This window comes from Streptomyces sp. NPDC052682 (assembly GCF_040678435.1).
In the GTDB taxonomy this organism is placed as follows: Bacteria; Actinomycetota; Actinomycetes; order Streptomycetales; family Streptomycetaceae; genus Streptomyces.
In genome coordinates this window covers 1-57,671 of sequence record NZ_JBFATS010000019.1, presented here as the reverse complement: position 1 = coordinate 57,671, position 57,671 = coordinate 1, and the positions used below count along the sequence as shown (strand labels likewise).

Genomic DNA, 57,671 nt, shown 5'->3' with positions numbered 1-57,671 from the left:
GGCATGCTCGCCGAACCGGCGCTGGCCCGGCTGCTGCACGGCCCGTTCACCTCCCTCGGCGTCCCCCGGGGAGCCGTCTCCGGTGTCACGGTGATCGTCGGCATGCTGCTGGCCTCCGCCGTGCAGATGGTGATCGGCGAGCTCGTGCCGAAGAACTGGGCGGTGTCCAGGCCGATGCAGGTCGCGCGCTTCGTCGCCGGCCCGCAGCACGCCTTCGCGCGTCTGTTCCGCCCGGTGATCGCGGCCCTGAACACGGTCGCCAACCGGCTGGTCCGCGCCCTCGGCATCGAACCCACCGAGGAGCTGGCCTCCGCCCGCACCCCCGACGAACTGGTCTCCCTGGCGCGGCACTCCGCCCAGGCCGGCGCCCTGGAGCAGGACACGGCCGACCTCTTCGTGAGGACCCTGTCCCTGGGCGAGCTCACCGCGCAGCACGTCATGACACCGCGCGTGAAGGTCAGCGCCCTGCAGTCCTCCGCCACCGCCGAGGACGTGGTCAACCTGACCCGGGCCACCGGCCTGTCCCGCTTCCCGGTCTACCGGGAGAAGATCGACGAGGTCGTCGGCATGGTCCACCTCAAGGACGCCCTGGCCGTGCCCGTGCACGACCGGCTGCGCACTCCGGTGGGCCGGATCGCGCGCCCCGCCCTGCTGGTCCCCGAGACCCTCCCCGTACGACCGCTCCTGGCCCGCCTGCGCAGCGAGCAGCCGATCGCGGTCGTCGTCGACGAGTACGGCGGCACCGCCGGTGTCGTCACCCTGGAGGACATCGTCGAGGAGATCGTCGGCGAGGTCCGCGACGAGCACGACGGGCACGACCTGCCCGAGCTGGCCGCCGCCCCGCCGGAGGAGGGCAGGCCCGCCTGGGACGCCGACGGCAGCTGCCGTGTCGACACCCTCCAGCGCATCGGCCTGGAGGTCCCCGAGGGGCCGTACGAGACCGTCGCCGGCCTGGTCGCCGACCTGCTGGGCCGTATCCCGGCCGTGGGCGACAAGGCCGAGCTGCCCGGTTGGCGGCTGTCGGTGCGCCAGGTCGACCACTACCGCGCCGAACGGGTGCGGCTGGTGCGGACCGCCCCGGTCACGCAGGCCGTGGAGGCCGCCCGATGAGCCTGCTGCAACTTCTCTTCGCCGCGCTGCTCGTGCTCGCCAACGGCTTCTTCGTCGGCGCCGAGTTCGCGCTGGTCTCCGTGCGCCGCAGCCAGATCGAACCGCTCGGCACCGCCCGCGCCCGGCAGGTCCTGTACGGCCTGGAGCGGCTGCCGCAGATGATGGCCGCGGCCCAGTTCGGCATCACCGTCTGCTCGCTGACCCTCGGCGCCGTCGCCGAGCCCACGGTCGCCCATCTGCTGGAACCGGTCTTCGAGTGGATCCACCTGCCGCACGCGATGATTCACCCGCTGGGGTACGTCATCGCCCTGGCCACCGTCGTCTTCTTCCACCTCGTCATCGGCGAGATGGTCCCGAAGAACCTGGCGATGGCGGCCCCGGAGAAGGCAGCGCTGTGGCTGAGCCCCGGCCTGGTCTACTTCGCCCGCCTGTGCAAGCCGATCACCGTCTCCCTCGGCGCCTGCGCGCAGGGCATCCTGCGGCTGTTCCGGGTCGAGCCCAAGGACGAGGTCGAGTCCGTCTTCACCAGCGAGCAGCTCAACCGGCTGGTGGAGGACTCCGGCCAGGCCGGCCTGCTCGACCCCGAGGAGGCCGAGCGTCTGGAGGACGCCCTTGAGCTGGGGTCCCGCCCGGTGACGGACGTGCTGCTCAAACGGGAGTCACTCGTGACGGTGCCTCCGTCGGTCACCCCGGGGCAGATCGTCGAGCTCACCGCCCGCACGGGCTACTCCCGTTTCCCGGTGACCGCCGGGAAGGGCGCCTTCATGGGCTACCTGCACGTGAAGGACGTCCTCGACCTGGAGGACTCCGACCGGGCGGTACCGCAACAGCTGTGGCGGCCCATGACGACCCTGAGGTCCGAGCTGCCGCTGGACGACGCCCTGACGGTGATGCGCCGCGCCGCCACCCACCTGGCCCAGGTGGCCGACGGCTCGGGCAGGGTCCTCGGGCTGGTCGCGCTGGAGGACGTCCTGGAACTGCTGGTGGGCGAGGTACGGGACCCCGCGCACCGGGAGGTGCCCGAGGTCAGGGTGACGGAGCCGCGGGCGAGCGGAGCGGCGCCGGAGGAGGTCATGGCCACGTAGCGCAGGGCGGGTGCGCACCCTGGGTGCGCACCCGCCTCGCTTCCGCGGCGGCCTCAGTCGTCTACAGCCCCGTCGCGTCCTGCGGCCCGCGCCCCGACAGCACCTCCCCGTACGCCTGCATCAGATCCGGCAGCCGCAGCGTCGCCAGGTCCTCCCTGCTCAGCGTCCCCGGATACGTCGACAACCGCAGATCCCGGTACGCGCAGCTCTTCTCGTACAGGGTCCGCAGGAACCGCCCGTTGCCCAGTTCGTCGATCCACCCCTGGTCGACCACGTGCCCGGCGATGGACCGCAGCTCGTCGAGGGCCTCCTCGTCCCACACGTCCCCGTTCTCCGCCGCGAGCACCTTGCCGATCTCGGTCAGTTCGAGCGGCCGGTACGACGGGAAGTCGACGCGGGTCGTGAAGCGCGAGGACAGCCCGGGGTTGGCGGCCAGCAGCCGGTCCATGCCCTCCGGGTATCCGGCGAGGATCACCACCAGGTGGTCCCGGTTGTCCTCCGCCCGTTTCAGCAACACCTGCAGCGCCTCGTCGCCGTACGCGTCCCCCTTGCCGTAGCCGGAGTTGGACAGCGAGTACGCCTCGTCGACGAAGAGCACACCCCCGAGCGCGGAGTCGATCAGCTCGTTGGCCTTCACCGCGGTCTGCCCGAGGTACTCGCCGACCAGGTCGGCCCGCTGCGCCTCCACCAGGTGGTCGCCGCCGAGCAGGCCGAGGGCGTAGAAGACGCGGCCCAGGATGCGGGCCACGGTGGTCTTGCCGGTGCCGGACGGGCCGGAGAAGACGAAGTGGCGTTTCGGCGGCTGGACCGGCAGCCCCTGCCCGGCACGCAGCCGGGCCATGTTCAGCTGCGCCGACAACGCTTTGACCTGGCGCTTCACCGGCTCCAGACCCACCATGCGCTCCAGCTCGGCGAGCGCCTCCTCCAGTAACGCCGGGTCGGTGGGCCCGGCGGGCAGGGTCGGCGCGGGGGAGGCCTTCGCCCGGAACGCGGGGCCGGTCATCGACGGCAGGGGAGCGGACGGCGGCTCCGGGGCGGACAGTTTCAGGTCGCGCCCCTCCGTGCCGTAGAGCGGGTCGAGCCCGTCGGGGCCGTCCACCGCGTCCTGCCCGGTGCCGGTGCCGGTGAGCGTGATCGCCGCGAGGTCGGCGGAGTCGTCGTACCCGTCGCCCTCGGCGATCGCGGCGAGCCGGGCGGCGGTGTCCATGAAGGCGGGGTCGACGCGGTGCACGGCCCGGTACAGCGGGAGCGCGGCGGCGCTGCGGCCCGTCCCCTCGTGGGCCCGGGCCAGCCAGTACCGCAGTTCCTTGCGCTGCGGCTGCTCACTGCGGCAGCGCATCAGGGCCGCGGACAGCAACGGCTCGGCCTGCCCGTACATCTCCAGCCGGACCCGGGCCATGCCGCCGAACAGGCCCGCCTCGATGCCGAGCATCGGGTCGTCGAGCAGCGGGTCGGTGTGGCGGACGAGCTGTTCCCAGTCCTTGACCAGGTAGGCGCGGCAGGCGTGCAGGAACCGGACCTGCGGGTCGGTGTCCACGGGCGGCAGCCCGGCCAGGGCCCGGTCCAGCTCGGGGACGTGCCGGCCGTCCAGCCAGTGGGAGGCGTGCGCGAGCAGCAGGTCGCGGGGGCTCTCCAGGACGGGCTGCACCCACCAGCCGAGCCAGTACCAGGAGTTGAGGGGGCGGCGGTAGCGGGCGCGCTGTTCGCCGAAGCGCTCCCGGTGCCGGAACATCCGCAGCAGCGCGGTGGGGGTGTCGACGCGCAGCGCGTGCAGCCCGAGCCAGGCGTCGGCCATCCCGGGGTCCATGCGCACGGCGGCCCGGAACTCCTCCTCCGCCTGCGGATAGGCGCCCATCGTGTAGGCGTCCACGCCTCGCAGCCAGGCGAGGTCGGCCGGGGCCTGAGGGCCCTGCGTGCCGATGTCCATCACGTCCCCCACAAACCGTGCCCCCGTCGGTAGGCCGCCGGGCCGTCGCCCGCCGGCTGCCCTGGTCGAACCGCTGTACCGCGGACCGGAGTTGCAAGGTGCGCGGCAGCCGTCCGTAGGTCGCACCGAGGGCATCGTACCCGCGGCGGGCGCGGCCCCGTAGGGTGCCGCACGCGCTGTTCGGCGAGGTGGGAGCGGCGGGGGCGCGCGGTGGCCGGTGACCGACGGTGAGGGCGCGGCGGCTCGCGACGCGCCGGGAACCGGCCGGGGGCAGAACGAAGCCCCCGGTCACGGGGGAACAACCGGGGGCTTCGCGTCAGTCGGCGGCTGTCGAATGGCCGCACATTGAGAACGTAAGTCCTGTACGGCCCCCCGGTCAAGCCGAGTTGAAGCACTCCTGGTAGTTGAATGGCAAGGCTCTTCACAGCTTCAGCACACTGCCGCTGGATCGTCACTGTGGGTGACATCGAGGGTCGATCCAGGGAGCCCCGGCCGGCCCGGCGGTTGTCTCGTATCCCTTTGCCCGCTGCCGGACCAGAAGCCCGGCGAACGGCCGCGAGGGGTCGTCGGCGAAGTGCCGGTCCTCCGCCTGGACCCATCCGTCCCAGAACTCCCGCTGCTCCTCGCCGTCCCGCGTGCGCCCCCGTGCCCATGCCACCTCACGGGGCACCTCCATCCACAGCAGCAGGGCCAGGTGCGGCCGCAGCGCGCGGCGCCCCGCGCCGACTCCCTCGACGAGGATCACCGGGGCGGGCGGCAGCGGGCGCGGCGGCCCGAACCGGCGGGCCCGCCAGTCGTAGGGGGCGTAGTGCGCGGCCTCGCCCCGGGCGAGCGGTTCGATCACCTGGCTCAGCAGCCGGCCGGTCCAGCCGAACAGTTCGTCGTGGCTGGCGATGTCGTCGAGGTGCAGCACGGGCGCGCCGCCCAGCGCCGTGGCCAACTGCCCGGCGAACGTGGACTTTCCGGACCCCGCGTGCCCGTCGATGCCGATCAGACGGACCGGGCCGCAGGACGGGGCGATGCGGCAGATCCGGGAGGCGAGGTCGTGAATGGCGGGTCCTGGGGCGGGCGGAGAAGCGGAGGCGTGTAGCCAGCACTGTAACGGCGGCGCGCGGAGGTGTGCCGCCGGCGGGGGTGCACGCGGGCGTGCAACGCGTGTGTCGCCTACGGCAGGCGTGCGCGCATGGGATGTCCACGGCGGTGTACGCGCGCGTGCTGCCCCACGGTGGTGCACGCGTGCCGCCCCACGGCGGCGTGCCCGCACGGGCCGTCCACGGCGGGTGTACGTATGCGGGCCGTAAGCGGCGGGTGTACGTGCGCGTGCCGCCCACGGCGGCGTGCTCGTGTGGGCCGCCCACCCCCGCGCGCACGCGCGCGTTCCTACGGCGCTCGGCCTGGCTCGGCGAGCGGCCGCCCACCCCCGCGCGCACGCGCGCGTACCGACACGACAGTGCACACGCGTGCCACGCGCGCCGGTGTCCGCGTATGCCGCCCCCGGTGACGCACGCGCGGGCCCGCGCGGCGTCCGAGGCGGTGTCACTGGTCGAGCCCAGAGCACTCTGCCGGCGCGCACGCGCGTGTCGCCCGCGGCGGCGTGCGCGCACGGGCCGTCCACGGCGGGGGGGGGGGGGGTACGTCTGCGGGCCGTAAACGGCGGGTGTACGTGCGCGTGCCGCCCACGGCGGTGTGCTCGTGTGGGGCGCCCACACCAGTGCGCACGCGCGCGTACCGACACGGCAGTGCACACGCGTGCCACCCGCGCCGGCGCCCGAGGCGGTGTCACTGGTCGAGCCCAATATTGGTGCCCGCGGCACGCGCCGAAGTGCTGGCCAGCCCCGGCCGGCTGTGCTCCCATGTGCGGCACACCCTGCAACCGACCACGCCCGGACCTGCCCCGACTTTCGACCATCTGGGGGTTCTCCCGCCCATGAGCAGAGCCGAACAGCCGTCCCGCAGAACCGTCCTGGCCGCCGCGCTCACCGCCGCCGTCGCGGGGAGCGCGGCCCCGGCCGCCGCCGACAGCGGAAGGGACGCCATGGCCCCCACCCGGGTACCGGCCCGCCCCGTCGACAACCGCGCGTGGGTCTCGTACAGCGACTGGCGCGGCGGCACGGCGCAGGGCACCTGTGCCGTGGCCGGCATCCGCCCCGGGGTCGTGATCGACACCCCCGTGGGCCGTACCGAGTACCAGGACCCGCACACCGGCACCACCGCGACCTGGGAGTACGCGACCTGGACCGCTCCGGCGCACCGGCTCGCCGTCCCCGCCACCGAGCTGATCGCCTCCTGGAACGCCCGTACCCCCGGCGGCACCTGGCTCCAGGTCGAGCTCCAGGGCACCTACTCCGACGGCGCGTCCACCCCCTGGTACGTGATGGGCCGCTGGGCGGCCGGCGACGAGGACATCCGGCGTACCTCGGTCGACGACCAGGGTGACGGCAGGAGCACGGTCTGGACGGACACCCTGGCGATCGACGACCCGGGCTCGGGCCTGCGCATCACCGCGTACCGGCTGCGCCTGACCCTCTACCGCAGGCCGGGCACGAAGCTCACCCCCACGGTCTGGCGGCTCGGCGCGATGGGCTCCGACATCCCCGACCGCTTCACCGTCCCGGCCACCACCCCCGGGCGGGCCAAGGAGCTGATCGTGCCGCGGTACTCGCAGGAGATCCACAAGGGCAGGTACCCCGAGTACGACAACGGCGGCGAGGCCTGGTGCAGCCCCACCTCCTCGCAGATGATCATCGAGTACTGGGGTGGCCGGCTCACCCCCGAGCAACTGGCCTGGGTGGACCCGGCCTACTCCGACCCGCAGGTGTGCCACGCGGCCCGTTACACGTATGACTACCAGTACGGCGGCTGCGGCAACTGGCCCTTCAACGCCGCCTACGCCGCCACCTTCAAGGACCTCCAGGGCGTGGTCACCCGGCTCGGCTCCCTCACCGACCTGGAGACGCTGATCGCGGCGGGCATCCCGGCCATCACCTCCCAGTCGTTCCGCAAGGAGGAGCTGACCGGGGCGGGGTACGGCACGGCCGGGCACCTGATGACGGTGATCGGCTTCACCGCCGCCGGCGACGTGATCGCCAACGACCCGGCCTCACCCACCGACGAGGCGGTACGGCGGGTCTACCTGCGCCGCGAGTTCGAGACCATCTGGCTGCGGACCAAGCGGTACAACGCCTCCGGCAAGGTCGTCTCCGGCACCGGCGGCGTCTGCTACCTCTACTTCCCGGCCCGCCCCACCGCGCGGCAGCGCATGGCGCTCGCCGCGGTGGGCGTGCGCTGAGCAGCCGGGCGGCACGGGCCGCGGGCGGCAGGGCCCCGGGCGGCCGGGGCCCGTGCCGTGTGACCAACGTCTCGGCCGCATCGGCCGCCGCGGGTGGCAAGGTGGACGGAACCGGGGGGAGTCCTGCGCACAGCCGAGACCAGTGAGAGCCCGAACTCATGACCGCGAACTCCGTCACCGCCGCCCGCGTCCGTACCGGCGGCCCCCGCGACGACGGCCCCGAGATCTTCGAGCACGCGATGGGATGGACCCTGGTCGTGGTCGTGGCGATGCTCGTCACCCAGCTCGGTCTGCTGTGACCGGCCCCACTGCATGACCTGACATACTGCGGGTGTCCCACCCCCCGCCGTCCATCAGGGTCGAAATTGAATATCAGTCAACAACCGGCCGCCCGCCCCAGAGCGCGCGGCACCGAACGCTCGGTGGCGCGTCGTGCCGAACTCATCGCGATCGGGCGCAGGTTGTTCGCCGACACGTCCTACGACGCGCTGTCCATGGACGACATCGCCCGCCAGGCGCAGGTCGCCAAAGGGCTGATCTACTACTACTTCCAGTCCAAGCGCGGCTACTACCTGGCCATCATCGAGGACGCGGTCACCGACCTGGTCACCCTCGCGGCGAGCGGCGCCGAACTGCCGCCGGTGCAGCGCGTGAACCGCACCATCGACAGCTATCTGCGCTACGCCGAGCACAACATGGCCGCCTACCGGACGATCGTCAGCGGCGGGGTCGGCTTCGACACCGAGGTCCACGCCATCCGGGACGGGGTGCGTGAGGCCATCGTCGTGACCATCGCCGAGGGGGCGTACGGCCGCAGGGACATCGGCCCCCTGGCGCGTATGGCCCTGCTGGCCTGGGTGTGCAGCGTCGAGGGCGCCACCCTGCAGTGGATCGACCGCCCCGGCCTGCCCCGCGACACCATGCGCGAGCTGCTGGTCAAGACCCTGGGCGGCACCCTGCGCGCCATCGAGGAGCTCGACCCCGCCTACCCGGCCCCGGAGCCCGCCGGCCGCGGCGCGTGACGACAGAGGGCGGAAGCTCCGTGCCCGGAGTCTCCGCCCCCGCGTCCGCCCGGCAGGCCGGGGCGGCGGCCGGTCGTGTCAGGTGATCGCCTTGATCAGCTCACCGCTCGCGGTGTCGCCGCTGAGCTCCCAGAAGAACGTGCCGCCCAGCCCCTGCTGGTTCTTGTACGCCATCTTGGTCGCGATGGTCTGCGGGGTGTCGTAACTCCACCAGTCGCTGCCGCACTTGGCGTACGCGGTGCCGCCCACCGTGCCGGTCGGCGGGCAGGTTGTCCTGAGCACCTTGTAGTCCTCGATGCCCTGCTCGTACGTCCCCGCCGCCGGGCCGGTCGCGCTGCCGCCGGGCGCCGAGCGGGTCACCCCGGTCCAGCCACGGCCGTAGAACCCGATGCCGAGCAGCAGCTTGGCGGCGGGGATGCCGAGGCCCTTCAGCTTCGCGATGGTCGCCGAGGTGTGCAGGTCCGCCTTCGGGATCCCGGAGTACGAGGTCAGCGGCGAGTGCGGGGCGGTCGGGCCGGTGGCGTCCCAGGCGCCGACATAGTCGTACGTCATCGGGTTGTACCAGTTGACGTACGGGGCGGCGCCCGCGTAGTCCGCGGCGTCGATCCTGCCGCCGGGGGTGGCGTCGGCGGTGATCGCCGCCGTGACGAGGTTGCTCGAGCCGAACGTCGCGCGCAGCGCCTGCATCAGGTTCCTGAAGGCCGCCCGGCCGCTGGTGTCGCAGGTGGCGCCGCAGGCGTTCGGGTACTCCCAGTCGATGTCGATGCCGTCGAAGACATCGGCCCACCGGGAGTTCTCGACCAGGTCGTAGCAGGAGCGGGCGAAGGCGGCCGGGTTCTTCGAGGCCTCGCCGAAGCCGCCCGACCAGGTCCAGCCGCCGAAGGACCACAGGATCTTGAGGTCCGGGTGCTTCTTCTTCAGCTTGCGGAGCTGGTTGAAGGTGCCGCGCAGCGGCTGGTCCCAGGTGTCGGCGACGCCGTCGACGGACTCGGCCGCGGTGTACGCCCGGTCGGTGGCCGCGTAGGCGTCACCCATCGCGCACCTGCCGCCGGTGACGTTGCCGAAGGCGTAGTTGATGTGGGTGAGCTTGGCGGCCGAGCCGGAGGTCTCGATGTTCTTGACGTAGTACTTGCGGTCGTAGGTGCCCCATTCGGTGAAGTAGCCGATGACCTTCGAGCCCGCGGCCTCCTGAGCCGAGGTCGCGGCGGTGGCGGTCGAGCTGCCCGCGCCGGCGAGCAGGCCGGCGCCGAGGGCGGCGCAACACGCGGCGGACACGAGCGCCCGGAGCCGGCGGGCGCGGGAACGGTGGGGGGTGGGCATCCGGTGTCTCCTCGTGGGGGAGAGGGGAACGCGCGCCGATTGGCATGAACGCGGTAAATCGGTGCTCCGAAACAGTAGGAGGACTAGACCAGTCGGTCAATGGTGCGGACCAATTTCACCGGTCCGGAGGGCGTGCCCGGATTTCTTGAAGTAAGCGGTCGTTAACTGGTGACGCGCTGCGTCCGATCGGGCATACTCACAGCGCGGAGCCGCTGGTCAGCAGCTTCCGAGACCCGGAACTGCGAGCATCGGCCCGGCACCAGAACGACCGGCGGAGCGGCCCCCTACCCAAGGCGCACGTCCGCCGATGTGCCCGACAAGGGAGGAGAGCGTCGCCATGCCCGACCGCGCCCCGCAGCCGGTGGAACGACAACTGCCCACGGACGAGGCCCGGGACCTGATCTCGCTCGTCCGCGACATCGCGCAGCGCGAGATCGCCCCGAAGGCGGCCGAGGAGGAGGACGCGGGCCGCTTCCCGCGCGAGGTCTTCGCCCTGCTCTCCCGCTCCGGACTGCTCGGCCTGCCGTACGACGCCGAGTACGGCGGCGGCGACCAGCCCTACGAGGTCTACCTCCAGGTCCTCGAGGAGCTCGCCGCGGCCCGGCTCACCGTCGGCCTCGGCGCCAGCGTGCACACCCTGGCCTCGTACGCGCTCGCCACCTACGGCACCAAGGACCAGCAGGTCGAGCACCTGCCCGCGATGCTCGGCGGCGGTCTGCTCGGCGCGTACTGCCTGTCCGAACCGCACTCGGGCTCGGACGCGGCCGCGCTGCGCACCAAGGCCGTGCGCGACGGCGACGGCTGGGTGATCACCGGCACCAAGGCCTGGATCACGCACGGCGGTGTCGCCGACTTCTACACCGTCATGGCACGCACCGGCGAGGAGGGCCCGCGCGGGATCACCGCGTTCCTGGTGCCCGGGGACGCGCCGGGCGTGAGCGCCGCGCCGCCCGAGAAGAAGATGGGCCTGAAGGGCTCGCCCACCGCGCAGGTCCACTTCGACGGTGTGCGGGTCGGTGACGAGCGCCGCATCGGCGAGGAGGGGCAGGGCTTCGCGATCGCCCTGGCCTCGCTCGACTCCGGGCGGCTCGGCATCGCGGCCTGCGCGATCGGACTGGCCCAGGCGGCCTTCGACGAGGCGCTGCGCTACGCCACCGAGCGCCGGCAGTTCGGGAGGCCGATCGCCGACTTCCAGGGGCTGCGGTTCATGCTGGCCGACATGGCGACGCAGATCGAGGCGGGCCGGGCGCTCTACCTCACGGCGGCACGGCTGCGCGACGCGGGCCGGCCGTTCGCCAAGGAGGCGGCCATGGCCAAGCTGCACTGCACCGACACGGCGATGCGGGTCACCACCGACGCCGTGCAGATCCTCGGCGGCTACGGCTACACCGCGGACTTCCCGGCCGAGCGCTACATGCGCGAGGCCAAGGTGCTCCAGATCGTCGAGGGCACCAACCAGATCCAGCGCATGGTCATCGCCCGCCACCTGGCGGGTCCCGAGACACGCTGAACCCGCCCTGGCGCCGGGCGTCATCCCGGGGCCGCCCGCACAGCGTTCCGGCCGGTCCTAGTCGTGGGGCAGACCGAACTGCCCGAGCCCGCGCCAGGGCGCCGCGAGCCGCACCCACTCCGGGTCGTGCCGCCCCGGCAGGGTGCGGCCGCGGTCGGCCCAGGTCTGCATCAGATCGCGGTAGATCGGCGGATCCTAAGGCCGCGGCGGCGCGGGAGGAACCGATTCTGCGGGTACCGGGACGAACAGCCGGCGCTGACGCCCGGCCGACGCGTAGGTGGTGGTCATACCAGGGCAACGCCCGGCACGGCGAACGGGTCACCGGCCGACGGAATCGCGCGTGCGTTCACGCGCGTCCCGTGCGTGGCTCGGCACCCGCCGGTCGCCGTGGGATCCCGGGGCGCACGACGGAGCCGGAAGGTCCGTGCTCAGGCGGCCTGGCGTCGCATGACGGAGACCCTGATGGGGCGCGAGCCCGGGCCGCCGACGTGCGAGAAGGGCTGGGTCCGCCAGTCGAGCCCCTGAGGAAGCGTCAGCAGCAGGGCGGTGTCCTGCTCCTGCGGCTGGAAGGACTCGTCCGCGGGCCGCGCCTCGGAGGCCTTGCGGCCGGTGCCGCGGCAGACCGTGAGCCCGAACGGGTTCCACGGCGAGGCGCACAGCGCGTGCTCCGGCAGGACCTCCTCGTCCGCGAGCAGGGCGATGGGCTGCGCGCAGTCCGGGCAGATCACCCGGTACATCTCGAAGGTGTCGTACGCGTCGAAGTCCTCGGCGTCGCCGTCCTCGAACGCGTCGGGTTCGACGCCCTCCGGCTCGGGTTCGACGACGGGCTGCTGCCGCTTGGGTGCGGTGCGACCAGGACGCTTGAGACTCTGCATGGGATTCTCCCCCTAAGGCTGGGCCGTGAAGGCGCTGCGGCCTCGACCACAGCAAGCACTTCCCGTCCCCTCTCGGCGGTAATCACGGGAACATCACGGAGACTGTTCGAGTGATGTGGCGTTCGTCACATGCCACTCGCAGGTGCCGTCTGCGTACCGTTCTGTCCCGCATGGCCGACCGTCCCTCCCCGGCGCCTGCCGTGGAGGTCACGAACCGGGTATGACCTGGGCTCTCAGGTATCCGAGGGGATCAAGCGCCCTGTAGGTTCTTGCGCCATGGAGGAGCTGGACCGACAGATCGTGCAGCTGCTCGTCAAGGACGGGCGGATGAGCTACACCGACCTGGGCAAGGCCACGGGCCTGTCCACGTCGGCCGTGCACCAGCGCGTGCGCCGGCTCGAGCAGCGTGGCGTCATCCGCGGCTATGCCGCGGTCGTCGACCCGGAGGCCGTCGGACTGCCGCTGACCGCGTTCATCTCGGTCAAGCCGTTCGACCCCAGCGCCCCCGACGACATCGCGGACCGGCTGGCCGGCGTCCCCGAGATCGAGGCCTGCCACAGCGTCGCGGGCGACGAGAACTACATCCTCAAGGTGCGCGTGGCGACACCGCACGAACTGGAGGAACTGCTGGCCCGGGTGCGGTCGCTGGCGGGCGTCTCGACCCGCACGACGGTGGTGCTGTCGACGCCGTACGAGGCACGGCCGCCGAAGATCTGAGAACCGCCGACCAGGTGTGCGCCCGGCCGCTTCGGCCGGGGCGACCGGGGCTTCGGCGCGCGCCGGTGTGCGCCCCCGGAGCGCGACGGCCGCCGAGCGGCGTGAGCCGGGCCGAGCGCGAACGGGGCCTGTCCTTGTCGTCGGCACACTGCCCCGAGCGGGGCCGCCCCGGCTGCGGTCCGGCCCGGTGCGCGCGGGAAACTGTCCGTCATGAGTGAACGCACCGCCCCGCCGAAAACCGTCCTGCTCCGCCGCGGAGAAGTCCACAGCCCCGCCGACCCGTTCGCGACCGCGATGGTGGTCGAGCGCGGACAGGTCGCGTGGGTCGGCTCCGAGGGCGCCGCCGACGCCTTCGCCGACGGGGTCGACGAGGTGATCGACCTCGACGGCGCGCTGGTCACCCCGGCGTTCACCGACGCGCATGTGCACACCACGGCCACCGGCCTCGCGCTCACCGGCCTGGACCTGTCCGGCGCCCCCTCCCTGGAGGCCGCCCTGGCGCTCGTACGGGACTTCGCCGCCGCCCGCCCGCACGACCGGGTCCTGCTCGGGCACGGCTGGGACGCCTCCCGCTGGCCCGGCCGGCGCCCCCCGACGCGTGCCGAGCTCGACGAGGCCACCGGCGGACGGCCCCTGTACCTCAGCCGCATCGACGTCCACTCGGCGGTCGTCACCACCGCACTGCTCGACCTGGTACCCGGTGACCCGGGCCGCCTCGACGGCCCGCTGACCGGCGACGCCCACCACGCCGTCCGGGCCGCCGCCCTGGCAGCCGTCACCCCGGCCCAGCGCGCCGAGGCCCAGCGGGCGGCCCTGGCGCGCGCCGCCTCGCTCGGCATCGGCACCGTCCACGAGTGCGCCGGCCCGGACATCTCCTCCGAGGACGACTTCACCGGCCTGCTCCGGCTCGCCGCCGAGGAGCCCGGCCCACGGGTGGTCGGCTACTGGGCCGAGCAGGACGTCGACAAGGCGCGGGAGCTGGGCGCGCTTGGCGCGGCCGGCGACCTGTTCGTCGACGGCGCGCTCGGTTCGCACACCGCCTGCCTGCACCAGCCCTACGCCGACGCCGGCCACACCGGCACCGCCTACCTGGACGCCGCCGCGGTGGCGGCCCACGTCGTGGCCTGCACCGAGGCGGGCCTCCAGGCGGGCTTCCACGCGATCGGCGACGCCGCCGTCACCGCCGTCGTCGAGGGTGTGCGCGCCGCCGCCGACAAGGTAGGCCTCGCCCGGATCCGCGCCTCCCGCCACCGCGTCGAGCACGCCGAGATGCTCACCCCCGCCACCATCGCGGCCTTCGCCGACCTCGGCCTGACCGCCTCCGTGCAGCCCGCCTTCGACGCGCTGTGGGGCGGCGAGGACGGCATGTACGCCCAGCGCCTGGGCGCCGAGCGGGCCCGCGCGCTGAACCCCTTCGCGGCTCTGCTGCGCGCCGGCGTACCGCTCGCCTTCGGCTCGGACAGCCCGGTCACACCGCTCGACCCGTGGGGCACGGTCCGGGCCGCCGCCTTCCACCGCACACCGGAACACCGCGTCTCCGTGCGCGCCGCGTTCACCGCGCACACGCGCGGCGGCTGGCGGGCGATCGGCCGCGACGACGCGGGCGTCCTGGTGCCCGGAGCCCCCGCCGACTACGCCGTGTGGCGCACCGGCGAACTCGTCGTCCAGGCGCCGGACGACCGGGTCGCCCGCTGGTCGACCGACCCGCGCTCGGGCACCCCCGGGCTGCCCGACCTGACCCCAGGCCGTGACCTGCCCGTCTGCCTGCGCACCGTGGTGGGCGGACGGACGGTTTTCGTACGGCCGGGCGAGTGATCTACGGGGGTGGCGCGGTGGCGGCAGGGTGCCGCACGCCGGTCGCGCCACCTGCGCATCCTCCGCGCTGACCTGGCCTTTGGTGCGGAAACCACAGGTCAAGCGGCTGTTGACAGGCGGCGGCCACGGCCGGGTAGGTTCGGCCGCGTCCACCACCGGACGCCCGACCGGGGGCCGTCCGCGCACTCGCCGCCGCGCCACTGGGTCAGGGAGCCAGGCTCAGGCCGGCGCAGCGCCGAGGGAAGGTTCCGGCCGGTCGGGGAGGTGTGACCCGGGTGGGGCCCGGGCGCTCAGTAGACAACGGCTTTGGGTCGATCCGCAGCCAGCGGGTCCCAGGTCGGCCCGAAGGGCGCCGGGCCCCCATCCGCCGGGCACGGACGCACCCTCTTACCCGTGTCTAGCGGAATCGACACCACCAAACGAACGTCCTGTCATGTCAGCGCAGGCCGCGGCCACTATGGTGGACCCTGCGTACGGACATGAAGGGGCAGCAGTGACAGACGGCGACGGGACCCTCGCGGCAGGAGCCCAGGGGAGGAAGTTCGGTCCGCTCGGCACGGCCTTGGTGATCATCCCGACCTACAACGAGGCGGAGAACATCAAGAAGATCGTCGGCCGGGTGCGCAAGGCCGCCCCCGAGGCCCACGTGCTCGTGGCCGACGACAACAGCCCCGACGGCACCGGAAAGCTCGCCGACGAACTGGCCGCCGAGGACGACCACGTGCACGTCCTGCACCGCAAGGGCAAGGAGGGCCTGGGCGCCGCCTACCTCGCGGGTTTCCGCTGGGGCCTGGAGAAGGGCTACGGCGTGGTCGTCGAGATGGACGCCGACGGTTCCCACCAGCCGGAGGAACTGCCCCGCCTGCTCACCGCCCTCAAGAGCGCCGACCTCGTGCTGGGCTCCCGCTGGGTGCCGGGCGGGCGGGTCGTCAACTGGCCCAAGTCCCGCGAGTTCCTCTCCCGCGGCGGCAGCACCTACTCGCGCCTCATGCTCGACGTGCCGATCCGCGACGTGACCGGCGGCTACCGCGCCTTCCGGCGCGAGACCCTCGAGGGGCTGGGCCTGGACCAGGTGGCCTCGCAGGGCTACTGCTTCCAGGTCGACCTGGCCCGCCGCGCGGTCAAGGCCGGCTACCACGTGGTCGAGGTGCCGATCACCTTCGTCGAGCGCGAACTCGGCGACTCCAAGATGAGCCGCGACATCGTCGTCGAGGCGCTGTGGCGGGTCACCGCCTGGGGTGTGGGGGAGCGGGTCGGCAAGGTCCTGGGCCGGCGCGGCGACACCCCCTCGACGCGGGCCTGATCACGGCTGGTCGCGGCCTTATCCCGTGCTGAGCCGGGCCCGGGCACACTGGGACGTATGACGACTGGCGCTCAGACCCCCGCGTACCCCGTCCGGCCCCGGCGCTCCCGGCTGCGCACGTTCCTCCCGCTTGGTGTGGCCGCGTGGCTCGTGCTGGAGGTCTGGCTGCTGACGGTCGTCGCCGGCGCGTCGAACGGGCTGGTGGTGTTCCTGCTGCTGGTGGCGGGCCTCGTCCTCGGTTCCGTCGTGATCAAGCGGGCTGGACGGCGGGCCTTCCGGAACCTCACCGAGGCGCTGCAACAGCAGCAGAGCGGCGTGCTGCCCGACACGGCCCGGCCCGGCAGCGAGGGCAACGGGCTGATGATGCTCGGCGGCCTGCTGCTGATGATCCCGGGCCTGATCTCCGACGCGGTGGGGCTGCTCCTGCTGCTGCCCCCGGTGCAGAAGGCCGTGAGCCGTACCGCCGAGCGCACCGTCGAGCGCAAGCTCCGCGCGGCCGGCCCGGGCACCCTGGGCGATGCGTTCCGGCAGGCCCGGATACACCACCCCGACGGCAAGGTGGTCCAAGGCGAGGTCATCAGGCAGGAGCCGGGCGACGCCCCGCGGGAGCAGCGTCCGCCGCTGACCCACTGAGCGTCCCGGGCCGATCCGGCCTGATCGCGAAAACGCACAAGACCGCGGGCGCCGTACGTGAGATCACGTACGGCGCCCGCGGTCAGTGCTGTATCAGTCCGCTCAGGCCCCTGTCGGGGTCACGCCGACTTGCGGCTGTCCCGGGGATGAACCGCGATGTTCATCGCCCCCGAGCGCAGAACCGCCAGACGCTCCTCGAGGACCTCTTCGAGTTCCTCACGGGTGCGCCGCTCCATCAGCATGTCCCAATGCGTACGCGCGGGCTTGGCCTTCTTCTCTTCCGGGCCGTCGCCGTCCACCAGGAGTGCCTGGGCCCCGCAGACCTTGCACTCCCACTCCGGCGGGATCTCCGCCTCGACCGAGAAGGGCATCTCGAAGCGGTGCCCCTTCTCGCATGCGTACTCCACGGCCTGGCGCGGAGCCAGGTCGATGCCGCGGTCCGTCTCGTAGCTGGTCACCACGAGGCGCGTGCCGCGAAGAGCTCGCTCACTCATGAATCGTGCCTCCCGGGCTTGTCGCCCACAGGACAGGTGTCGCTGTCGTCGTCATCCGGTCAACGTCCGGTCGGCGGTAAAGATTCCCGTTCCGAGTCCCGTTCCGGGTCGTGCGTCGCCGTCGTAGCCGCAGCCTTGCTGACCAATGTCGTACCCACCGGCGCCCGGTTTGTCACATCTGCTAGCAGATGCGACTCAGCGTTTCGGCATCTTTGACGCGCAGTAACGGTACGCCTGGCAGGCCAAACGCGTACACTACCGCCCTTTCGCTTCCAGTGCTAAATCCTTTCGGGTACCGGGTTGCCCGCATCCGTGATCGCACGCCGTACCGGAACCCGGGCGAGCAGGGCGAAGCCGATGACGAAGAAGCACACCAGCGAGATGATCGCGTCCCGGTAGCTGCCGGTCAGCTGGTAGGTGACCCCGAACAGCAGCGGGCCGAGCCAGCTCATGCCGCGGTCGCTGATCTCGTAGGCGGAGAAGTACTCGGCCTCCTTGCCGGGCGGGACCAGGTGGGAGAACAGGGAGCGGGACAGTGCCTGGCTGCCGCCGAGGACCAGGCCGATGCCGGCGGCGAGGACGAAGAACCACCCGGGCGTCCGGGCCGGCAGGAAGTATCCGGCCCCCAGCGTCACCGTCCACGCCACCAGCGAACCGAGGATCGCGCGCTTCGCCCCGTAGGTCCGGGCCAGCCGTCCGAGGGCCAGGGCGCCCGCCACCGCCAGGACCTGCACCAGCAGCACGGCGCCGATGAGCGTCGACTGCCCGAGGCCCAGTTCCTCGGAGCCGTAGACCGAGGCCTGGGAGATCACGGTCTGGATGCCGTCGTTGTAGACCAGGTAGGCGAGCAGGAAGGCGAGCGTCAGGGGATGGCGGCGCATGTCGCGGACGGTCGCGGCCAGCTGCCGGAATCCGGGGAGGGCCGCCTCCCGGGCGGGGGAGCGGCGGTCGCGCAGCCGGCGCAGCGGTACGAGGGCGAAGGCACCCCACCACAGTCCGGCCGACGCCAGGCAGATGCGCACCGCCGTGCTCTCGGAGACGCCGAAGGAGTCGTGGCCGGTGTAGAGGGCGAGGTCGGCGACGAGGACCAGGGAGCCCGCGGCGTAGCCGAACGCCCAGCCGCGGGAGGAGACCGCGTCGCGTTCCTCGGGCGGGGCGATCTGCGGAAGGTAGGAGTTGTAGAGCATCATCGCCACGGACTGCGCCGCGTTGGCGACGACCAGGAGGACCCCGCCGAGCAGATAGCGGTCGCCGTCGAGGAAGAACATCGCCGTGGTGGCCGCGGCCCCGGTGTAGGCGGCCGCCGCGAGGAGCGGTTTCTTCCGCCCGGTGCGGTCCGCGGCAGCGCCCACCACGGGCATCACCAGCACGGCGAGGATCACCGACAGGGACACCGAGTAGGCGAAGAACGAACCGGCGCGGACCGGGATTCCCAGGGGGTGGACGTAGCCCTCCGCGTCCGCCGCCGACGTGGCGACCGCGGTGAGGTAGGGGCCCAGGAAGACGGTGAGCACGCTCGTCGAGTAGACCGAGCACGCCCAGTCGTAGACGTACCAGCCGCGCTGCTCGCGCTTGCGCCCGTCGGCCTCGTCGGCCGGCGGTGTCCACACGGTGTCGGTGCCCACCCGTGCCCTCGCTTCCCCGTGGTGGAACGCGCTGAGGCGCGAGGCCCCCGGGTCTCAGACCCAGACGCCGCGGTCCTCCATGACCTTGCGCAGTGTGTCGATGTGATCGGTCATGATGCCATCCACGCCCAGGTCCAGAAGCCGGTGCATGGCCTCCGGATCGTTCACCGTCCACACGTGTACGTGCAGTCCACGCGCGTGTGCGGCGCGGAGGAAGCGGTGGTCGACGACCTGGATCCCGGACTGGACCTCCGGCACCTGGGCGGCGACGGCCGAGCGGCGCACCGCTGCGGGCAGGCCCCAGGAGCGCAGCCGCAGGTTGAGCACGCCCCGCGTGCCGTACGACGTCGCCAGGCGCGGCCCGGCCAGCCGCTGGGCGCGCACCACGCGGGCCTCGGAGAACGAGCCCAGGCAGATCCGGTCCCAGGAGCCGGTCCGCTCGACGAGGTCCAGGAAGGGCAGGAGGGCGGGCTCCGCCTTGACGTCGACGTTCCAGCGGACCTCGGGGAAGGTCTCCAGCAGTTCCTCGAACAGCGGCACCGGTTCCTCGCCGGCCACGCGCGCCTGCGCCACCTCCTGCCACGGCAGGTCGGCGATCCGGCCGGCGCCGTCCGTCATCCGGTCCAGGGTCGCGTCGTGGAAGGCCACGAGCTTGCCGTCCCGGGTGGCGTGCACGTCGGTCTCGAGGTACCGGTAGCCCGCCTCCACCGCACGGCGGAACTGGCGCACGGTGTTCTCCAGGCCGTCCGCGGCCCCGCCCCGGTGGGCGAAGGCGATCGGACCGGGATGGTCGAGGTAGGGGTGGCGTGTCGGCGAGGTCACGAACGCAGTATCGCTCCCCGGGGTCGAGCGGTGGCAACGACCGTGCTGCCGCCGGATGCCGGGGGGACGGCGAACACGCGCAGGAAGAGCTGGGCGAGCGGGCCGATGGACACCGCGTAGAGCAGCGTGCCGACGCCGACGGTGCCACCCAGGGCGAAGCCCGTCGCCACCACGGTGACCTCGATCGCCGTACGCACCAGGCGGATCGACAGCCCCGTGCGCTGGTGCAGGCCCGTCATCAGGCCGTCACGGGGGCCGGAGCCGAAGCGGGCCGCGATGTACAGGCCGGTCGCCGCCCCGTTGAGGACGATTCCCGCCGTCATCAGCGGGATGCCCACGCCCAGGGCGTGCGCGTCGGGCACCAGGGCCAGGGTCGCGTCCATCGCGGCGCCGATCACCAGCACGTTGGAGACGGTGCCCAGCCCCGGCCGCTGCCGCAGCGGGATCCACAGCAGCAGCACCGCCGCGCCCACGAGGGTCAGCACCAGCCCCATCGACAGCCCGGTCCGCTCGGACAGACCCTGGTGCAGCACGTTCCACGGCTCCAGCCCGAGCCCTGACCGCACGAGCAGCGCGGAGCTCACGCCGTACAGCGCGAGCCCGGCGTAGAGCTGCAGCAGTCGCCGCACGAGAAGCCTCTGCTTGGACACGAGGTGCCCCCCTGTGGTGGTAGTGGCCTGATGCATGACACCCTGTGGCCGGGAGAAGCAAGCCATCCATGGCCAATTCGGGGAAGGTGGACTGGTTTCCATGGCGCAATGGACCTCGGCCGTGGGTGCGGCACAGCTCGCGCGGCTGCTGAAGTCCCAGCAGGACCGTCCGGCGGGGCCCGGCACCCGCCGCCCGCCCGCCTACCGCGCGCTCGCCGACGGCATCCGCCTGCTGGTGCTGGAGGGGCGGGTCCCGGTGGCCGCCCGGCTGCCCGCCGAGCGGGAGCTGGCCCTCGCCCTGTCCGTCAGCCGGACGACGGTCGCCGCCGCGTACGAGGCGCTGCGCGGCGAGGGGTTCCTGGAGTCGCGGCGCGGCGCGGGCAGCTGGACTGCCGTACCGGCCGGCAACCCGCTGCCGGCCCGTGGCCTGGAGCCGCTGCCGCCCGAGGCGCTCGGCTCGATGATCGACCTGGGCTGCGCCGCGCTGCCTGCCCCGGAGCCGTGGCTGACCCGGGCCGTACAGGGCGCCCTGGAGGAGCTGCCGCCGTACGCGCACACCCACGGCGATTACCCGGCCGGGCTGCCCGCGCTGCGGTCGATGATCGCCGAGCGGTATGCGGCGCGGGGCATCCCGACCATGCCCGAGCAGATCATGGTGACGACCGGGGCGATGGGCGCGATCGACGCGATCTGCCACCTCTTCGCGGGACGCGGTGAGCGCGTCGCCGTCGAGTCGCCTTCCTACGCCAACATCCTCCAGCTGATGCGGGAGGCAGGGGCCCGGCTCGTACCCGTCGCCATGGCCGAGGGACTCGCCGGGTGGGACATGGACCGCTGGCGGCAGGTGCTGCGGGACGCGGCGCCCCGGATCGCGTACGTCGTCGCCGACTTCCACAACCCGACCGGCGCCCTCGCCGACGACGACCAGCGGCGGCGGCTGGTGGACGCGGCGCGCTCGGCGGGCACGGTGCTCGTCGCCGACGAGACGATGAGCGAGCTGTGGCTCGACCCGGGTGTGGAGATGCCGCGACCGGTGTGTTCCTTCGACCCGGCCGGGTCCACGGTGATCACCGTCGGGTCGGCGAGCAAGGCGTTCTGGGCCGGGATGCGGATCGGATGGGTGCGGGCGGCGCCGGATGTGATCCGCAGCCTGGTCGCCGCCCGCGCGTACGCCGACCTGGGGACGCCGGTGCTGGAGCAGCTGGCCGTGAACTGGCTGTTCGGCACGGGCGGCTGGGAGCAGGCCGTACAGGTGCGGCGCGCACAGGCCCGGGAGAACCGCGACGCGCTGGTGGCGGCGGTCCGCAGAGAGCTGCCCGGCTGGGAGTTCGAGGTGCCCCGGGGCGGGCTCACGCTGTGGGTGCGGACCGGGGGGCTGTCGGGGTCGCGGCTCGCCGAGGCGGGCGAGCGGGTGGGGGTGCGGGTGCCGTCGGGGCCGCGGTTCGGGGTGGACGGGGCGTTCGAGGGGTACGTGCGGCTGCCGTTCACCGTGGGGGGTGCGGTGGCCGAGGAGGCGGCGGTGCGGCTGGCCGCGGCCGCGCGGCTGGTGGAGAGCGGTGGAGCGGGGGGCGGGGAGGCTCCTCGTACGTTCGTCGCCTAGGGGCGTCGAGCGCTGGGCGGCACCCGCCCGCGGACCGCGGACGTGGCTGTGCACCGGGCGCCGGGCGCCGCGGCCGTCCAAGTCGTGGACGGACCGGCCGGGCGGGGACGTGGCGGCCCACGGGGGGCAGGCCCCGGTCGGCCGCCGTGCGCCCTGGGGCACGCCCGTGCCGGTAGGAGGCCCGGATGGCTGTCGTGCGCCCTTCGGGCATGTCCGTGCCGGTGGGAGGCCTGGCCGGCTGTCGTGCGTCCTTCGGGTACGCCCGCGCTGGGGGAGGCCCGGATGGCTGTCGTGCGCCCTTCGGGCATGTCCGTGCCGGTGGGAGGCCTGGCCGGCTGTCGTGCGCCCTTCGGGTATGCCCGCGCTGGTGGGAGGCCCGGGAATGCCTGCCGTGCGTCCTTCGGGCGCGCCCGTGCCGGTGAGGTCCCGGGCGGCTGCCGTGCCTCGCTCGGGCACGCCCGCGCTGGTGGGAGGTCCGGATGGGCATGTCCGTGCCGGTGGGAGGCCCGGTCGGCCGCCGTGCGCCCTCGGGTACGTCCGTGCGCTACGTGGATTCCGCCGCCACCGCCGCTTCCGCGGGGACCGGATCCGCCTTCGTCGGCTCGGGAGTCGGCTCCGCCGCATCCGCGGGAACGGGTGCGGCCTGGTTCGGTTCCGCCGTCTCCGCCCCTTCCGCGGGGGCCGGCTCAGCCTGCGGCGGCTCGGGAGCCGGCTCCTGGGCCGTGGTCGCGTCCGCCGGAGTCGTGCGGGGTGGGAGCAGAGCCAGTACCGCCTGGCGGTGGGTTTCGCTCGTCGCGTCGTCGTAGGGGTTCGGCGTGGACGGGACCTGCAGGCGGTGGACCGGGCCCGTGCCGAGACGGGCGTAACCGCGGCCGGGCGGGACGGTGTCGAGGGGCGTGGTGGGCGGCGGAGCACCCAGGACGGACTCCACCTGCTCGGCCGTCGCCGGACCGAGGACGACCCGCGCGCGGGTGTGCTGCCGTACCGGATCGCTCAGGGCGTCCAGGCTGTCCAGCTGGTCGGCGACGACCACCGTCACGTTCGCGGGGCGGCCGTGCCGCAGCGGGACCTGGAGCAGGGACTGCGGATCCTTGCGGCCGTCGGCGGCGGCCAGGTGGGTGAAGGCACTCGGACGGTCGAGGAGGATCCACAGGGGGCGTTTGCTGTCGTCGGGCGGCGGGTGGCCGGCCTGGTGGGCGCGGTTGGCGGTGACGAGCCGGCGTTCCGTCTCATGGGAGGCCCATTCCAGGCTCGCCAGCGCGCCCGCGAGGCCCGACTCGACGGCCAGGACGCCGTCCCGGCCGGTGAGGCAGGCGTACTCGCCGGTGCCGCCGCCGTCGACGATGACGACGTCGCCGTGCTGGAGGGCCTGCAGGGCGATGCCTCGCAGCAGCGTGGAGACGCCGCTGCCGGGCTGCCCGAGGACGAGCAGGTGGGGCTCGGTGGAGCGGATGCCCGTACGCCACACGACCGGGGGCACGTCGCGGGGTTCTTCCTCCCCGTGGGTGAGGGGGAGGGTGCGCTGGACCTGGGCGGGGTCGGTGAAGCCGAGGACCGTCTCGCCCGGGGCGGTGACGAACCGCTGGGCGAGGATGTCGGTGGGCAGCGGAGCCAGCACGGTGACCGTCAGGTGGTTGGCCTCCTCGTCCCACGCGAAGTGGTACTCGCGGCCGCGCCCCGACTTGGCCGTCAGCAGGTGCTGGATCCGGACGCGGGCCGCGGCCTCGCCGTCCGGGAAGTACGCCGGGTAGCTGATCACCAGGTGGGCGATCCGGCCGGTGGCGTCGAACTCGTAGGCGGGGAAGGCCTTCTCCCACTCGCCGCCGTGCGTGTACAGGGGCGCCGGGTCCTCGGCGGCCGAGAAGTACGGCACGAGGGCCTCGTACAGCGACTTCAGGCGCTGGGTCTGCGACTCGTCGGGGCCGTCGGGCTCGGCCGGGGTGCGGTCGCGGCCCTGCCAGGCCGCCGCCGCCATCAGCGTGATGGCGGCGAGCAGCGGGCCGTACGGCACCAGGGCCACGGCCATGATCACCGAGGCGGCCAGGAACAGCAGCCCGCCGCGCTTGTCCGAGGGGGTGTCGGACCACCTGCGCCGCCCGGCCGAGGCCAGCCGGCGCAGACCGCGGGTGATGGTGATCAGCGGATGGAGGATGTCGGTGGCGCTGTCGGCTGCCGTCCGGGCCAGCTCCCGGCTCCGGGCGAGCTGCATGCCGCCGTTGCTCAGAATGCGGGGGAGTGGGCGCCGGGCCACTGCTGCCTCCGGGGGGTGCGTACGGGCGGGTGGGACGTCTGGGGGGTCAGAACTTGATGCCTCCGAGCAGGCTCGCGAGGCTCTCGCCGCCCGCCTTGATGCTCGGGGCGATGGCCGTGCTCGCCAGATAGAAGCCGAACAGGGTCGCGATGATGGCGTGCGACGCCTTCAGGCCGTCCTTGCGGAAGAAGAGGAAGACGATGATGCCGAGCAGGACCACGCCTGAGATGGAGAGGATCATTGGGGGTCTCCTGGTTCGCGGGGACAGTCACCATGAGTACTTCCAGGCTCACAGGATGTATCCATACGATAAAGGGTGCAACTGGGTGGAATTCCGGCGTTTTCCCTCGCTCGGCGGAGTGTTCGTTTGACCCGGTCGAGCCGGGCGCTTGCGCTCGGGCGGGTCTGCGGTGATCTTTACCTCGGGCACATCGGGTCATGTGCCGCGCGAGCCAGTACGCTGGCGATTCACTCGTACGGCCGCGCCGCTCGCGGCCGCACGCGCAGTCCGTGAGCAGTGAGAGGCGGTCCGGCCGATGACAGAAGCCCCCGACCCCGAGGTCGTGGAGCTGGCGACCAAGATCTTCGATCTGGCCCGGCGGGGCCGGACCGAGGAACTCGTGGCGTACGTCGACGCGGGTGTTCCGGCCGACCTCACCAACGACCGCGGCGACTGTCTCGTGATGCTCGCCGCCTACCACGGCCACGCCGACGCGGTCCGGGCCCTGCTCGCCCGCGGCGCCGATGCCGACCGCGTCAACGACCGGGGGCAGACACCGCTCGCGGGAGCGGTTTTCAAGGGGGAGACGGACGTGATCAAGGCGCTGCTGGAGCGTGGCGCGGACCCGTCCGCCGGCACCCCCTCGGCCGTCGACACCGCCCGCATGTTCGGCCGGACCGAACTGCTCGAACTCTTCGGCGAGCGCTGAGCCGAATGCTCTGACCAGCGAAAACACGGAAAACGGGGGAGGCGGTACAGGGCCGCCGAAATTTCGGTCGCGGCGGGTCGAACCGCCGGGTCATCATGACGTCGTGGTTCACGGACGTGATGGCCGGGCAAGTGTTGCCGCACCGCGCGGACCGTGACGCGGTCCGCATGGGCCACCGACGAGAGGCAGAGGAAGATGGTCTACAGCAAGCAGGAAACGGCGGGCGCACCGACGTGTTGTCACGCGGCCAGGTAAGGCACGTCCCCGGTTGCGTCGACGCTTGATGTGAGGCTGTTTCCCATGTTCGATCCGGTCATAGCGCCCAGCGGTACGCTGCTCGGCCTGCTCCAGCGGGGTCGCGGCGACGGCACGCTGCACGCGCTCACCGCACCGCGTGCCGAGGCGCTCGCGGCACTGAACCACTGTGTGCTGCGCGACCCCCGCCACGACTGGCAGGTGGAGAACCGCTCCCTTTACTACGCCCGCCTGTACCTCGACCTGAACGGCGAACTGGACGCCATCGAGGCGCACCTCTTCGAGCCCGAGGACGTCCTCGACACCGACGAGTCCCGCACCGGGCTCGCCCTGGCCGTCCTCGGCCACCTGGCCTCCTACGGCCGGCGCGACGCGCTGCAACTGCTGCGCAGGTACGCCGCCCACGGCTCCAACTGGGCCTGGGCCCTGGACGAACTGGCGCTGCGCGACGACGACGCGGGGCTTCGGGCCCTCGCCGCACCCGTCCTGGCGCGCTTCCCGGCCGACCCGGAAGGCGAGGCCGAACTCGCCGCCACCGTCCGGGACGCCTTCGAGCCCCGGCCGTGGCGCCTGTGGGCCGAGGATCCCCGGGAGTCCATCGCCACGCGTGTGCGTGCCGCCCAGGAGGCCGGCTGTTTCGACCGCTGGCAGCGGCAGATGCGTCCGTCCGGGCCCCGCCCGGGGTGGAGCGTGCGAGCCGTCCTCGAATGGGCCCAGCAGGGCGCCGAACGCGGGGCCGCCCTCCAGGTGCCGGCCGCCCGGTGTCTGGCCGCCGTGGCCGGGCCCGAGGACCGGCCCGAGATCGTCCAGGCGGCCAAGGACGGCCCCGACGGCGCGCGGTGCGCCGCCCTGCGCTACCTCGCCGACAGCAACGACCCCGACGCCCTGTGCCTGATCGAGGGCGCCGTGGCCTCCGGCTCGGCGGCCGTCGTGGAGGCCGCCGTCGACGCCTTCGAACGCATGCGCAGTGTCGCCGCCGTCGACCGGGCGCGCGGCTGGGCCCGCCGGCCCGACGCGCTCGGTGCGGCCGCCGGACGCGTCCTCGCCTGCCGCGGCGGCGCCCAGGACCGCGACCAGGTCCTCGCGGCGCTGCGGGAGGCCGTACGCGGCGAAGGCCCGGACGCGCCGACCCTGTGGACCCTCGTCGACGGCGCCGGACGGCTCGGCATCGGCTGCGCCGCCCCCGTACTGCGCCACATCTACCGCGAGACCGCCTCCTCCCATCTGCGGGGCCGGGCCGCCCGCGCCCTCGCCGCCACCGACCCCTCCTTTCCCACCGGCTTCGCCGTCGAGTGCCTGTGGGACTGCGAGGAGACCACCCGCGAACTCGCCGCCCGGCACGCCGAGACCGGTGACACCCGCGTCGTCGAGCGCCTGCGCCGGCTCGCCGCCGACCCGGCCGAGGAGGCCGAGGTCCAGACCGCCGTACGCAGCCGGATCGGGCCCGAGGAAACCGCCGTGTGACCCCCAGACCCGTGGAAGACCCGGGCGGGAGGACACCGTCCGGGTGAACGAGGGGTGCTGCGGGTTCAGTGGTGGTGGGACTCCGCCTGTCCCGGGCGGCCGGCGGGTGCGCAGGACCGTACGCCGAACCACTGCTCGGCGCCGTACTCCTCGAAGCGCGTCACCTCGGTGAACCCCAGCTTCGCCGCGAGGCGCATCGCGCGGTCGTTGGCGGTCCGGGTGCACAGCACCACCGGCTCGCCGGGAAGCGCGCCGGCGAACCAGTCGAGCGACCGCCGCGCACGCCTCGGCGGCGTATCCGTGCCCCCAGGCATGCGGCAGGAACAGGAAGCCGAGCTCGGTCTCCCCGGCCTCCGGACGGGGGTGACCCGGGCGCTCCGCGTCACGCCGGTCCAGCGTGATCATGCCGATCATCGCTGCGTCGAGAGCGACCACGAAGAGGCCGGGGCGCCGCCCGGGCACCTCGGGCAGCGCGCGTTCGAGCTCGTCACGCGGTCGGGGGCCACCGATGTGGGTGCCCACCTCCGGCGACGCGAACAGCTCGATGAACGCCGCACGGTCCCGGGCCTCGGACGCGCGGAGCACGAGCCGCTCGGTCCTGATCGGGGCGGGGGGCCAGAGGGCGGGGCCGAGTTCCGTCATGACGGGCAACGTATCGCGCCCCCCGGCGGCCCGGGGCGTCAGCGGCGGTGGACCGCCATGAACCGTACGGGCGTGCCCGGCACGGCCTGGGCGGCGGCCGGGAGGTCGGCGGTGCGGACCACCGCGATGACCGGGTAGCCCCCGGTGGTCGGGTGGTCGGCCAGGAACACCACCGGCCTGCCGTCGGGCGGGACCTGCACGGCGCCCAGCACCATGCCCTCGCTGGGGAGTTCCTCGGTACGGGCGCGCTCCAGGGCGGGGCCGGTGGTGCGCAGCCCGATGCGGTTGCTGGCGGGGGAGACCTGGTAGGTGCGCGAAGTGAAGGTCCGCAGGGCCCGCGGTGTGAACCAGTCGTCGCGTGGGCCGAGCGTCACGCGCAGGACCAGCTCGGCCGGGGGCGCCGGCTGCGGGGCGACGTCCACGCGCGCGTGCGCCGCCCGCAGGTCGCCCAGGTGCAGGACGGTGCCGTCGGCGAGGGGGGCCGGGCCGAGGCCCGACAGCAGGTCGGTGGAGCGGCTGGCGAGGACCGGCTCCACCGCGATGCCGCCGGAGACGGCGACGTAACTGCGCACGCCCGATGTGGCCGGCCCGACGTCCAGCAGCGCCCCGGCGGGCACCCGGACCGGGGCTCCCCAGGCGGCCGGGCGTCCGTCCACCGTGACGCGGCAGGGCGCGCCGGTGACCGCCACCGTGACCGGGCAACGGGGCCGTACGGCACAGCCGTTGAGGGTCGTCTCCAGGACGGCCGCCTCCGGGGGGTTGCCGGCCAGCCGGTTGGCCAGGGCCGCCGCCGGCCCGTCCAGCGCCCCGGAACGCGGCACCCCGAGGTGGGCGTGGCCGGGACGCCCCCGGTCCTGGACGGTGGTCAGGGCCCCGGCCCGTACGACGGCGAGCGCGCGGTCCGTCATGCCGCACCCGCCTCGACGGGAACGAAGCGCACGCGCGTGCCCGGCGACAGCAGCGCGGCCGGCACACGCGCGTGGTCCCACAGCACGACGTCCGTGGTGCCGATCAGCTGCCAGCCGCCCGGCGAGGAGCGCGGGTACACACCCGTGTAGGGGCCGGCCAGCGCCACCGAACCGGCCGGGACGGCGGTACGCGGGGTGGCCCGGCGCGGCACGTGGTGGCGCGGCGGGAGCCCGGTGAGGTAGCCGAAGCCGGGCGCGAACCCGCAGAAGGCGACCCGGTACTCGGCGGCCGCGTGGATGCGCGCGACCTCCGGCTCGGCGACTCCCCAGCGCGCGGCGACGTCGGCCAGGTCGGGACCGTCGTAGCGCACCGGGATCTCCACCACCTCGCCCGTGCGCGGGGGAGCGGGGGGCACCTCGGCGGCGGCCAGGTCGGCGGCCGCGCGGGCGGGGTCGGGCAGGCCGTCGAGCAGCACCGTACGGGCCGCGGGCACGATCTCGCGGGCCGGCAGGGCGCCCGCCGCCCGGCGCCGCAGCAGCTCGGCGTGCAGCGCCTGGGCCTCGTCCCCGGACGAGACCTCGACGAGCAGGGCGTCCTCTCCCACGGGCAGCACCCTCATGCGAAGGCCTCCACCCGGACACCCGACGCCTCCAGGCGCTCCCGGACGCGGCGCGCCAGGTCCACCGCGCCGGGCGTGTCGCCGTGCAGGCACAGGGAACGCGCGCGTACCTCGATGCGCGCCCCCGACTGCGCGACGACCTCGCCGGAGCGGGCCAGGCCCACCGAGCGCGCCACGACCGTCTCCGGGTCGGTGACGACGGCGCCCTCCCGGCCGCGGGGCACCAGCGTGCCCTGGTCGGTGTACGCCCGGTCCGCGAACGCCTCCGGGACCACCGGCAGCCCGGCTTTCCGGGCCAGCTCCAGCAGCCGCGAGCCGGGCAGCCCGAGCACGGGCAGCGTGGCGTCGGCGAGGAGCACTCCGTCGACGACGGCCGCGGCCTGCGCCTCGTCGTGCACGACCCGGTTGTAGAGCGCGCCGTGCGGCTTGACGTACGCCACGCGGGAGCCCGCCGCACGCGCGAAGACCTCCAGGGCGCCGATCTGGTAGGCCACCTCGGCCGCCAGTTCGGCGGGCGGCACCTCCATCGCGCGCCGCCCGAACCCGGCCAGGTCCCGGTAGGAGACCTGGGCGCCGATCCGTACCCCCCGCTCGGCCGCGAGGACGCACACCCGCCGCATGGTGACCGGGTCCCCGGCATGGAAGCCGCAGGCCACGTTGGCGCTGGTGACGACGGACAGCAGCGCCTCGTCGTCGGTGAGCCGCCAGCGGCCGAAGCCCTCGCCTAGGTCGGCGTTCAGATCGATGGGGGTCATGAATCCAGTGTCTCCTGCTCAGGCCACGCGGTACTGCTCGTCGCGGGCGTCGGTGAGGAACATCTGCCCCGGGGCGTGGGTGAGCGCGAAGGGCGGGCGCGAGGCCATCACGGCCGCCTGCGGGGTCACCCCGCAGGCCCAGAACACCGGGATGTCGTCCGGTTCGGCGTCCACCGGGTCGCCGAAGTCCGGGCGGCCGAGGTCGGCGATGCCGAGCCCCGCCGGATCACCGCAGTGCACGGGGCCGCCGTGCACCGCGGGCAGCAGGCTGCTCTCCCGGATCGCCGCCGACAGGTGCTGCGGCGGCACCGGCCGCATGGACACCACCAGCGGCCCGTGCAGCCGCCCCGCCGGACGGCACTGCCGGCTCGTCACGTACATCGGAACGTTCCGGCCCTGCTCGACGTGCCGGATCGGCACGCCCGCCTCGGCCAGCGCCCACTCGAAGGTGAAGCTGCAGCCGATCAGGAACGACACCAGGTCCTCCCGCCAGTACGCGCGCACGTCCGTCGGCTCGTCCACCAACTCGCCGTCCCGCCACACCCGGTAGCGCGGCAGGTCGGTGCGCAGGTCCGCACCGTCCGCGAGCACCGTGGTGACGGACCCGGCGTCCGTGACGTCCAGGACCGGGCACGGCTTGGGGTTGCGCTGGCAGAACAGCAGCACGTCGTAGGCCCAGTCGGCGGGCACCGCGATGAGGTTGGCCTGGGTGTGGCCCGCCGCGACACCGGCGGTGGGGCCGGTCAGGCCCGCCCGGAAGCGGGCGCGTGCCGTTGCGGGGCTCCACGCGTGCGCGTGCTCGTCGGTGAGGACCACGGGCCGGTCCTCCACCGCGGTGGGGGTGTTCCGGTCGATGCGGTTCACGTGAGCTCCTTCCCGCGCGTCTCCGGCAGTCCCAGCAGGGCGAGGGCCGCCAGCCCGTAGCCGATCGCGCCGAACACCAGCGCGCCGCCCACCCCCCAGCTGTCGGCGAGGAACCCGACCGTGGTGGGGAACACCGCGCCGACGGCCCGCCCGGTGTTGTACGTGAAGCCCTGTCCCGTGCCGCGTACCACGGTCGGGTACAGCTCGCTCAGGTAGGACCCGAAGCCGCTGAAGATCGCCGACATGCAGAACCCGAGCGGGAAACCGAGCACCAGGAGCAGGCCGTTGGCGCCGCTCGGGATGTTCGCGTACGCCAGGATGCACAGCGCCGACAGCAGGGCGAACAGCCAGATGTTGCGCCGGCGGCCCAGCTTGTCGGTGAGGTAGCCGCCGGTCAGATAGCCGGCGAAGGCACCCGAGATCAGGAACGTCAGGTAGCCGCCGGTGCCGACGACCGACAGGTCACGCTCGGTCTTCAGGTACGTCGGCACCCAGGTGGCCAGCGTGTAGTAGCCGCCCTGGACGCCGGTGGAGAGCAGCACGGCGAACACCGTGGTGCGCAGCAGGCCCGGCTTGAAGATCGCTGTGAAGGAGCCCTTCACGGGGCTCTGCTCCCGCGCCGCGACCGCCTCGGGCGCGTCGTGCACGCTGCGGCGCACCCACACCACCAGCAGCGCGGGCAGCGCCCCGGTCCAGAACATGATGCGCCAGGCCAGGTCGTCGCCGGCCAGCGAGAAGACCAGTGTGTACATGATCGCTGCCAGGGCCCAGCCCACGGCCCAGGAGCTCTGGATCGCGCCGAGCGTGCGTCCCCGGTGCCTGGCGCTCGCGTACTCGGCGACCAGGATCGCGCCGACCGCCCACTCGCCGCCGAAGCCGAGGCCCTGCAGGGCGCGGAAGACCAGCAGCGTCTCGTAGTTCGGGGCGAAGCCGCAGGCCACCGTGAAGACGGCGTACGTGATCACCGTCAGCAGCAGTGCCCTGACGCGGCCGACCCGGTCCGCCAGCACACCCGCCAGGGCGCCGCCGATCGCGGAGACCACCAGGGTGACGGTGGTGAACAGCCCGGTCTGGCCGCTGTCCAGACCGAAGTACGCGGCCAGCGCGACCATGCTCAGCGGCAGCGTGAAGTAGTCGTACGAGTCCAGGGCATAGCCGCCGAACGCGCCGGCGAAGGCCCGCCGGCCGCGCGGGCCGAGCGCCCGCAGCCAGCCCAGCGCCCCGTCGTGCAAGGGGTCTTGCGTGCCCGCGGGGCGTGTGTCGTCGGTGAGGGCCTTCGGTGGAGGGGTCGTGCTCATGGGCACCTCGCAGAGGGAGGAGGAGGGTGCGGGAAACGAGCAGTGCCGTGCGGAGCTGACCGGCGCCGCGGTGCGGGAGGCGGTGCCGTGTGCAGCACCGTAGAGGATTGTTCAACGATCCCTCAATACCCATGTTGGTTCGTTCTTGTCATGTGGGATTAAATTCCGGCATGGCAGAGCAGTTGAGGGATCTGGCCGACGACCGCGCGCTCCTCGGGCGCACGAGCACCGCCGAGCGGGTGTCGGACATCCTGCGGAGCCGGATCGCCGAGGGCTACTTCCCGCCCGGGACCCGGCTGTCGGAGGACAGCATCGGCGGTGCGCTCGGCGTGTCCCGCAACACCCTGCGGGAGGCCTTCCGGCTGCTCACCCACGAACGCCTGCTCGTCCACGAACTGAACCGGGGCGTCTTCGTCCGGGTCCTCACCGGCGAGGACGTCGAGGACATCTACCGCACCCGCCGCCTCGTCGAGTGCGCCGTCGTGCGCGGGCTGGGGGATCCGCCGTACGCCCTCGACGCCCTCGCCCGGGTCGTGGAGGAGGGGCGGCGGGCGGCGCGCGACGGCGACTGGAAAGCGGTGGGCACGGCCAACATCCACTTCCACCGGGAGCTGGTCGCGCTCGCCGGGAGCGAGCGCACCGACGAGCTGATGCGCAGCGTCTTCGCCGAACTGCGCCTGGCCTTCCATCTGGTGGACGAGCCGCGCAAGCTGCACGAACCGTACATCACGCGCAATATCGCCATCCTCGAGGCGTTGCAGGCCGGCCGGCGGGACGAGGCCGAGCGGCTGCTCGCGGCGTACCTCGACGACTCGCTGGAACGGGTGGGGGAGGTGTACCGGCGCAGGGTCGGGCAGGACTCGGGAGCGTGAGCGCCCCGGTGTGACGGCGGTCGGGTGGGGCGGCGTCTGCGTCGTTTGGGTCGTTGTCAGACCGAGGACCTAGTCTGTGCACCGTGACTTCGCCTGCATCGACGGACAGCGTTCCGCCCCAGCTCAGCGCGGGGCCGCGCCCCGCGCCGGGGCCGGCCGCCGACGAGGGACTGGCGCGCCGGCTGCGCGCGCTCGCCTGCACCGCGCCGCTGCACGACCTCGACGCGCGCAAGGCCAACCTCGCGGGTGAGTACTCGGTCTACGGCATGGCGGAGATCGCCCTCGCGGCCATCGACCTGGTCACGCTGAACATGGACTTCGACACCGGCGCCGACCACGACCAGATCGTCGCCCGGCTCATCCCGCGCATCGCCGCCCAGGCACCCCAGCGGCCCGCCGCCGAGCACGAGCGGGTGGCCCGCTGGGTCCTGGAGAACCTGATCAACGTCGGCAGCGTCGACCGCGGTTTCCGCGCGGTGTACGGCACGTTCGGGCCGGACGGCACCTATGTGCGCCGCGACTACGACTTCAAGCTCATCGAGGAGGTCCCCGGCCCCGGCGGCACGGTCTACCTCCGCACGACGGACGAGGCGGTCAACGTCCTCGTCGGCGCCCTCGACACCGACGTCACCAGCGCGCAGATCGCCGCCGAGGTCAAGCTGGAGGTGCTGATCAGCCGCGGCCGGCTCGCCGACGCCCAGCTCGCGGCCGAGCAGGCCCGCTACCGGACCGTGCAGTACTCCGAGACCCTGCGCAAGGCCCTGGAGGCCACCCGGCGCAACGTGCGCGCGGTGGACTGGCTCAACGCCGTGCCCGACATGATCGCCGAGGCGCTCGACCACGTCGCCGACCGGTACCGGCACGAGAACGCGATCCTCACCAACATCCGCAAGGCCCGCGACGAGTCCGAGGACCCGGAGCACAAGCGGCGCGCCGCCGAACTGGTCGACATCGTCAAGGACTGCATCCGCCGGCACACCCAGCTGCAGTCCCGGCTGCTGGAGGCGGGACCCCTGTTCCGCGCCGAGCAGGACCGGCAGGCCTTCGCCACGCCCGCGAACACCTCCGGGATCGACCTCTACGGCCAGCTCGTCGCGCCCGTCCTGCCCCTGCCGGTGGCCCAGGCCGTCCGGGTCACCGACGCGTTCTTCGCCCACGGCACCGGACTGCGCACCCCGGTGTCCGTCCGGGTCGGCGACCTCGTCGACCTGCTGCTGACCCCGCCCGTGGAACGGGAGCACCTGGGCGCGGAGATGCCCGAGCCGGACCTGATCGCCACGCCGGACGACAGCCGGTTCAGCGAGGAGCAGCTCGCCGCCGCCATGGAGCTGCTGGACCTTCCGGCGGACGCGCCCCGGCGGCTGTCGGGGCTGCTGGCTCAGGCCCGCCGCCGGGACCCCGATCTGCCGTACCTCGTCGCCCTGCTGGCGATCCACGCGGCCAGTCCGCCGGTCGGGACCGCCTACCGGCAGGGCGAGGAGAAGCTGTTGTTCGCCGTGGACGACGGCACCGAGCTGGACGATCCCGAGTTCGGCGGGGCCGACCTGATCGTGGGGACGGCGCTGCTCGACGCGGCCGGGATGGCCGCGGACAGGACGGAGGCCGCGTGATGGGTCCGCCGGTGGGCGGCCGCGCGTCCGCCGTGGCCGGCCGCGCGGTTCCCCCTGCCTCTGGGGGAGTCGCGCGCGCCTTGGCGGGAGTCGCCCGCGCCCCAGAGGGAGTTGTCCGCACAGTCGTCGTCAAGACCGAGGAGTTGTGTCCGTGAGCGAGCACGTCGAGTGGAGCGAGCCGGAGGGCCCGGCCCCGTCGGCGTCCGCCGCCGTCACCCCCGCCGACGCCGCCGACGCGGCGCGGCTCGTCGCCTTCGGGCTCCAGCCCAAGCTCCAGCCCGCCCGCGACCAGGAGTACGCGGACCTGCTGCGCCGCTACCGCGAGGACCCGCCGTTCGCCCGGCTCGCCGACGCCGTGGCCACCGGGCTCGGGCTGATCGTGCTGGAGGTCTCCCCGCGCGCGGGGATGGCCGTGACCGCCGCCGAGGACTCCGTCTTCGCCGTCCGCATGGGGGACTACGCGCGTCGCACCTCCGCCGACTCCGGCGACCGGTTCCTGCACGGACTGGCCCATCTCGCCGTCGCCGCGATGGCGTTCCCGCGCCCCGAGGACCTCGCCGACGACGGCTACATCGGCCGCGTCACGGTCAACGGCGTCGACGCCTTCGTCCGGCAGGCCTGCCGACGGCTGGAGGAGCGGGCCGCCGAGCAGGGGGAGAACACCGACCCGGTCACCGACGCGCCCGGCCTGGAGGCCGCCTGGCGGATCTGGGCCAGACGCAGCGCGACCGGCGCCACCAAGGACGCCCGCCGCCTCGCGGGCTCCACCACCGGCATCGTCGCCAAGGCCGTCGCCTTCCTCACCGACTCCGGCTTCCTGCAGCGCACCGGCGACGACAACGGCGGCACGTACCGCACCACGGCCCGCTACCAGCTCCAGGTGCGCGACATGGCCGGCAGCGCCGCCATGGCCGAGCTGCTGGAACTGGGCGTGGTCCCGGTCAGCGACGGCACCCCGACGCTGCTGCCCCCCGAGGACACCGACGACCTGGACCTGGTGGCCGACGCCGGGCTGCCGTTCCACTCGTCCTGAAGCGCCCCGCACCAACGAACGTCCCTGCCCTGCCGAAGACTGACGAGAGTCCGCCATGTACGAGCTGTCCCGGGTCCGCCTCTACTCCATCGGTCCGGCCGGTGCGCGCTACGCCGACACCGTGCTGGACCTGCGGGGCGTGGGCGACGTGGTGCCCGACCCCGCGCCCACCCAGGCGGAGTTCTTCGAGGAGGAGCCCGTCGGGCCGCCGCGCAGGCCCGCGCCGGCCGGTGTGCTCTTCCTGGAGAACGGCGGCGGCAAGTCGGTGCTGCTCAAGCTGATCTTCTCCGTGATGCTGCCGGGTCACCGCAACACCCTCGGCGGCGCCAGCTCCGGCGTGCTGCGCAAGTTCCTGCTCGCCGACGACTGCGGGCATGTGGCGCTGGAGTGGCAGCACGTGCAGACCGGCGAGTGCGTCGTCGTCGGCAAGGTCAGCGAGTGGCGCGGCCGGCAGGTCTCCAACGACCCGCGCAAGTTCGCCGAGGCCTGGTACTCCTTCCGGCCCGGCCCCGGTCTCAGCCTCGACAACCTGCCCGTCGCCGAGTCCACCGCCGTACGGCCGCCCGCCGAGGGCCAGTCGGGCGCGCGGGGCCGGCGCCGCACCATGAAGGGCTTCCGCGACGCCCTGATGGACGCCGGCAAGACCTACCCGCACCTGGAGGTGCACTGGGAGGAGATCCACGAGCGCTGGACCGAGCACCTCGGCGAGCTCGGCCTGGACCCCGAACTCTTCCGCTACCAGCGGGAGATGAACGCCGACGAGGGCGAGGCCGCCGGCCTGTTCGCCGTGAAGAAGGACTCCGACTTCACCGACCTGCTGCTGCGCGCCGTCACCGACACCCGGGACACCGACGGGCTCGCCGACCTCGTCAGCGGCTTCGGCAACAAACTGGGCCGACGCGCCGAGCTGATCGCCGAACGCGACTTCACGGCGGGCTCGGTGGACCTGCTCGGCCGGATCGTCGAGGCCGCCGAGGCGCGCACCCGCGCGCGTGACATCCACGCCGCCGCCGAACGCCGCACCCGCACCCTGGCCCGCAGGCTCTCCGCGCGCGGGGTGCGGGAACGCGCCCGGGCCGCCGACCTGGCCCAGCGGGTCACCGCCGCCGCGTACGCCGTCACCCACGCCGAGGCGGCCCGCGAGCGCAGCGCCCTGATCTCCGCCGAACTCGCCTACCGCAACGCCTCGCTGGCGCTCGCCGCCGCCGAGAAGGCCGCCGCCGCCCAGAAGCGGGAACTCGCCGACGCCCGCACCCTCTACTCCGCCTGGCAGGCGGCCGAGGCCGTGCTGCGCCACCGTGCCGCCGCCGACCGCGTCGCGCGGGTGTCCGCCGCCATCCAGGAGGCCGAGCGGGACGCCGCCCCGGCGCTGGCCGCCCGCGCCAAGGCCGCCGTCGACCTGGTACGCGCCCTGCACGCCGCCGCCGAGAACGCCGAGAACCTCGCCAACGAGGAGGAGGAGCGCTCCGCCGCCCTGCAGGAGGCGAGCGACACCGCCTACCAGGAGTCCACCGCCGCCGCCACCCAGGCGCAGCGCGCCCGCAGCGAGGTCGGGCACCTGCGGCAGCGCCTCAGCGAGGTCGAGCAGGAGACCGCCGAGGCCGTGCGGGCGGGCTGGCTCGACGACAGCGCGCCCGACGCCGACCCGGCCCGGGCGGCCCTGGCCGCGAGCGACGCCGAGAAGACGGCCGTCGCCGCCTGGGACACGGCCCGGGAGGCGGCCCGCCGGGCCACCGAGCACGCGCGCGAGGCGGCCGCCGCCGAGACCCGGGCGGAACTGACCGCCGCCCGCGCGGCCGACGCCGCCACGGCGGCGGAACGGGCCTACCAGGCGGAGCGCCGCACCGCCGAGGCCCTGGCCGGGGAGGAACGGCTGGCGGAGCTGCTGAGCCTGGCCGGTGACGCCCGCCCGAGGATTCCGCAGCCCCGGCAGGACGAGACCACCCCCGACAGCCGCCCGGGCACCGGCGACACTGCCCTCACCCCAGAGGAGCTCGACCGCTTCGCCGACGAGCTGCGCGACCTGCTCGACGGCACCGTCTCCTCCGCCGAACGACAGCTGTTCGACCTGCAGACGGCCGCCGCCGACGACGCCCGGATCCTGTCCGCCCTCGGTGACGGCGGCCTGCTGCCGCCCGGCCCGGACGTCCTCGCCACCGTGGAGTACCTCGGCGAGCACGGCATCCCCGCGCTGCCCGGCTGGCGTTACCTCGCCCAGGCCGTCGACCCCGCCGACCACGCGCGCGTGCTGGCCGCCCGGCCCGAACTGGTCGACGGCGTGATCATCACCGACCCGGACTCCCACGCCCGCGCCCGGGAAGCCCTCGGCGACGCCGCGCTGCTGCCGCGCTCCGCCGTCGCGGTCGGCACCGCCGCCGCCCTGCTCGCCCCCACCCCGGCCCCCGGCACCGACTCCGGGGACGTCTTCCTCGTACCGCCGAACCCGGCCATGCACGACGAACACGCCGCCGACGAGGAGCGGCAGGCGCTGCGGGCCAGGGCGACCGAGCGGGACGAGGAGATCCGCCGGCTCGCCGCCCGGCTCGGCAAGGACCGGGAGCTGGCGGCCCGGCTCGCCTCCTGGCGCACCGGCTGCCCCGCCGGGCGGCTCACCGAGCTGGTGCAGGCCGCGCAGGAGGCCCGGGCGTTCGCTGAAGAGGCCGAGGCCGAGCTGGCCGAGGCGCGCACGGTGCGGGCGGAGGCCGAGGAGGCCGCAGCCGAGGCCGTACGCGTCCGGGACGAGCGGCAGGAGACCGCGCAGAAGGCCCGGCGCGCCGCCGACGCCCTCGCCGGGCTGGCCTTCCGGCTCCGCGAGCGCGCCGGCTGGCAGGCCAGGCTGCGGGAACTGGCCGACGAGGCCGCCGAACAGGAGGCTCGCGCCCAGGCGTGCCTGGAGCGGGCCCGCGCCGCCGACGAGGACCGGCGCGCCGCTCAGCGTGCCGCCGACGACGCCCGCCGCACCGCCCGTGCGCTGCGCGCCGAGCGCTCCGAGATCGCCGGCGCCCCCGACGACGTACCGGAGGACGGGACCGAGGCCCCGAAGGCGTCCCTGCCCGCCCTGCGCGAGGCCTACCGGGCCGCCTCCCAGGTGTACGAGAAGGTCGGTGTCGGCGCCGATCTGCGCGCCGAACAGGCCCGCGCGGAGAGCGACGAGAGCGCGGCGCGTGCCGAGCTGGACCGGCTGAGCAACAAGGTCCGTACGCGCGCGGAGCAGCTCCTGCAGTCCCCCGACGGGTCCGACGGCCCCTCCCGGCAGGCCGCTGCCGCCCGCGCGGAGGAGCTGGTGCAGCTCCTGGAGACCCGGATGTCCAGCGCGAGCGAGCAGCTCGGGCGGCTGCGCGGTGAGGCCGAACGGCACGCACCCGAGGACGGTGAGGCGCACACCGAGCTGCCCGAGGAGCTCGTGCCGCGCGACGCCGAGCACGCGCAGGCCCTGCTGCGCACGGCCCAGGCCGAACTCGCCTCCCGCACCGAGGCGCTGGCCCAGGCCCGTGAGGCGCACGCCGAGCTGCTCGAGGCGCACCGGGCCGCCGAGGACGCGGCGGGCGGCTTCGACGAGATCGCCGCGATGCTCCGCGACCTGCTGCGCGAGCACACCCCGGAGGAGGAGCAGGAGGAGACCGAGCCGTACCCGGGCACCCTGGAGGAGGCCCGCCAGTCCGCCGCCGAGGCCCGCCGCTCCCTGCGCGGCTGCGCCGCCGACCTGTCGGCCGCCGAGGCCGCCGTACGCGAGGCCAGCGACGTCCTCGTCCGGCACGCCAACTCCACCCGCTACGAGCAGGTCCGCACCCCCGCCAGGCAGCAGATCCGCGAACTGCCCGCCTCCGCGCTGCCCGAGCACGCCCAGAAGTGGGCGGACGCCTTCGCGCCCCGGCTGCGGGTGCTGACGGACGAGCTGGCGCAGCTGGAACGCAACCGGGACTCGATCGTGGACCGCCTGCGAGGGCTCGTCGAGTCGGCCCTGGCCACGCTCCGGTCCGCGCAGCGGCTCTCCCGCCTGCCCGAGGGCCTCGGCGAGTGGTCCGGACAGGAGTTCCTGCGGATCCGCTTCGAGGAACCCGACCAGGCCACCCTCACCGAGCGGCTCGGCGAGGTCATCGACGAGGCGACCCGCGCGGCCGTGAAGAAGAACTCCGACCTGCGCCGCGACGGCATGTCCCTGCTGCTGCGCGGGGTCGCGGCGGCGCTCCAGCCCAAGGGCGTGGCCGTGGAGATCCTCAAGCCGGACGCGGTGCTGCGCGCCGAGCGTGTCCCCGTCGGGCAGATGGGCGACGTGTTCTCCGGCGGCCAGCTGCTGACGGCGGCCATCGCCCTGTACTGCACGATGGCCGCGCTCAGGAGCAACGACCGGGGCCGCGACCGCCACCGGCACGCCGGCACGCTGTTCCTCGACAACCCCATCGGCCGCGCCAACGCCACGTATCTGCTGGAGCTCCAGCGGGCCGTCGCCGACGCGCTCGGTGTGCAACTCCTCTACACCACCGGCCTGTTCGACACCACCGCGCTCGCCGAGTTCCCCCTGGTCATCCGGTTGCGCAACGACGCCGACCTCAGGGCCGGGCTGAAGTACATCCGGGTCGAGGAACACCTTCGGCCGGGACTGCCGCAGCAGACCCCTGCCGGGGAGGCGGTGCACAGCGAGATCACGGCGACCCGGATGTACAAGCGGCCTGCTCACGCTGCGACCTGAGCGGGTCCGCGTGCTCCGCGCCGATCACCGTCCGGAAGGGCGCCCGGGGGCGGGCGCCGGGCAGGTGCTCAGGAGTGCGACAGCTGCCCCGCCCCACGCCGCCGGCGTATCCGGTCCTGCGCGCGCTCGGCGGCCCGCGCCTGCCGCCGGGCCCGGCGCCGCTCACGCCGCAGCGCCCGTGCGGTGCTGCTCGGCGTCGACACCACGCCGTGTCGCTGGTTCCAGACCTGGCGCGTCACCCACACGTCCAGCACGCCCCAGGTGGCCACCACGGTGCTGGCCACGCTGGTGATCACCATGGGGAAGGCCAGCCAGGACCCGGCCATCGTGCACAGGAAGGCCACCATGGCCTGAAGCAGCGTCACGGCGATGAGGAGCACCGCCCGGACGGCCGCCGTCCGCACCGGATCCGGCAGCCGGCGCCGCCGCGCGGGCTCCTCCACCCACAGCGGCCGGTAGGACGGCTCCCGGCGTGCCCTGCCGCCGTTTCCGGCGCCGACCGCTTCGCCGCGCGCCGCCGTACCGGCTGCGGACCCCGCTGCCCGCCGGGCGGTCGCCGCCCCTGGTGCACCGGCCGCCGGCTGCCTCGCACGCACGGGCTGCTTCTCATGCGCGGGTATCCGGTGACCGGTTGACTGCGCCTCAGTCGCCCCTCCCGTTCCGGAGGCCGCCGCCGTGGCGGCTGCCCGTCCGCTGCTCACGACCGCCACCGAAGTGTCCCTTCCGTCCACTGCTGCGTGCCCGCCCGTCGAACCGCCGGGACCCGGCGCGGCAAGGCCCCGCCCTGCCGGCACCCGCGCCACCGCACCACCGTCCCCGGGCGCCCCGCGCCGCTCCGCCGTGCCCATCACCGTGTCACTCCCCACCGCCGGCAGACCACCCGCCGGCGTCCGAAGACCCGACTCCCCACTGGCTGCCCGGCTTGCGCTGCTTTACGCCGCCCGGTTGCGGATGCGGCTCCTGCGGCCGATTCCGCCGTCATCCCCTGTGAGCAAGGACGAACGACCCGTCACGAAGATTCCCGCCGAAGGAAAAATTTCGGCCAACAGACCGGACCCGCTGAGGGGATGGGCCCCCACGGTCACCCCTGATTGCGGGTGGCAATCTCCTGCAATGCCCGGACACTTCCCGTTGGCTCGTGGCCGGTACGGAAGTTCGGGTTCCGGACCGCCTTTCGAGATCCCCGCGCGTCGGTAGTAGGCTCGCGCCGTTTGTTGACGTACGTGTGTACCCCCTGTCCGGTCGGGGGGACGAGCTGGGGGAGGCCATGCGCTTTCGCGGGAAGTCCATCCGCCGGAAGATCGTGGCGCTGCTTCTCGTGCCGCTGGTGTCCCTGACCGCGATCTGGACCTTCGCCACGGTGCTGACGGGGCGTGAGGCGAGCGATCTGTTCCAGGTGTCGACCGTGGCCGAGAAGATCGGCTACCCCATCGAGGACACGGTCCGCGTCCTGCAGCAGGAACGCCGTCAGACCCTGGTCTACCTCGCCGACCCCCGGGCCTCCGAGGGGCTCGCCGCGCTGCGGCGCAGCCGGTCCGCCACCGACGAGGCCGTCGCCGGCATCCGCGCGAACGCCGACGACCCGGACGTGCGCGACGCGCTGGGCCAGGACGCCGGGGAACGGCTCGACGCCGTCCTGGACGCCTTCGAAGGCATCGAGTCGCTGCGCCGCAGCGTCGAGGACGGCACCGTCAACCGCGCCAAGGCCCTCGACTTCTACGACCGGCTGGTCGACCCCTGCTACGTCCTGCTCGCCAACCTGCACGTCGTCGACAACGTGGAACTGGACAAGCAGTACCGCGCCCTGGTCAACCTCGCCCGCGCCCGTGAACTGCTCTCCCGGGAGGACGCCCTGCTGGGCTCCGCGCTGATCGTCGGCCGGATCACTCCTGCCGAGGCACGGAAGATCTCCGATCTCGTGGCCCAGCGCGACCTGCTGTACGACGTCAGCCTGCCGCTGCTGCCGGCCGCCGAGCGCGACCGCTACCAGACCTTCTGGGACAACGCCTCCTCCGCTCCGTTGCGCGTGGCCGAGGACAGGGCCCTGTCCGCAAGCTCCGGCACACCGCGCAGCGTCACCGCCAAGAGCTGGGACACCGCCGCCGGGAACGTGCTGGAGGAACTGGGCAACCTCAACGACCAGGCCGCCGACCGCTACCAGGACCGCGTGCGCCCCTTCGCGACGGGCGTCATCGTCAAGGCGGTCGTCGCAGGCGTCCTCGGCCTGCTCGCCCTGCTGCTCTCCCTCTTCCTCTCCGTCCGCGTGGGCCGGACCCTCATCCGCGACCTGCGGCAGCTGCGGCTGGAGGCCCACGAGGCGTCCGGCGTACGGCTGCCGAGCGTGATGCGCCGTCTGTCCGCGGGCGAACAGGTCGACGTCGAGACCGAGGTCCCGCGCCTGGAGTACGCCAAGAACGAGATCGGCGAGGTCGGCCAGGCCCTCAACACCCTCCAGCGCGCCGCCGTCGAAGCCGCCGTGAAACAGGCCGAACTGCGCGCCGGTGTCTCCGAGGTGTTCGTCAACCTCGCCCGCCGCAGCCAGGTCCTGCTCCACAAGCAGCTCACCCTGCTCGACGCGATGGAGCGCCGGACCGAGGACACCGAGGAACTCGCCGACCTGTTCCGCCTGGACCACCTGACCACCCGCATGCGCCGGCACGCCGAGGGCCTGGTGATCCTCTCCGGCGCAGCGCCCTCCCGGCAGTGGCGCAAGCCCGTCCAGCTCATGGACGTCGTACGCGCCGCCGTCGCCGAGGTCGAGGACTACGAGCGCATCGAGGTGCGCCGCCTGCCGCGCATCGCCGTTACCGGCCCGGCCGTCGCGGACCTCACCCATCTCGTGGCCGAACTCCTGGAGAACGCCACGGTGTTCTCCCCGCCGCACACCGCCGTGCAGGTGCTGGGCGAGCGCGTCGCCAACGGCTTCACCCTGGAGATCCACGACCGTGGCCTCGGCATGACGGCCGAAGCGCTCCTGGACGCCAACCTCCGGCTCGCCGAGACACCGGAGTTCGAGCTGACCGACACCGACCGGCTCGGACTGTTCGTGGTGAGCCGCCTCGCCCAGCGGCAGAACGTCCGGGTCTCCCTCCAGCCCTCGCCGTACGGCGGTACCACCGCCGTCGTCTTCGTCCCCGACGCGCTGCTGACGGACGACGTCCCGGACACCAACGGCGTCGGTTTCCGTCTCGACCGTCCGCGGCGCGCCAAGGACGGCGAGCCGCGCGAGGGCCGCCGTGCCGCGCTCTCCCACGTTCCCGGGGAACTGCCCGGCCTGCCCGCCTCGCTGCTGGACGGCCCGGTGGAACTGGAGGTGCCCGTCGATCTCGACGCCCTCGGTGACATCCCCGGCGCGCTGGACGACCAGGACGGCGACCACGGCGGTCTGTTCCGCCCCCGCCGGCCCGGCGCCCGCGCCGACGACGCAACCCGCCGCCGCACCCCTCACCAGCAGCCCTCCGACTCCGGTGGCGGGCCGGACCGGGCCGCCGCGGAGGACGAGGTGGACGCACCGGTCCCGCTGCCCCGCCGCAGCACTCCCAAGCTCGTCAGCTCACACGGCCGCCCGGTCACCGAACAGCGCGCCCGGCGGGACAGGGACGGCGAGGGAACCGCGGCGGGCGTGGACCGTACGGAACCGGAAGCCCCGCTCCCTCTCCCGGCCCGCCGCCGTGGCACCGACCCCGCGACCGGCCGGGGGGCGAGCCGGCCAGGACCGGAACCGGCGTCCCCGCCGCCCTCCCGCCGCGCCGGAGCCTCCGCCGACGACCGCGACGCGCGCGGGACCGGGCCGGACTCCGTCGCTCCGCTCCCGGTCCGCCGCCGGACCGGGACCTCACCGGCCGGGCGCACCACCGACCCGGCGCCCACGAACCCGTCCGGGACCGGCTCCGCACCGCTGCCCCGCCGCGTCCGGCAGGCGAACCTGGCCCCGCAGCTGAGACAGGGCCCCGTCCGGCGCGTAGAGGACAGAGCCGACCCGGCCGAGCGGGACGCGGAGGAAGTACGCAGCCGTATGGCCTCGCTCCAGCGCGGCTGGCAGCGCGGCCGTGCAGAGAACGCCGCGGGCGACGACGCCCACAGCGGCACAGCACCACGAGTAACGACGAAGGGGGACGGTCGATGACCGCACCGAAGACGACCGGCCACACCGCCACCGACAAGGGCGAGCTGAACTGGCTCCTCGACGACCTGGTGGACCGCGTCGCGAGCATCCGCAAGGCCATCGTGCTCTCCGGCGACGGCCTGCCGACCGGCGTGTCCAAGGACCTGACCCGCGAGGACAGCGAGCACCTGGCCGCCGTCGCCTCCGGGTTCCACAGCCTCGCCAAGGGCGTCGGACGCCACTTCGAGGCGGGCAACGTCCGGCAGACGGTCGTCGAACTCGACGACGCCTTCCTGTTCGTGACGGCCGCCGGCGACGGCAGCTGCCTCGCCGTCCTGTCCGACGCCGACTCGGACGTCGGACAGGTCGCCTACGAGATGACCCTCCTGGTGAAGCGGGTCGGCGTGCATCTGGGCACCGCCCCGCGCACCGATCTGCCCGCGGGCGGGTAGTGGGATGGCATGAGCACAGACGGTCAGCGAAGAAGCCACTGGTTCGACGACGAGGCAGGACCGGTCGTCCGCCCGTACGCCATGACGCGCGGCCGCACCACCAGCCCGGGCCAGCACCGTCTCGACCTCATCGCGGTGGTCGTCACCGAACCCCACGTGGAGGACCCGGAAGCCGACCCGACGCTGTCCCCGGAACACGTGGACATCGTCGAACTGTGCCGTGACACCCCGCAGTCGGTCGCCGAGCTCGCCGCCGAACTCGACCTGCCGATCGGAGTGGTACGGGTCCTCATCGGGGACCTCGTGGACGCGGAACTGGTTCATGTGAACCGGCCCGTGCCCCCCGCCGAACTGCCGGACGAGAGTCTTCTCCGCGACGTGATCAACGGCCTGAGAGCGCTGTGAACGGCGTGGCAGCGCACCCATCAAGCAGGAGAACAGATCGATGATCTTCGGGCGTTCTGAGCGCGGCAAGCCCCCGGTCGAGCCGGTCACGCTCAAGATCCTGGTGGCCGGCGGGTTCGGCGTGGGCAAAACCACCCTCGTCGGCGCGGTCAGCGAGATCAGACCGCTGCGCACCGAGGAAGTGCTCACCGAGGCCGGCCGTCCGGTGGACGACCTCAGAGGGGTGGAGGGCAAGCGCACCACCACGGTGGCCATGGACTTCGGCCGTATCACGCTGCGCGAGGACCTGGTGCTGTACCTCTTCGGCACGCCCGGCCAGGAACGGTTCTGGTTCATGTGGGACGAGCTGTCCGAGGGCGCCCTCGGCGCCGTCGTGCTCGCCGACACCCGCCGGCTGGAGGACTCCTTCGCCGCCGTCGACTACTTCGAGCGGCGTTCCATACCGTTCCTGGTCGGCGTCAACTGCTTCGAGGGAGCCGCCCGCTACCCGGTGGAGGACGTCCGCCAGGCCCTCGACCTCGACCCGGACGTACCGCTGCTGATGTGCGACGCGCGCGACCGGGAGTCGGTCAAGGAGGTGCTCATCGGCGTCGTCCAGCACGCCATGACCCAGGCGGCGGACCGCCGCCAGACCGTCACCACCTGACCCACACCCCCGCCGACCGGGCTACGACCCGCGCCCCCGCCGACCGGGCAGGGCCCGCCCCTCCCGCCAACCGGAGCATGGGCCATGCCCGGATACCAGCTCGCAATTCCCCGTGCGCGGATCACGCCGACCCGGCCGGGTGGGGATCGTTCCCCGGCACGTGGGGGCGCGTACGGGCGACCGCTCGAGGATGCCCCCACCGCATCAGAAGCCGGCCCCCCGCACGCGTGCGTGCCCGGGAGCACCTCCGCGGGGGTCGCCCGCACCCGGCCCGCCAGGCGATGCGGTGGTGCCGGGGAACGATCCCCGCGGTCACCCGGCCCCACCGCGACGCGTGTGCACAGGACCCCCGCGCAACCGCCCGAACCCGCCGCCCCCCCCGCGGGCCCGCACCACAGCCACCCCCGCTCCTGCCTAAAAGCACGACGCCCGCGTGCCGCAGCGAGCACGGCTGCCTCCGGCAGCCGGCCCACGGTCGGCACGCGCCCGCGTGCCTAGCTGCTCTCGCCGTCCTCCTCCCAGCCGAAGCTCCTCTCCACGGCCTTGCGCCAGTTGTGGTACTCGCGGTCCCGTACCGACGCCTCCATGGCCGGTGTCCACTCGACGTCCTTCTGCCAGTGCGCCTTGAGCTCGTCGAGGTCGTTCCACACGCCCGTGGCGAGCCCGGCCGCGTACGCGGCCCCCAGGACGGTGGTCTCGGAGACCTTGGGCCGGACCACCGGTACGTCGAGCACGTCCGCCTGGTGCTGCATGAGCAGGTTGTTCTTCGTCATGCCGCCGTCGACCTTCAGGGTGGTGATGTGCACCCCGGAGTCCTGGTACATGGCGTCCACGACCTCGCGGGTCTGCCAGCTCGTCGCCTCCAGCACCGCACGCGCGAGGTGCGCCTTCGTCACGTACCGGGTCAGCCCGGTGATGACACCGCGCGCGTCGGAACGCCAGTACGGCGCGAACAGCCCGGAGAACGCCGGCACGATGTACGCGCCGCCGTTGTCCTCCACACTCGCCGCCAGCGGCTCGATCTCGTCGGCGGTACGGATGATGCCGAGCTGGTCGCGGAACCACTGCACCAGCGCGCCCGTGATGGCGATCGACCCCTCCAGGCAGTAGACCGGCGCCTCCTCGCCGATCTTGTACCCCATCGTGGTCAGCAGCCCGCTCTTGGACGGCACCGGCCGGTTGCCGGTGTTGAGCAGCAGGAAGCTGCCCGTGCCGTAGGTGTTCTTGGCCGTGCCGACGTCGTAGCAGGCCTGCCCGAACACGGCCGCCTGCTGGTCACCCAGCGCGGAGGCGACGGGCACGCCGCCGAGCTGGCCGACAGCGGTGCCGTACACCTCGGCCGAGGACCTGATCTCGGGCAGCATCGCCTCGGGGATGTTCATCGCCGAGAGGATCGAGGAGTCCCACTGGAGGGTCTCCAGGTTCATCAGCATGGTGCGTCCGGCGTTGGTCACGTCGGTGACGTGTTTGCCGCCGTCCGTGCCGCCGGTGAGGTTCCAGATCAGCCAGGAGTCGATCGTGCCGAAGGCGATCTCGCCGCGCTCGGCCCGGGCCCGGAGGTCGGGCACGTTGTCGAGCAGCCAGGCCGCCTTGGGCCCGGAGAAGTAGGTCGCCAGCGGCAACCCGGTCTGCTCACGGAAACGGTCCTGCCCGTCCGAGCCGCCCAGCTGGTTGCACAGGGCCGCGGTACGCGTGTCCTGCCACACGATCGCGTTGTGCACGGGCTTGCCGGTGGCGCGGTCCCACAGAACGGTCGTCTCCCGCTGGTTGGTGATGCCGAGCGCGCTGAGCTGGTCGGCGCGCAGCCCGGCCTTGGCGAGCGCCCCGGCGACCACCGCCTGGGTCTTCGACCAGATCTCGGTGGCGTCGTGCTCCACCCAGCCCGGCTTGGGGAAGATCTGGCGGTGCTCGCGCTGGTCGACGGCGACGATCGCGCCGTTGTGGTCGAAGATCATGCAGCGGCTCGACGTGGTGCCCTGGTCGATCGCTGCGACGTACTTCTCGGCGTTGTCCGTCATGGCTACCCCTTGGGCTGGGTTCAGAAGGCGGCGTTGTAGATGAGACCCGACAGCGCTCCGCCGATCAGCGGGCCGACGACCGGGATCCAGGCGTAACCCCAGTCGGAGGTGCCCTTGTGGGGGATCGGGAGGAAGGTGTGCACGATGCGCGGCCCGAGGTCGCGCGCCGGGTTGATGGCGTAGCCGGTCGGCCCGCCGAGGGAGAGTCCGATGCCCACGACGAGCAGTGCGACGATCAGCACGAGCAGGCCGGACTCGCCGAGTCCCTTGGTCAGTCCGAACGCGAGGATGGGCAGGACCAGCCCCATCGTCGCGATGATCTCCGTGAGAAGGTTGGCGACCGGGTTACGGATCTCCGGGATCGTGGAGAAGATGCCGAGCGTCGGCACCGGCTCGTCCTCCGTGCCCTCCGTGGTGCCCACCTCCCTGACGTTCGCCCTGAACTGGGCGAAGTAGACGAGGTAGCACAGGACGGCGCCGAGCATCGCGCCCACCATCTGGCCCAGTACGTAGACCCAGACCTTGCTCCACTCGCCGGTGTCGATGGCGATGCCGAGGGTGACGGCCGGGTTGAGATGCCCGCCGGACAGGGGCGCGGCGGTGTACGCGCCCGCCAGCACGCCGAAGCCCCAGCCGAAGGTGATCACGATCCACCCGGAGGCCCGCGCTTTCGAGTATCTGAGGACGACAGCGGCGACAACGCCGGTGCCGAACAGAATCAGGATCGCCGTACCGATGATCTCGCCGACGAATATGTCTCCGTTGCTCATGGCGGCTCCTAGGCCCTGGCCCGGGACGTCGGCCCCGGTCCTCCGTGCGAGGTGCGGTTCCCCTGGCGACTTCAGCCGAGGCCGGGGAGCACCGCGCCCCGCCCGGCGTCCGTGACGAGCGTGCCGTCGCAGCCGAATCGCCCGTGGGGGAAGGGCCTTGGCGCAGATGGGCCCGTGTGGCGCTGTGCCGGATACGCCGAATTTGTACGGCGATGTCGACTGACACCGGAAGTGTTCACCGGCACCCAAGGGGCGTCAAGGTGGCCGACGCCGACGGTTGAGAGCGGAAGGACGGCCGCTTTTTTCTCAGGTTCGCACGCACAGCCGTTCATCGCCTGCCAAGCCGGACCCCGCGAGTCGCTCACCCCCTCGCCCCTCGGGCCCGGTTCATGAGACGTTCACGCAGCATTCCGTCTCGGTCACTCAGCGTAGAACCGAACCCTCTCGCTCTCCCGATCGGATACAGTCCGCCGCGTGTCCGAAACTCAGCACTCCAGTTCCAACCCCGTGCCGAACTCCCACTGTTCGAGCTGCGGCGCGCCCTACGAAGAGGGCGTCTCCGGATGGCCCCGCACCTGCCCGGCCTGTGGCACCGTGGCCTACCGCAACCCGCTGCCGGTAGCGGTCGCCCTCCAGCCCGTGTACGACACCAAGGGCACCGCCCTGGTCGTCATCACCCGGACCATCGCTCCGGCGCGCGGCGGCACCGCCCTGCCCGGCGGCTACGTCAACGACCGTGAGGACTGGCGGCAGGCACTCGTCCGCGAGCTCAAGGAGGAGACCGGCATCGACGCCGCCGGCCGCGACGTACGGCTCGTCGACGCGATGAGCTCGCCCGACGGACACCTGCTGCTCTTCGGGCTGCTCCCGGAACGCCCCGCCGACGGCCTGCCGCCCTCCGCCGCCACGGACGAGACGGAGGGCTGGCACCTGCTGCGCAGGCCCGAGGAGCTCGCCTTCCCGCTGCACACCCTGGCGGCACGGGCCTGGTTCGAGGGCCGCTACGTCTGAGGCCGGCGCTCCCGGAGCCCCCGGACGCGCACCGGGTAGGGCGGCTCGCCCGCGCCGTCCTCGCCCTCCCGCTCGACGACCACCCGCCCGCCCTCCCACCGGACGCCGTAGCGCTCGATCTCCGGTTCCTCCCAGCCCTCGCCCGCGTCCGGCACGACCAGCCCGCCCCCGCCGCGCCCCGGCGCCGGCGCCCACACCTCCAGTTCCAGCCCGCCGTCCTCCCCGCGCACGGGAAGGACGGCACCCGCACGCGCGAACACCGGTATCCGCGCCAGGGGAGCGTCGACCAGCACCTGGGCGGGCCCCTCGTACGCCCGCCCGGTCGCCGTGTCGTACCAGCGCCCCCGCGGCAGCTGCACGGCACGCCGGTCCGCGCCCGGATCCAGCACCGGCGCCACCAGCAGACAGTCACCCAGTAGGAAGGCGTCCTCGCAGTCCCGCAGCGCCCGCTCCTCGGGCGCCGACCACCACAGCGGCCGCACGTACGGCGCTCCCGTACGCCGCGCCAGATGCGCCAGCGTCAGGAAGTACGGCAGCAGCCGCCGGCGCTCCAGCAGCGCCATGCGCGCGTGCTCCAGCACCTGCGGACCGAACTCCCACGGCTCCCTGCGCCCCGCCCGCAGACTCGCGTGCGTACGGAACAGCGGCAGGTACGCGCCCAGCTGGAACCACCGCAGATACAGCTCGGGCGACGGGTCCCCGTCGAAGCCCCCGACGTCCGGCCCCGAGTACGGGACCCCGCACAGCCCCAGCCCCAGAACCAGCGCCAGCGACGCCCGCAGCCCCGGCCAGCCCGTGGCCACGTCACCCGACCACGTCCCGCCGTACCGCTGCATGCCCGCCCACCCGGAGCGCGAGAACACGAACGGCCGCTCCTCGGGCGCCAGTTTCCTCAGCCCCTCGTACCCGGCCCTGGCCATGCACAGCGCGTACACGTTGTGCGCCTCACGATGGTCACCGCCGCGCCCCTCCAGGGCGTGCCGGGCCGAGCGCGGCAGCGTCGTCTCCCCGAAGGCCGCGAAGGAGGTGGGCTCGTTCATGTCGTGCCAGAAACCCGAGAACCCCTGCGCGAGCCGCTCCGCGTACAGGCCGCCCCACCACTCCCGCACACGCGCGTGCGTGAAGTCCGGGAAGACCGCCTCCCCTGGCCACACGACCCCGCGCACCACCCGGCCCGAGGCCTCCCGCACGAACGCGTCCTCGCGCGCGCCGCTGTCGTACACCGCGTTGCCCGGCGAGGCCCTGACCGCCGGATCGACGATCGACACCAGCCGAATCCCGTCCCGCAGCAGCTCCTCGGCGAACACCGGCAACTTCGGAAAACGCTCCGTGTCCACCGTGAACACCTGGTGCTCCTCGAAGTGGTCGATGTCCAGGTGGACGGCGTCCAGCGGCAGACCACGCTCCTGATAGCCGGCGACGATCCGCCGCACCTCCTGCTCACTGCCGAAGCCCCACCGCGCGTGGTGGTGCCCGAGCGCCCACGCGGGCGGCAACGCGGGCGCGCCGGTGAGCGAGGCCCAGGTGAGCAGCACGCGCGCGGGGGTGCCCACCATCACCCAGCAGCGCAGCGGACCGCCGTCCATCCGGACCTCGCTCGCCCCGGCCCGGTCATGGCCGGAACCCGCGCCCTCCTCGCCCTCCCGCAGCGTGACCGTGCCGTCCCACGAGCTGTCGTGGAACATGAGATGCGTGCCCGCGTCAGCCACCACCACCTGCACCGGCATCGTGATGTACAGCGGATCGTCTCCGGGAGCGAAGGCGCGGCCGGGATCGGTGTTCCACAGCCGGTACGTGCCGTCCCGCAGCCGCGGACCCGCGGCACGCCCGCCGAGCCCGAAGAACCGCGCGTCCGCGGGCACCTCGGACCGCTGCATCCAGCGCGCCGCACCGCCGCCGACCGGTTCCCACCAGCGAGGCGGAAGATCGCGGCGCAGCGTCACCCCTCCGGGGGTGCGCACCTCGACCGCGCCGTGCCGTGAGACGACGACCGTCACCCGTTCGGCCACGACCCGCCAGCCGCCGTCCTTGTCCGGCTCCAGCACCGCCCGCGGATCGGGCTCCGGACAGCGCCCCGCCAACGCGTACGACGGCTCCGGCCCGGCCCCGTCCCAGCCCCAGAACACAGCCCCGTTCACCGTGACCAGGATCCGCAGCTCCGAGCGGCCGAACCGGACGACGCCGCCACCCGGCCCGGGCTCCACCTCCCGCACGGGCCCGGGCACCCGCGCACGCTCGGCCCCCCGCGGCGGCAGCCCCGAGGCGTCCGCACGCCTCCTGCGCCACGCGGCCCGTACGGTCCGCATCCCCTGCGAAACCGCCACCGCACCAACCGCCTTCACCGAACGCACCAGGTCACGACCGTCCATGCTGCTCACCCTGCCACCGCGCGCCCCTGGCACGGGTCTCGTTCAACTGCCGTTCACCCGTGCCCGGGCCACATCTTCACGACACGGACTATGTGGGGCGCTCCCTGGTGCAGGAGTCGATCACGTGGCATCGTCCGTGTCAGCCGCGTCACGCGCACACCCCAGCCCGTGCGCGGCGGACGCACACGACGCGCACAGTCCGGGAGCCGCCCCATGTCGACCGTGAACCCCCAGCCGCTCTGGCAGCCGGATCCCCGGCGCATCACCGACGCTCAGATCACCAGGTTCCACGCCTGGGCCGCGGAGCACCACGGCGCCCCCGCCGACGGAGGCTACCCGGCCCTGCACCGATGGTCCGTCGACCACCTGGACACGTTCTGGAAAGCCGTCACCGAGTGGTTCGACGTCCGCTTCTCCACCCCCTACGCGCGCGTGCTGGGCAACCGCGCCATGCCCGGCGCCCAGTGGTTCCCCGGCGCCACCCTGAACTACGCCGAGCACGCCCTGCGCGCGGCGGCGACCCGCGCCGGCGAACCGGCCCTGCTGTACGTCGACGAGACCCACGAACCGCGCCCCGTCACCTGGGCCGAACTGCGCCGCCAAGTCGGCTCCCTCGCCGCCGAACTGCGCGCCCTCGGCGTACGCCCCGGAGACCGCGTCAGCGGCTACCTCCCCAACATCCCGCAGGCCGTGGTGGCGCTGCTGGCCACGGCCGCCGTGGGCGGCGTGTGGACTTCCTGCGCGCCCGACTTCGGCGCCCGCAGCGTCCTGGACCGCTTCCAGCAGGTGGAACCGGTCGTGCTGTTCACCGTCGACGGCTATCGCTACGGCGGCAAGGAGCACGACCGCCGCGAGATCGTCGCCGAACTGCGCCGCGAACTGCCCACCCTGCGCGCCGTCGTCCACATCCCCCTGCTGGGCACCGAAGCCCCCGAGGGCGCCCTGGAGTGGTCGGCCCTCACGGCCGCGGACACCGAGCCGGTCTTCGAGCAGGTGCCCTTCGACCACCCCCTGTGGGTGCTCTACTCCTCGGGCACCACCGGCCTGCCCAAGGCCCTCGTCCAGTCCCAGGGCGGCATCCTGGTCGAACACCTCAAGCAGCTGGGCCTGCACTGCGACCTCGGGCCCAAGGACCGCTTCTTCTGGTACACGTCGACCGGCTGGATGATGTGGAACTTCCTCGTCTCCGGCCTCCTCACCGGCACGACGATCGTCCTGTACGACGGCAGCCCCGGCTACCCGGACACCGGCGCCCAGTGGCGCGTCGCGGAACGCACCCGTGCCACTCTCTACGGCACCTCCGCCGCCTACGTCATGGCCTGCCGCAAAGCGGACGTGCACCCCTCGCGCGACTTCGACCTGTCCGCCGTCCAGTGCGTCGCCACCACCGGCTCCCCCCTGCCGCCCGACGGCTTCCGCTGGCTGCACGACGAGGTCCGCGACGACCTGTGGATCGCCTCCGTCAGCGGCGGCACGGACGTCTGCTCCTGCTTCGCCGGAGCCGTCCCCACCCTCCCCGTGTACATGGGCGAGCTCCAGGCCCCCTGCCTGGGCACCGACCTGCAGTCCTGGGACCCCAGCGGCAAGCCCCTGATCGACGAGGTCGGCGAACTGGTGGTCACCAACCCCATGCCGTCCATGCCGATCCACTTCTGGAACGACCCCGACGGCCGCCGCTATCACGACAGCTACTTCGACACCTACCCCGGCGTGTGGCGGCACGGCGACTGGATCACCGTCACCTCCCGCGGCTCCGTCGTCATCCACGGCCGCTCCGACTCCACGCTCAACCGCCAGGGCGTGCGGATGGGATCGGCCGACATCTACGAGGCCGTCGAGCGCCTCCCCGAGATCAGGGAGTCCCTCGTCATCGGCATCGAGCAGCCGGACGGCGGCTACTGGATGCCCCTGTTCGTGCACCTGGCCACCGGAGCCTGCCTCGACGACGCCCTGCGGGACCGCATCAACCGGACCATCCGCGAACAACTCTCCCCCCGCCACGTCCCCGACGAGATCATCCAGGTCCCCGGCATCCCGCATACCCTCACCGGCAAGCGCATCGAGGTCCCGGTCAAGCGCCTCCTCCAGGGCACCCCCCTCGACAAGGCGGTCAACCCGGGCTCCATCGACAACCTCGACCTGCTGCACTTCTACGAGGACCTGGCCCGCAAACGCGCCTGACCTGCGGCGGTGGCGCCATGACCGACTCACCGCGCATCCCGTTGTCAGTGCCGCCGGTTACTGTGAGTGAGCATTGATCGACTGTGCAAGGGGGACATCATGGCGCACACCGACCACCACACCCTGCGACGCGTCCTGCGTCGCGAGATCGCGGGCACCATCGGCCTGCTCACCGACGAACACGACTTCCGCGCCATGCGGCGCTACCGCAGCTTCACCTTCGACGACCACGCCACCTACCTCCAACAGGTGGAAGCCGTTCTGAGGACCCGCGCCTCCGAGGGCAACCACACCACGGTCGCCCTCTTCGACCCGGAGGAGTACGCCGAGTACTGCACCCGCGCGGGTCTCGACCCGGACCTGCCGTCGAGCCGCGCACGCTTCACCGCGGAACTCGCGGCGACCGGACCGGCCCTCCCCTACGAGGGGCAGCCACTGGCCGACCTCCTGCCGGCCCTCGTGGACGAAGCCGTCCGCCAGGCGACCTGGGAGTACGCGGCCACCCTCCTGGCCCGGCTGGGCCCCTGCTCCTCATGCGGCGAGGACCTCGGCCGCGCCGCCTTCGTCCGGGCCTCGAAGCTCCTCGCCCGCATCCTCGACACGGCACCACCGGGCCACCGGCACCTCGTCTGCAGCGTCTCCGGACCACCGGAAACCCTCGTGGCCGTCCTCCACGCCGCGGACAGCGACGGCATCCCGGAACCGGACGACGCCGAGGCCCTCGAATTCACCACGGTCCTCGCCGTCGGCCTGGCCACCGACAGCCCCGGAGGCCTGGTGATGAGGACCAGCGCGGCCGGCAACCCGGACCGCATCTACGGCTGGCGCCTGCGAGCCTCCGGCCTGGAACCCCTCACCGCAGCGGAGGTCTTCGACGCCTACTGCACCGACGTCGAGTCCGGAGACCTCATCGCCCCGGAGTCCAACGTCGACTACTGCGCGCCACCCGACCTCGGGCACCAGGACCCGGCCGCGGGGCACTCGGGGCACAACCACTGAAACGCTGAAGGGGCGCTCCACCCAAGTGGAGCGCCCCTCCCGGCCAGAAACCCGGTGACTGCGGTGTCCGGGCCGGCTGCCCGGACTACTCGCCGGACAGCACCGCCTGAGCGGCCTTGCGTGCGTCCTCGGCGCTGTCCGTCGCCCGCGCCGCCGCCGCGGCCCGCTCGCACTGGGCCAGCGTGTACTTCGCGAGCGTGGCCCGGACGTACGGAATCGACGCCGCACCCATGGAGAGAGAGGTGACGCCCAGACCGGTCAGCACACACGCCAGGAGCGGGTCGGACGCGGCCTCACCGCAGACACCACAGCTCTTGCCCTCGGCCTTCGCCGCCTCCGCGGCCAGCGCGACCAGGTCGAGCAGCGCGGGCTGCCACGGGTCCTGCAGCCGGGAGACCGCACCCACCTGACGGTCGGCGGCGAACGTGTACTGCGCGAGGTCATTGGTCCCCAGCGACAGGAACTCGACCTCCTGAAGGATGGAGCGCGCCCGCAGCGCGGCCGACGGGATCTCGACCATCGCACCGAACTTCGCCCGCAGCCCCGCCTCCCGGCACGCGTCCGCGAAGGCCTTCGCATCGGTCCGGTCCGCCACCATCGGAGCCATGACCTCGAGGTAGACGGGCAGCCCCTCCGCCGCCTTCGCCAGCGCCGTCAGCTGCGTACGCAGCACGTCGGGGTGGTCGAGCAGCGTGCGCAGGCCACGCACGCCGAGCGCCGGGTTGGGCTCGTCGGCCGGGGTCAGGAAGTCCAGCGGCTTGTCCGCACCGGCGTCCAGCACCCGCACGACCACCCGGCCCTCGGGGAACGCCTCCAGCACCTGCCGGTAGGCCGCGATCTGCTTCTCCTCGGACGGCGCCTTCTTGTTGTCGTCCAGGAAGAGGAACTCGGTACGGAACAGACCGACACCCTCGGCCCCGGCCTCGACCGCGGCAGCCACGTCCGAGGGACCGCCGATGTTGGCGAGCAACGGCACCTTGTGACCGTCCGCGGTGGCACCCGGCCCGGTCGACGCGGCCAGCGCGGCCTTGCGCTCGGCGGCCGCCGCCCGCAGTTCCGCCTGCTTCTCCTCGCTCGGGCTGACGAAGATCTCGCCGGTGCTGCCGTCGACGGCGATCACCGTGCCCTCGGCGAGCTCACCGGCCCCGGGCAGCGCCACGACGGCCGGTACCCCGAGGGCCCGCGCCAGGATCGCGCTGTGGCTGGTCGGCCCCCCTTCCTCGGTGACGAAACCGAGCACCAGAGCCGGGTCCAGCAGCGCGGTGTCGGCAGGCGCCAGGTCACGGGCGACCAGGACGTACGGCTCGTCACTGTCCGGGACACCCGGCATCGGAACCCCGAGCAGACGAGCGACGATACGGTTCCGCACGTCGTCGAGGTCGGCCACTCGGCCGGCCAGGTACTCACCGGCACCGGCGAGCAGTTCGCGGTACGCGGCGAAGGCGTCGTACACCGCGCGCTCGGCCGTACTGCCGACCGCGATGCGCCGCTCCACATCCGCCATCAGCTCGGGGTCCTGGGCCATCATGGCCTGCGCCTCGAGCACCGCCTGGGCCTCACCCCCGGCCAGGTTGCCGCGCGCCGTCAGATCGGCCGCCACAGCCTCCACTGCCTGGCGGGCGCGCCCCTGTTCGCGCTCCGCCTCTTCCGCGGGTATCTGCTTGGCCGGCGGCTCGAGCACCGCCGTTCCCATGTGCCGAACCTCGCCGATCGCCACACCGTGGCTGACGCCGACGCCTCGCAGCGTTGTCTCCATCTCACCCGTCTCCGATAAGGCGGCGGGCCCCGCCGCCGCGTTGGTTGTTGCTGTGCGCCGTCTTACGACGGTGCTGGTGTCACTTCCAGAGGAAGAGACTGTCGCCGGACTTCACGTCGCCGTCGTCACGGAGATCGGAGAGGGCCTCGGCGGTGGCCTCCAGAGCCACGACCGGGCACACCGGGGACTTGCCGGCGGCCTCGACGGCTGCGGGGTTCCAGCGCACGATGCTCTGACCACGCGTGACGGTGTCGCCCTTGTTCACGAGCAGCTCGAAGCCCTCGCCGTTGAGCTGCACGGTGTCGATCCCGAGGTGGGTGAGCACGCCGTGTCCGCTCTCGTCGACCACGACGAACGCGTGCGGGTGCAGGGAAACGATCACGCCGTCCACGGGCGCGACCGCCTCGGAAGGCTCCCGCACGGGGTCGATGGCGGTGCCCGGGCCGACCATGGCCCCGGAGAAGACCGGATCCGGCACGGCGGCCAGTCCGATGGCGCGTCCTGCCAGCGGGGACGTCACGGTGGTCATGGGAAGCCTCCCAGGAGTGGAGATCTACAGGGGCCGTCGCTGCCGGTCCCGGACGGGACGCTGCGCAGCAGCGTATGTCATAGGACGTACCGGTTCGCGTGAGAGGTCAGCATAGAGGTCTAGACCACATCTGTCATGGATTTGCACCGGCTCTGCGGCCCCGTGTACAGTCGTACTCCTGCTTGGGGATGAGCGACGCACCTTGGCGTCCTTGCCCGGCAGCAACCCAACTCGCCAGATCCTATCTCGGGATCACGTTCCTGCATGCCTGCGGGAGGGTGGTCAGAGAGCCGGGAAAACGCTGGTAGAGTTGGAAACACCGAAGGGAAGCGCCCGGAGGAAAGCCACGAGAGAGTCTCTCGGGTGAGTACGAAGGAAGCGTCCGTTCCTTGAGAACTCAACAGCGTGCCAAAAGTCAACGCCAGATATGTTGATACCCCGT

Annotated in this window: 44 protein-coding genes and 2 pseudogenes (1 of these 46 running past the window's edge); 24 read left to right on the top strand and 22 right to left on the bottom strand. The window is 73.2% G+C overall.

The features are described 5' to 3' along the window. Both AB0K80_RS27040 and AB0K80_RS27035 read left to right on the top strand, forming a co-directional pair. Positions 1-1,110: the 3' portion of a hemolysin family protein gene (locus AB0K80_RS27040; protein WP_365673971.1), read on the top strand. It extends 225 nt beyond the left edge of the window; 1,110 of the gene's 1,335 nt are visible here — the last part of the coding sequence; the start codon falls outside the window, past its left edge; its stop codon occupies positions 1,108-1,110. Then, positions 1,107-2,195, top strand: a complete 1,089-nt coding sequence (locus AB0K80_RS27035; protein ID WP_365673969.1) for a hemolysin family protein — start codon at positions 1,107-1,109, stop codon at positions 2,193-2,195. Before AB0K80_RS27040 ends, AB0K80_RS27035 begins: the two co-directional genes overlap by 4 nt. A gap of 61 nt (positions 2,196-2,256) precedes the next feature. Here AB0K80_RS27035 and AB0K80_RS27030 read toward each other — a convergent pair whose 3' ends face one another. Then, the gene (locus AB0K80_RS27030) at positions 2,257-4,122 is read right to left on the bottom strand and encodes an AAA family ATPase (protein ID WP_365673966.1); all 1,866 of its coding nucleotides are present in this window, start codon (positions 4,120-4,122) and stop codon (positions 2,257-2,259) included. Positions 4,123-4,551: 429 nt separating this feature from the next. Next, positions 4,552-5,173, bottom strand: a pseudogene (locus AB0K80_RS27025) (hypothetical protein). Positions 5,174-6,049: 876 nt separating this feature from the next. Here AB0K80_RS27025 and AB0K80_RS27020 point away from each other — a divergent pair. The 3 genes from AB0K80_RS27020 to AB0K80_RS27010 all read left to right on the top strand — a co-directional run bounded on the left by AB0K80_RS27020 (position 6,050) and on the right by AB0K80_RS27010 (position 8,433). Beyond that, positions 6,050-7,411 carry a peptidase C39 family protein gene (locus AB0K80_RS27020; RefSeq protein WP_365673964.1) on the top strand — a complete coding sequence of 454 codons (1,362 nt, stop codon included), beginning with the start codon at positions 6,050-6,052 and terminating at the stop codon, positions 7,409-7,411. A 158-nt stretch (positions 7,412-7,569) separates the two neighbouring features. Then, positions 7,570-7,710, top strand: a complete 141-nt coding sequence (locus AB0K80_RS27015; protein WP_365673962.1) for an SCO1431 family membrane protein — start codon at positions 7,570-7,572, stop codon at positions 7,708-7,710. Between the two features lie 66 nt (positions 7,711-7,776). Continuing rightward, positions 7,777-8,433 carry a TetR/AcrR family transcriptional regulator gene (locus AB0K80_RS27010; protein WP_365673960.1) on the top strand — a complete coding sequence of 219 codons (657 nt, stop codon included), beginning with the start codon at positions 7,777-7,779 and terminating at the stop codon, positions 8,431-8,433. 78 nt (positions 8,434-8,511) lie between these two features. Here the strand turns inward: AB0K80_RS27010 and AB0K80_RS27005 are convergent, their stop codons facing one another. Next, entirely contained in the window at positions 8,512-9,753 is a 1,242-nt protein-coding gene (locus AB0K80_RS27005; protein WP_365673957.1) for a glycoside hydrolase family 18 protein, read from the bottom strand. Positions 9,754-10,090: 337 nt separating this feature from the next. On the opposite strand from AB0K80_RS27005, the gene AB0K80_RS27000 reads away from it, so the two are divergent. Next, on the top strand, positions 10,091-11,263 hold the full coding sequence (locus AB0K80_RS27000; RefSeq protein WP_365673956.1) for an acyl-CoA dehydrogenase: 1,173 nt from the start codon (positions 10,091-10,093) through the stop codon (positions 11,261-11,263). 428 nt (positions 11,264-11,691) lie between these two features. Here AB0K80_RS27000 and AB0K80_RS26995 read toward each other — a convergent pair whose 3' ends face one another. After that, positions 11,692-12,138 (bottom strand): hypothetical protein, encoded by a 447-nt coding sequence (locus AB0K80_RS26995; RefSeq protein ID WP_365673954.1) that lies wholly within the window; start codon positions 12,136-12,138, stop codon positions 11,692-11,694. Positions 12,139-12,414: 276 nt separating this feature from the next. Between AB0K80_RS26995 and AB0K80_RS26990 the strand changes: the two genes are divergently transcribed. The 4 genes from AB0K80_RS26990 (at position 12,415) to fxsA (ending at position 16,606) form a co-directional block, all read left to right on the top strand. Continuing rightward, positions 12,415-12,855 (top strand): Lrp/AsnC family transcriptional regulator, encoded by a 441-nt coding sequence (locus tag AB0K80_RS26990; protein WP_365673952.1) that lies wholly within the window; start codon positions 12,415-12,417, stop codon positions 12,853-12,855. 210 nt (positions 12,856-13,065) lie between these two features. After that, positions 13,066-14,670: an amidohydrolase gene (locus AB0K80_RS26985; protein WP_365673950.1), complete on the top strand. Its 1,605-nt coding sequence runs from the start codon at positions 13,066-13,068 to the stop codon at positions 14,668-14,670. A gap of 493 nt (positions 14,671-15,163) precedes the next feature. After that, a complete protein-coding gene (locus AB0K80_RS26980; RefSeq protein WP_365673948.1) occupies positions 15,164-15,973 on the top strand; it encodes a polyprenol monophosphomannose synthase in 810 nt (269 codons plus the stop codon). Positions 15,974-16,030: 57 nt separating this feature from the next. Next, positions 16,031-16,606, top strand: coding sequence for an FxsA family membrane protein (gene fxsA, locus AB0K80_RS26975; protein WP_365673947.1), 576 nt, complete (start codon positions 16,031-16,033; stop codon positions 16,604-16,606). Positions 16,607-16,725: 119 nt separating this feature from the next. Here fxsA and AB0K80_RS26970 read toward each other — a convergent pair whose 3' ends face one another. The 4 genes from AB0K80_RS26970 to AB0K80_RS26955 form a co-directional block, all read right to left on the bottom strand. Further along, the gene (locus tag AB0K80_RS26970) at positions 16,726-17,100 is read right to left on the bottom strand and encodes an RNA polymerase-binding protein RbpA (protein ID WP_003977404.1); all 375 of its coding nucleotides are present in this window, start codon (positions 17,098-17,100) and stop codon (positions 16,726-16,728) included. A 278-nt stretch (positions 17,101-17,378) separates the two neighbouring features. Then, complete coding sequence (locus tag AB0K80_RS26965) at positions 17,379-18,725, bottom strand: MFS transporter (protein ID WP_365673945.1); 1,347 nt, start codon at positions 18,723-18,725, stop codon at positions 17,379-17,381. A 54-nt stretch (positions 18,726-18,779) separates the two neighbouring features. Then, positions 18,780-19,547: a glycerophosphodiester phosphodiesterase gene (locus tag AB0K80_RS26960; protein WP_365673943.1), complete on the bottom strand. Its 768-nt coding sequence runs from the start codon at positions 19,545-19,547 to the stop codon at positions 18,780-18,782. After that, positions 19,544-20,233 (bottom strand): hypothetical protein, encoded by a 690-nt coding sequence (locus tag AB0K80_RS26955; protein ID WP_365673941.1) that lies wholly within the window; start codon positions 20,231-20,233, stop codon positions 19,544-19,546. Before AB0K80_RS26955 ends, AB0K80_RS26960 begins: the two co-directional genes overlap by 4 nt. 64 nt (positions 20,234-20,297) lie before the next feature. Between AB0K80_RS26955 and AB0K80_RS26950 the strand changes: the two genes are divergently transcribed. Continuing rightward, complete coding sequence (locus AB0K80_RS26950; RefSeq protein WP_365673939.1) at positions 20,298-21,797, top strand: PLP-dependent aminotransferase family protein; 1,500 nt, start codon at positions 20,298-20,300, stop codon at positions 21,795-21,797. Between the two features lie 544 nt (positions 21,798-22,341). On the opposite strand, the gene AB0K80_RS26945 is transcribed toward AB0K80_RS26950, so the two are convergent. Further along, positions 22,342-24,048, bottom strand: a complete 1,707-nt coding sequence (locus AB0K80_RS26945; protein ID WP_365673938.1) for a hypothetical protein — start codon at positions 24,046-24,048, stop codon at positions 22,342-22,344. Between the two features lie 46 nt (positions 24,049-24,094). After that, entirely contained in the window at positions 24,095-24,289 is a 195-nt protein-coding gene (locus AB0K80_RS26940) for a hypothetical protein (RefSeq protein ID WP_365673936.1), read from the bottom strand. Between the two features lie 295 nt (positions 24,290-24,584). Between AB0K80_RS26940 and AB0K80_RS26935 the strand changes: the two genes are divergently transcribed. Together AB0K80_RS26935 and AB0K80_RS26930 are read left to right on the top strand one after the other, a co-directional pair. Beyond that, a complete protein-coding gene (locus AB0K80_RS26935) occupies positions 24,585-24,977 on the top strand; it encodes an ankyrin repeat domain-containing protein (RefSeq protein ID WP_365673934.1) in 393 nt (130 codons plus the stop codon). A gap of 300 nt (positions 24,978-25,277) precedes the next feature. Next, on the top strand, positions 25,278-26,696 hold the full coding sequence (locus AB0K80_RS26930) for a HEAT repeat domain-containing protein (RefSeq protein WP_365673931.1): 1,419 nt from the start codon (positions 25,278-25,280) through the stop codon (positions 26,694-26,696). Positions 26,697-26,761: 65 nt separating this feature from the next. Here AB0K80_RS26930 and AB0K80_RS26925 read toward each other — a convergent pair. The 6 genes and pseudogenes from AB0K80_RS26925 to AB0K80_RS26900 form a co-directional block, all read right to left on the bottom strand. Then, positions 26,762-27,338, bottom strand: a pseudogene (locus AB0K80_RS26925) (GNAT family N-acetyltransferase). A gap of 38 nt (positions 27,339-27,376) precedes the next feature. Next, positions 27,377-28,246 carry a biotin-dependent carboxyltransferase family protein gene (locus AB0K80_RS26920; RefSeq protein ID WP_365673929.1) on the bottom strand — a complete coding sequence of 290 codons (870 nt, stop codon included), beginning with the start codon at positions 28,244-28,246 and terminating at the stop codon, positions 27,377-27,379. Continuing rightward, entirely contained in the window at positions 28,243-28,866 is a 624-nt protein-coding gene (gene pxpB, locus AB0K80_RS26915; RefSeq protein ID WP_365673927.1) for a 5-oxoprolinase subunit PxpB, read from the bottom strand. The genes AB0K80_RS26920 and pxpB overlap by 4 nt, the downstream gene beginning before the upstream one ends. Further along, positions 28,863-29,621, bottom strand: a complete 759-nt coding sequence (locus AB0K80_RS26910) for a 5-oxoprolinase subunit PxpA (RefSeq protein ID WP_365673925.1) — start codon at positions 29,619-29,621, stop codon at positions 28,863-28,865. The genes pxpB and AB0K80_RS26910 overlap by 4 nt, the downstream gene beginning before the upstream one ends. Before the next feature lie 18 nt (positions 29,622-29,639). Beyond that, positions 29,640-30,485 carry a putative hydro-lyase gene (locus AB0K80_RS26905; RefSeq protein ID WP_365673923.1) on the bottom strand — a complete coding sequence of 282 codons (846 nt, stop codon included), beginning with the start codon at positions 30,483-30,485 and terminating at the stop codon, positions 29,640-29,642. After that, on the bottom strand, positions 30,482-31,783 hold the full coding sequence (locus AB0K80_RS26900) for an MFS transporter (protein WP_365673921.1): 1,302 nt from the start codon (positions 31,781-31,783) through the stop codon (positions 30,482-30,484). The genes AB0K80_RS26905 and AB0K80_RS26900 overlap by 4 nt, the downstream gene beginning before the upstream one ends. 170 nt (positions 31,784-31,953) lie before the next feature. On the opposite strand from AB0K80_RS26900, the gene AB0K80_RS26895 reads away from it, so the two are divergent. The 4 genes from AB0K80_RS26895 to AB0K80_RS26880 all read left to right on the top strand — a co-directional run bounded on the left by AB0K80_RS26895 (position 31,954) and on the right by AB0K80_RS26880 (position 39,988). Continuing rightward, on the top strand, positions 31,954-32,655 hold the full coding sequence (locus AB0K80_RS26895) for a GntR family transcriptional regulator (RefSeq protein WP_365673919.1): 702 nt from the start codon (positions 31,954-31,956) through the stop codon (positions 32,653-32,655). Positions 32,656-32,738: 83 nt separating this feature from the next. After that, positions 32,739-34,265, top strand: a complete 1,527-nt coding sequence (locus AB0K80_RS26890; RefSeq protein WP_365673917.1) for a hypothetical protein — start codon at positions 32,739-32,741, stop codon at positions 34,263-34,265. A 151-nt stretch (positions 34,266-34,416) separates the two neighbouring features. Next, positions 34,417-35,298: a hypothetical protein gene (locus tag AB0K80_RS26885; RefSeq protein WP_365673915.1), complete on the top strand. Its 882-nt coding sequence runs from the start codon at positions 34,417-34,419 to the stop codon at positions 35,296-35,298. 55 nt (positions 35,299-35,353) lie between these two features. Next, positions 35,354-39,988, top strand: coding sequence for a hypothetical protein (locus AB0K80_RS26880; protein WP_365673913.1), 4,635 nt, complete (start codon positions 35,354-35,356; stop codon positions 39,986-39,988). 68 nt (positions 39,989-40,056) lie between these two features. On the opposite strand, the gene AB0K80_RS26875 is transcribed toward AB0K80_RS26880, so the two are convergent. Next, a complete protein-coding gene (locus tag AB0K80_RS26875; RefSeq protein ID WP_365673910.1) occupies positions 40,057-40,584 on the bottom strand; it encodes a hypothetical protein in 528 nt (175 codons plus the stop codon). Between the two features lie 671 nt (positions 40,585-41,255). Between AB0K80_RS26875 and AB0K80_RS26870 the strand changes: the two genes are divergently transcribed. Genes AB0K80_RS26870 through AB0K80_RS26855 form a run of 4 tightly spaced genes read left to right on the top strand, consistent with a single transcriptional unit; the run spans position 41,256 to position 45,596 of the window. Beyond that, positions 41,256-44,114 (top strand): nitrate- and nitrite sensing domain-containing protein, encoded by a 2,859-nt coding sequence (locus tag AB0K80_RS26870; RefSeq protein ID WP_365673908.1) that lies wholly within the window; start codon positions 41,256-41,258, stop codon positions 44,112-44,114. Continuing rightward, complete coding sequence (locus AB0K80_RS26865) at positions 44,111-44,545, top strand: roadblock/LC7 domain-containing protein (RefSeq protein ID WP_365673906.1); 435 nt, start codon at positions 44,111-44,113, stop codon at positions 44,543-44,545. The genes AB0K80_RS26870 and AB0K80_RS26865 overlap by 4 nt, the downstream gene beginning before the upstream one ends. 9 nt (positions 44,546-44,554) lie before the next feature. After that, positions 44,555-44,950, top strand: coding sequence for a DUF742 domain-containing protein (locus AB0K80_RS26860; RefSeq protein WP_365673904.1), 396 nt, complete (start codon positions 44,555-44,557; stop codon positions 44,948-44,950). A 40-nt stretch (positions 44,951-44,990) separates the two neighbouring features. Continuing rightward, positions 44,991-45,596, top strand: coding sequence for an ATP/GTP-binding protein (locus tag AB0K80_RS26855; RefSeq protein WP_365673903.1), 606 nt, complete (start codon positions 44,991-44,993; stop codon positions 45,594-45,596). A gap of 494 nt (positions 45,597-46,090) precedes the next feature. On the opposite strand, the gene glpK is transcribed toward AB0K80_RS26855, so the two are convergent. Next, positions 46,091-47,614: a glycerol kinase GlpK gene (gene glpK, locus AB0K80_RS26850; protein ID WP_365673902.1), complete on the bottom strand. Its 1,524-nt coding sequence runs from the start codon at positions 47,612-47,614 to the stop codon at positions 46,091-46,093. A 20-nt stretch (positions 47,615-47,634) separates the two neighbouring features. Further along, a complete protein-coding gene (locus AB0K80_RS26845) occupies positions 47,635-48,384 on the bottom strand; it encodes an MIP/aquaporin family protein (protein WP_365673900.1) in 750 nt (249 codons plus the stop codon). Between the two features lie 474 nt (positions 48,385-48,858). Between AB0K80_RS26845 and AB0K80_RS26840 the strand changes: the two genes are divergently transcribed. Further along, complete coding sequence (locus tag AB0K80_RS26840; protein WP_365673898.1) at positions 48,859-49,395, top strand: NUDIX domain-containing protein; 537 nt, start codon at positions 48,859-48,861, stop codon at positions 49,393-49,395. On the opposite strand, the gene AB0K80_RS26835 is transcribed toward AB0K80_RS26840, so the two are convergent. Next, on the bottom strand, positions 49,386-51,764 hold the full coding sequence (locus tag AB0K80_RS26835) for a glycoside hydrolase family 31 protein (protein WP_365673896.1): 2,379 nt from the start codon (positions 51,762-51,764) through the stop codon (positions 49,386-49,388). The genes AB0K80_RS26840 and AB0K80_RS26835 overlap by 10 nt on opposite strands. Positions 51,765-51,977: 213 nt before the next feature. On the opposite strand from AB0K80_RS26835, the gene AB0K80_RS26830 reads away from it, so the two are divergent. Beyond that, positions 51,978-53,945 (top strand): acetoacetate--CoA ligase, encoded by a 1,968-nt coding sequence (locus AB0K80_RS26830; RefSeq protein ID WP_365673894.1) that lies wholly within the window; start codon positions 51,978-51,980, stop codon positions 53,943-53,945. Positions 53,946-54,044: 99 nt separating this feature from the next. Further along, positions 54,045-54,944 (top strand): hypothetical protein, encoded by a 900-nt coding sequence (locus tag AB0K80_RS26825; RefSeq protein ID WP_365673892.1) that lies wholly within the window; start codon positions 54,045-54,047, stop codon positions 54,942-54,944. A gap of 85 nt (positions 54,945-55,029) precedes the next feature. Here the strand turns inward: AB0K80_RS26825 and ptsP are convergent, their stop codons facing one another. Together ptsP and AB0K80_RS26815 are read right to left on the bottom strand one after the other, a co-directional pair. Next, positions 55,030-56,700 carry a phosphoenolpyruvate--protein phosphotransferase gene (gene ptsP / locus AB0K80_RS26820; protein WP_365673890.1) on the bottom strand — a complete coding sequence of 557 codons (1,671 nt, stop codon included), beginning with the start codon at positions 56,698-56,700 and terminating at the stop codon, positions 55,030-55,032. A gap of 79 nt (positions 56,701-56,779) precedes the next feature. Beyond that, positions 56,780-57,229 (bottom strand): PTS glucose transporter subunit IIA, encoded by a 450-nt coding sequence (locus AB0K80_RS26815; protein ID WP_365673888.1) that lies wholly within the window; start codon positions 57,227-57,229, stop codon positions 56,780-56,782. Positions 57,230-57,671: the final 442 nt, after the last annotated feature.

What these genes read in the sequence shown, in the direction of transcription:
- AB0K80_RS27035 (WP_365673969.1), top strand. Translation starts at nt 1,107, where the DNA reads ATGAGCCTGCTGCAACTTCTCTTCGCCGCGCTGCTCGTGCTCGCCAAC.
- AB0K80_RS27030 (WP_365673966.1), bottom strand. Translation starts at nt 4,122, where the DNA reads ATGGACATCGGCACGCAGGGCCCTCAGGCCCCGGCCGACCTCGCCTGG.
- AB0K80_RS27020 (WP_365673964.1), top strand. Translation starts at nt 6,050, where the DNA reads ATGAGCAGAGCCGAACAGCCGTCCCGCAGAACCGTCCTGGCCGCCGCG.
- AB0K80_RS27015 (WP_365673962.1), top strand. Translation starts at nt 7,570, where the DNA reads ATGACCGCGAACTCCGTCACCGCCGCCCGCGTCCGTACCGGCGGCCCC.
- AB0K80_RS27005 (WP_365673957.1), bottom strand. Translation starts at nt 9,753, where the DNA reads ATGCCCACCCCCCACCGTTCCCGCGCCCGCCGGCTCCGGGCGCTCGTG.
- AB0K80_RS27000 (WP_365673956.1), top strand. Translation starts at nt 10,091, where the DNA reads ATGCCCGACCGCGCCCCGCAGCCGGTGGAACGACAACTGCCCACGGAC.
- AB0K80_RS26995 (WP_365673954.1), bottom strand. Translation starts at nt 12,138, where the DNA reads ATGCAGAGTCTCAAGCGTCCTGGTCGCACCGCACCCAAGCGGCAGCAG.
- AB0K80_RS26990 (WP_365673952.1), top strand. Translation starts at nt 12,415, where the DNA reads ATGGAGGAGCTGGACCGACAGATCGTGCAGCTGCTCGTCAAGGACGGG.
- AB0K80_RS26985 (WP_365673950.1), top strand. Translation starts at nt 13,066, where the DNA reads ATGAGTGAACGCACCGCCCCGCCGAAAACCGTCCTGCTCCGCCGCGGA.
- fxsA (WP_365673947.1), top strand. Translation starts at nt 16,031, where the DNA reads ATGACGACTGGCGCTCAGACCCCCGCGTACCCCGTCCGGCCCCGGCGC.
- AB0K80_RS26970 (WP_003977404.1), bottom strand. Translation starts at nt 17,100, where the DNA reads ATGAGTGAGCGAGCTCTTCGCGGCACGCGCCTCGTGGTGACCAGCTAC.
- AB0K80_RS26955 (WP_365673941.1), bottom strand. Translation starts at nt 20,233, where the DNA reads ATGCATCAGGCCACTACCACCACAGGGGGGCACCTCGTGTCCAAGCAG.
- AB0K80_RS26950 (WP_365673939.1), top strand. Translation starts at nt 20,298, where the DNA reads ATGGCGCAATGGACCTCGGCCGTGGGTGCGGCACAGCTCGCGCGGCTG.
- AB0K80_RS26940 (WP_365673936.1), bottom strand. Translation starts at nt 24,289, where the DNA reads ATGATCCTCTCCATCTCAGGCGTGGTCCTGCTCGGCATCATCGTCTTC.
- AB0K80_RS26935 (WP_365673934.1), top strand. Translation starts at nt 24,585, where the DNA reads ATGACAGAAGCCCCCGACCCCGAGGTCGTGGAGCTGGCGACCAAGATC.
- AB0K80_RS26930 (WP_365673931.1), top strand. Translation starts at nt 25,278, where the DNA reads ATGTTCGATCCGGTCATAGCGCCCAGCGGTACGCTGCTCGGCCTGCTC.
- AB0K80_RS26920 (WP_365673929.1), bottom strand. Translation starts at nt 28,246, where the DNA reads ATGACGGACCGCGCGCTCGCCGTCGTACGGGCCGGGGCCCTGACCACC.
- pxpB (WP_365673927.1), bottom strand. Translation starts at nt 28,866, where the DNA reads ATGAGGGTGCTGCCCGTGGGAGAGGACGCCCTGCTCGTCGAGGTCTCG.
- AB0K80_RS26910 (WP_365673925.1), bottom strand. Translation starts at nt 29,621, where the DNA reads ATGACCCCCATCGATCTGAACGCCGACCTAGGCGAGGGCTTCGGCCGC.
- AB0K80_RS26900 (WP_365673921.1), bottom strand. Translation starts at nt 31,783, where the DNA reads ATGAGCACGACCCCTCCACCGAAGGCCCTCACCGACGACACACGCCCC.
- AB0K80_RS26895 (WP_365673919.1), top strand. Translation starts at nt 31,954, where the DNA reads ATGGCAGAGCAGTTGAGGGATCTGGCCGACGACCGCGCGCTCCTCGGG.
- AB0K80_RS26880 (WP_365673913.1), top strand. Translation starts at nt 35,354, where the DNA reads ATGTACGAGCTGTCCCGGGTCCGCCTCTACTCCATCGGTCCGGCCGGT.
- AB0K80_RS26870 (WP_365673908.1), top strand. Translation starts at nt 41,256, where the DNA reads ATGCGCTTTCGCGGGAAGTCCATCCGCCGGAAGATCGTGGCGCTGCTT.
- AB0K80_RS26865 (WP_365673906.1), top strand. Translation starts at nt 44,111, where the DNA reads ATGACCGCACCGAAGACGACCGGCCACACCGCCACCGACAAGGGCGAG.
- AB0K80_RS26860 (WP_365673904.1), top strand. Translation starts at nt 44,555, where the DNA reads ATGAGCACAGACGGTCAGCGAAGAAGCCACTGGTTCGACGACGAGGCA.
- AB0K80_RS26855 (WP_365673903.1), top strand. Translation starts at nt 44,991, where the DNA reads ATGATCTTCGGGCGTTCTGAGCGCGGCAAGCCCCCGGTCGAGCCGGTC.
- glpK (WP_365673902.1), bottom strand. Translation starts at nt 47,614, where the DNA reads ATGACGGACAACGCCGAGAAGTACGTCGCAGCGATCGACCAGGGCACC.
- AB0K80_RS26845 (WP_365673900.1), bottom strand. Translation starts at nt 48,384, where the DNA reads ATGAGCAACGGAGACATATTCGTCGGCGAGATCATCGGTACGGCGATC.
- AB0K80_RS26835 (WP_365673896.1), bottom strand. Translation starts at nt 51,764, where the DNA reads ATGGACGGTCGTGACCTGGTGCGTTCGGTGAAGGCGGTTGGTGCGGTG.
- AB0K80_RS26830 (WP_365673894.1), top strand. Translation starts at nt 51,978, where the DNA reads ATGTCGACCGTGAACCCCCAGCCGCTCTGGCAGCCGGATCCCCGGCGC.
- AB0K80_RS26825 (WP_365673892.1), top strand. Translation starts at nt 54,045, where the DNA reads ATGGCGCACACCGACCACCACACCCTGCGACGCGTCCTGCGTCGCGAG.
- ptsP (WP_365673890.1), bottom strand. Translation starts at nt 56,700, where the DNA reads ATGGAGACAACGCTGCGAGGCGTCGGCGTCAGCCACGGTGTGGCGATC.
- AB0K80_RS26815 (WP_365673888.1), bottom strand. Translation starts at nt 57,229, where the DNA reads ATGACCACCGTGACGTCCCCGCTGGCAGGACGCGCCATCGGACTGGCC.